We start from the raw sequence: 55,098 nt of genomic DNA, 5'->3' as shown, positions 1-55,098 counted from the left end.
GACGGCGCCGGAGGCGCGGGCGGCGCTGGAGGCCGCCGCCTTCGAGCTGGTGGCGAGCGGTCCGGAGGGGATGCGCGCCTTCATGGCCGCCGAGGCGGCGCGCTGGGGCGGGCTGATCCGGCGGCTGGGGATCAGGGCCGAGGCCTGATCCCCCTCCCCGCTCAATGGGCCTTTGCGCGGGTGCGCCAAAGGCTGAGCGCGATGGAGCCGCCGATGATGCTGCCGGTCAGCAGCAGGGCCCATTCGACCGGCACCGCTTTCCCGCCCGCCCAGTAATTGGCCAGCATCTTCACGCCCACGATCATCAGCACGATCGATAGCCCGTGTTTCAGGTAGCGGAAGCGGTGGATGACGCCGGAGAGGGCGAAGTACATCGCGCGCAGGCCGAGGATGGCGAAGACGTTCGCGGTGTAGACGATGAACGGGTCGGTGGTGACGGCGAAGATCGCCGGGATGCTGTCGAGCGCGAAGACGAGGTCGGTCAGCTCGACCAGGATCAGCACCAGGGCGAGCGGGGTCAGCATCCAGCGGCCGGCCTCGCGCACGGTGAAGGCGCTGCCGCGGAAGCCCTCGGTCACCGGCAGGCGGCGCTGGAGGAAGCGGAGGACGGGGTTGTCGCGCGGGTCGCCCTCGGGCGCGCCCACCGATTGCAGCATCTTCCAGCCGCTGAAGACGAGGAACAGGCCGAAGACCACCATCAGCCAGTCGAACTCGCGCAGCAGGCTGGTGCCGAGCAGGATCATCGCCGCGCGCATCGCCAGCGCGCCGAGGATGCCCCAGAACAGCACCCGGTGCTGGTAGGCGGCGGGGACGCCGAATTTGGCGAAGATCAGGACGAAGACGAAGATGTTGTCGACCGAGAGCGACCACTCGATGACATAGCCGGTGAGGAATTCGAAGGCGCGGGCCTGCCGCCCCTCCTCCGGCCCGTAGCCGGTCCAGAGCCAGGCGAAGAAGCCCAGCGCCAGGACGACATAGGCAGCCGATTTCCAGAGCGCGATGCGGACCGGCACGGGGGCCGGCTGGCCGTCCGGGCCACGGCGGGCAAAGACGCCCAGATCGAGCAGCAGCAGGCCGAGCACGGCCGCATTGAACCAAACCCAGAACCAGATCGACGGCGCCATCGCCGGAAAGCTCCCTATGGGCGCGACGGGCTGGCCCTGTGGGATATCGACGGGCCCGATCGCGCGCGTTGCACGCGATCCGACATCGCTCGCCGGACGGCAGGCGGGAGCCTGGCGCCAGGCGGCCAGAGGGGCCCGGATCGATGCCGATATGGTCGAGGCGAAAAGCGCTGTCAACCCCGTTGTGCCGGCTGCCGCGTCGGGCCATCTCCGGGTTTGCTCTACGGTGGCCGCCGCATTAGTGTCCGGCCCGGCAAGGGTCGCCCGGCGCGGCCTGCAACAAAGGTTTATCGGGGCGTCACATGGGTTCCTTCAGCATCTGGCATTGGCTCATCGTGCTGCTGGTCGTGCTTCTGCTCTTCGGCAGCGGCAAGATCAGCACCCTCATGGGTGACCTCGCCACCGGCATCAAGTCCTTCAAGAAGAACATGAAGGAGGAGGATGACGCCTCGCTCGCCGAGGGCGCGCCGCCGGCGCCGGGCACGCATCCGACCGGGACGATCCAGGGCCCGGCCGCGACGACCACGCCGCACGCCACGACCACCACGACGACGAGCCGCCCGGCGGCCTGATGCCGGAGCTGGCCGAGGCCCGGGAGGCGATCGTCGCCGCCGGGCAGCGGCTGGACCGCTTCGGTTGGGTCCCGGCGACGGCCGGGAACATCTCGGTCCGGCTGCGGGACGGGACGGTGGCGATCACCCGCTCCGGCGGGCACAAGGGCTTCCTCGACGCCGATGGGGTGATCCGCGTCGGGCTCGATGGGCGGTCGCTGCGCGAGGGCGACCGGCCTTCCGCCGAGACCGGGCTGCATTGCGGAATCTATCGGCGATTCCCCGAGGCGGGGGCGGTGCTGCACGGGCATTCGGTGCCGGTGACGGTGCTGTCGCGGCTGGCGGGCGAGAGCATCCGCCTCGAAGGCTATGAGTTGCTGAAGGCCTTCCCGGGCCTCGCCACCCATGCAGCCGCGGTCGAGCTGCCGGTTTTCGACAACGATCAGGATATCGGCCGGCTGCAGGATGCCGTGGAGACGCGCTGGGGCGGGGCGGCGAGCGTGTTGCCGGGCTATCTGCTGCGGGGCCATGGTATCTATGTCTGGGGCGCCGACATGCCGCAGGCCCTGATGCGGCTGGAGGCTGTCGAGTTCATGCTCCGCTGCGAGCTGGAAGCAAGGAGGCTGTCATGAGCCGTCTGACGGTGTGGGAGGCCGAGGGTGGCCGCGAGGTTCTGAAGACCGAGGATGCCGGGCGGATCGCCGAGGCGTTGCGCGGCATCGGCGTGCGCTTCGAGCGCTGGGAGGGCGTGACCGTCCCCGATGGCGCGACGAACGAGCAGATCCTCGAGGCCTATCGCCCGCATCTCGACGCGCTGATGGGCGTGACGGGTGCCGGCAGCGCGGATGTGGTGGCCCTCACGCCGGATCATCCGCAGGCGCAGGCCATGCGCGAGAAATTCCTCAACGAGCACATCCATACCGAGGACGAGGTGCGCTTCTTCGTCCGCGGCGCCGGGCATTTCGTCATGCATGTCGATGGCCGCGTGTGGGATGCGCGCTGCGAGCAGGGCGACCTGATCAGCGTGCCGGCGAATACGCGGCACTGGTTCGACGCGGGCGAGCGGCCGGATTTCTGTGCGCTGCGGGTCTTCACCGACCCCTCCGGCTGGGTGGCGCAGTTCACCGGCACCGACATGGCGCAGCGCTTTCCCGTTGTCGCCTGAGGCCGTGCCGCCGCGCGTGGTGCTGACGGATATCGAGGGCACCACCACCGCCATCGCCTTCGTCAAGGAGGAGTTGTTCCCCTTTGCCGCGGAGGCGCTGGAAGGGTTCCTTGCCGCACATGGCGGGGAGCCGGCCGTGGCGGCGATCCTCGACGAGGTCTGGCAGGCGGAGCCGGGGCGGGAGCCCGTCGCCGTGTTGCGCGGCTGGATGGCGGCGGATGCCAAGGTAACGCCGCTCAAGGCCTTGCAGGGGCTGATCTGGCGGCAGGGCTATGCGGATGGGCGGCTGAAGGGACATCTCTGGCCGGATGTGGCGCCGTGCCTCCAGGCCTGGGCGGCGGGCGGCGTCCGGCTTGCGGTCTATTCCTCGGGCTCCGAGGAGGCGCAGCGGCTGATCTTCGGGCATTCGGTCGCCGGCGACCTGGTGCCGCTGTTCGGCGGCTTCTTCGACACGCGGGTTGGGGGGAAGCGGGAGCGGGCCAGCTACAACGCCATCGCCGGGGCGCTCGGGGTGGCGCCGGGGGAGGTGCTGTTCCTCTCCGACGTCGCCGAGGAGCTGGACGCGGCCGGCGCGGCCGGGATGCGGGGGTGCCAGCTCGTCCGGCCGGAGGACGGGACCCTTGCCGACAGACGGCACCCGGAGGCGCGGGACTTCCCCGAGGTGGCCCGGCGGTTCGGCCTGCCGGCTCACAGCCAGGCCGGCTGATCCGCCCCCTGCCCGGCGAAGCGCCGCGGCAGGATGAGGCCGGCGGAGCGCATCAACCGGCCCAGACCTTCCAGCGAGGCCAGGGCGAACTCCGCGCCCTGGCGCGGCAGCAGGCCGGATTGCAGCGTGGCCCGGGCGCGGGCGGACAGGCCGGCCTGGGCCTCCGCGGCGGCGCAGAGCAGGCGCTGCTCGTCGCGTGAGAGATAGGGGCAGCGGGCGCAGCGGATATCGACCTGCCAGCGGGCGCTGCGGGCGATGACCCGCAGCAGGTGGTCGACGGAGAGCGCCGCATCCGGGATGCCGGGCCCCGTCATCAGCCGGCGCAGCCGGGGCAGCGGGCTCTCGCCCTGCCGCACGGCGTCCAGCCAGTCCCGCAATCCGGTGAGGATGAGGGTTTCGGATGGCCAGAGATCGGCCATCGCCTGCGGCATGCTGGCGTAGCTGCCGGTGGCGTAGGTGGCGGCGGGAAGCTGAATATGGCCCATGACGGCATCCGGATGCTGGCTGTCCCCGCCGCATAGATGCGAATGACTCTCATTGTCAATCAGGCAGCCAAGTCATGCCTGTGGCCGCCCTGCCCCGGTGCCCGGGCAGGACGGCCCAGGATCAGGCCGCCAGCACCGCCTCCGCCTCGCGCGCCACATCGGCGAGCGCGCCCGGTGCGAAGGGCGAGACGAGGCCGGCGGAGCGGACGAGGTCCTGGAAGGGCGCGCCGCCGCCACGCGCGCAGAGAGCCACGTAATCGGCCAGCGCTGCCGGGGCATCGTGGCGGGACTTCACCCAGAACTGCATCGCGCAGCAGAGGGCCAGCGTGTAGTCGATGTAGTAGAGCGGCGAGTTGTAGATGTGCTGCTTCGCCTGCCAGCGGCCGCCCTTCGCGGGGTAGGCCAGGTCGCCGTAGTCGGTCCAGGGCATGTAGCGGCGCTCCAGCCGCTGCCAGATGGCGTGGCGCTCGGCGGGCGTCGCCTCCGGGTTCTCGTAGACCTCGTGCTGGAAGTGGTCGACGCAGACGCCATAAGGCAGGAAGGCGAGCGAGGTTTCGAGATGCATGCGGCGGAAGCGCTCCGCCGCCCCCTCCCCCACCAGCAGCGCCATATGCGGGTAGGTCAGGAATTCGAGGCCCATGGAGTGGATCTCGGCCGCCTCCATGGTGGGCCAGAGCTGGTCGATGCCGGGCAGGCTCCGGCTTTCCCAGTTCTGGAAGGCGTGGCCCATCTCATGGGTGAAGACGCCGATGTCGTGATGCGTGCCGTTGAAATTGGCGAAGATGAAGGGGACGCCGACGGAGGGGAACGACGTGCAGAAGCCGCCGCCCGCCTTGCCCGGCCGGTTGCGCATGTCGAGGAAGCCGCCTTCCTCCATCAGCCGGTAGAAGGAGGCGAGGCGGGGATCCATACGGTCGAACATCGCCTGGGCGGCGGCGACGAGTGTGTCGTGGTCGCCGATGGGCTTCGGGTTGCCCTCCGGGTCGATCAGCGCCTCGTCCCAATAGCGCAGGCGGTCCCAGCCGAAGCGCTGGCGGCGGGCCTCCAGCAGGCGGGCGACAAGGGGAACGACATGCTCGGCCACCTGGTCGCGGTAGCGGGCAACATCCCCGGCGTCGTAGTCGGTGCGGCGGAGGCGGCGATAGCCGAGGGGGAGGTAGTTCTCGTAGCCCAGCTTCCGGGCCATGCCGTGGCGGAGGCGGACGAGCGAATCATAGATCGCGTCCAACTCCTCGCCGTGCGCCGCGAAGAAGCCCCAGCGCAGCGCCTCGGCCTCGTGGCGGGTGGCGCGGTCCGGGTCCTCGGCGAAGGGCGCGAGGCCGGAGAGGTTCGTCGTGGTGCCGCGGATGGCGATCTGCGCCGAGGCCATCAGCTCGGTATAGCGGGCGGTGAGCTTCGCCTCCTCCTCCAGGTCGCCGGCGATCGCCGGGTCGAAGGTGGTGATGTCGGTCTCCCAGAGGTGGAGCACATGCGGGCCTACGGCGGCCTCCAGCGCCGCGCGGTCAGGCCAGGCGAGGAGGCGGCGCTTGAGCGCGACCTCGTGCGCCGTCGCCTCCGGGGAGAGAGCATCGGCATATTCGCGGGCGGCCTTGGCCTCGGCGTTCCGCGTATCCTGGGAGAAGCGGAGATGGACGAGGCTCGACCAGCTTTCGTAGTCGCGTCGCTCCCGGTCCCAGGCGGCGAGTGCGTCGCCGAGGGCGCCCGCATCGAGCTTGGCGTCGAGCGTGGCATGTCCGGCGGCGAGGCTGTCGCGCGTCGGGGTCGGGAAGCGGAGATCGGCGAAGCGGGGCGTCGTCATGCGGCGAGGCTTTCGAGCGGGCCGAGGGCGCGTTCCAGCAGCGGGCGCACCTTGGTGGCGAAGCCCTCGATGCTGCGGAGGGCGAGCGCGGTTGTCGAGGCGCCGGCCTGGAATTGCAGGAGGTAGTGGCAGGGGTGCGCGGCCCTGATCTCGGCCAGCATGCGCTCGGCGATGGTCTCGGCATCGCCGACGAGCATGTGGCGGGCCATGTCCTCGAGGCTCATCTCGCCGGGCCAGGGCTTCTCGAGCAGCATGCCGCCCTGCATGTGCTGCTCGCGGTGGCGGAGGCTCTGGGAGAGGCGGATCTGGTAGCGGATATTCTCGAGGAAGCCCTCGGCCTCCGCCTTGCTGTCGGTGACGCACATATGGCGGAGGGCGCCGAAGCGCAGCCGCGCCGGGTCCTGCCCGGCCTCGCGCCAGGTCGCCTCGAAGCGGGAGCGGGCCTTGGCCAGCAGCTCGGCGGTGTAGTGGCGGGGCGTCACCATGACGACATGGCCGCGCCGGGCCGCCATGCGGTGGAGCTCCGGATTGTCGCCAGCGACCCAGACCTCGGGCACGCCGTTGACCGGGCGGGCGGCGATATGGGTCTCCGGCAGTGTGTGGAAGCGGCCGTCGAAGCTGAAGGTCTCGTTCGCCACCGCCTGTTCCAGCATCTCCATGAATTCCAGGGTGCGGGGCGTGTTCTCGGCGAGGTCGGCGCCGAAGCGCTCGAATTCGAAGGGCTGGTAGCCGCTACCGATGCCGAGCACGAGGCGGCCATGGGTCATCTGGTCCACCATGCCGATCTCGGCCAGGAGGCGGGAGGGATGGTAAAGCGGGACGATGACGACGCCGCTGCCGAGCCTGATGCGGCGGGTCTCGCCGGCGCAGCGGGCGACCATCATCAGCGGCGAAGGGCAGACGCAGTAATTCGAGAAATGGTGCTCGGCGAACCAGGAGATGGCGAAGCCGGCTCCCTCCGCCGCCTTCACCTGGGCGACGGCGCCGTCATAGAGGCTGGCCAGGTCGGTGCCCGGCCCGCGATAGCCCATCAGGTTGAACTGGCCGAAATCCATGGGGCGCCTCCCGCTTTTGCGGGGAGTGTCGGCCCATGGCGCCGGCGCCTCAAGCCTTTCGGTCGAAGCGGATGACGGCGCAGGGCACGGTGACGGTGGGGGCGGGCAGGCTGACCGTATCGAGCCGATCGTAGCCGGGGCCGCCGTCCTCCAGCAGCACGGCGAAGCCGGTGTCCTCCGGACGGGGGACGCGAATCTCGACGGAATGGCGCCAGACGGCGCGCTCGGAGATGGCGTTGAGGACCATGCTCGGGCTGCCATGCAGGCGGCAGCGGGCACGCCAGCCGCCGTCGAACCAGCGGGGCTGGAGCGGCGTGCCGAGGACCAGCGGTGGCCTGCCCTGGAAGTCGAGGGTGAAGCCGTCGCCCTCGATCAGGGTGATGGTGCGGTCCTGGCCCGCGAAGTCGGAGAACTCGGCATTCTTGTCCACCCAGGCGAAGGTGATGAGCCAGCCTGAGCCGCCGACCACATCCGCCTTGCGGCCGGCGCCGTTGCGCCAGGGGGAGACGGTGAGGTCGGCGTGGTGGAGGTGCATGACGGGTCCGGCGCGATGGGATCGGATGACGTCATCCTATAGGAGAGAAAGTCCCGGCAAACCTCATCTAACGATCTTGTATGCTGACGCCCAAACGAGAACGTGTTGCCGGGCCGGGCCTTGCGCAACCGCTGCGTCCAAAGGCGTAAGACGGAGTACGACGCGCTGCGGATCGAGGGCCGGTGGGACCGAGCCCCCGCCCGATGGACGCCGCCGGGGCCGGTGTCCCAAGTCGTCTGTCCTGCTGTTGTTTCCTGCCGTGGTGGTCCAATCGTTCCCCCCCGCCGCCGGCAGTCCTAGCCTTGCCAGCGCCTGAGCCCGCCCCGGAACAGGCTGCTCGCCGCCCTTCCACCCGCCGAGTTGGCCAGGCTGCTGCCGATGCTCGACGCCATGGAATTGGCGCAGCACCAGGTGCTCCACCACCGCGAAGCCCCGAGCGCCGGGCTGCTCTTCGTCGGGAGCGGTTGCATCTCGCTGCTTGCCTCGCTTCGAGGGTGGCGAGGGGGTGGAGGCGACGGTCGTCGGCCATGAGGGGCTGGCGGGCATGCCACTGCCGCCCGGCGGAACGCGGGCGGTGCTGCATGCAGTGGTGCGGATGCCGGGGCGCGGGCTGCACCTGCGCGCCGGCCTGCTCAACGGGGCGACAGAGCGGTTGCCGGGACTGCGGCGGCTGCTGACCCGCTACGTGCCGGCGCGGCATGTCCATTCCACGCAGCTCGCAGCCTCCAACCGGCGGCACGGCATCGTCCAGCGCCTGGCGCGGACCCTGCTCACGGCGCATGCCCACGCGGATGGCCGGATGGTGCCGATGGACGCATGAGATCCTGGCGATGTCGCTCGGTGTGCGGCGCGCCGGCGTGACGGTGGCGGCGCGGCACCTGCACCTGGACGGCTGTATCGACTCTGGCGCGGGGCGCATCACCATCGCCGATCGGGCCAGGCTGGAAGCGGAGGCCTGCGAGTGCCATGGCGTGATCCAGGGGACCTATGCGCAGCTGCTGCAGGCGGAGGTTGTCCCAGACCTCGACGCTGCGGAATGACAGACGGGCGCCGCGCACAGGAGCGATGCATGTTTCACCTGCGGGGTGTCCGCTAGTGAACAGACGGGACGGGCAAGAACTTTCCATTATAGTGCCGCTTTATTTGTGTAATATTTTCGAAACAAAAAAGACCAAAATACTCCCGAGGAGGAGAAGCGTCGTGCATTACAGGATCACACCCAGGCCCTCCCGGGACCTGGCCGGGCGGCGCGTCCTCGTCGTCGAGGACGAGGCGCTCGTCGCCATGCTGGTGGGGGACAGCCTGCAGGAGGCGGGCGCCACCGTCATCGGCCCCGCCGCTACCGTCGATGAGGCGCTGTCTCTGCTTGGAGATGGCGCGGTGGACGCCGCGGTGCTCGACGTCAACCTGCGCGGCCATCGGATGACGGCGGTCGCGGACCGGCTGGCGGAGATGAACGTGCCCTTCGTCATCGCCACCGGCTATGATTACGATACCGCCGGGCATGCGGATGCGCCGATGCTGCAAAAGCCGTTTGACCTCGCGCGGCTCACCTCGGCGCTGGTGTCGATCATCTGACGCCATGGCCCCGCTCCCTGCCCCGGCCGCACGGGGACAGGGAGCGAGGGCGGGCGGCCGCTACCGCTTTTCGTATTGCCGCCGGGGGGCCGCCGGGCGCGGGCGGGGCGTGTCGGCCAGCGGCGGGTCGGAGGGCTGGATGCGGATATGCGCATCCTTGGCATCGCCCGGGCGGCGGACCGCCGTGGCGAAGCGGTCGGAGGCCCAGGGAGCGACCTCGAAGCGCGTCTCCCGCTCCTGCACCTGGATGCGGCCGATCTCCTGGCGCGTCACGTTGCCGCGGCGGCAAAGGAAGGGCAGCACCCAGCGCGGGTCGGCATTGCCGTTGCGGCCGAGATTCATCTTGAACCAGGTACCGGGGGCGTTGCCGGCCCCCGCCGGATGGGGCTGGCGGGGCGGCGGGCGGTCGCTGATCTCGGCCAGGTCCTCGGGCGCGGGCAGCGGCGCGCGGAGGGTGCGCATCAGCGCCGCGGCAAGCGCCTCGGGGGGCTGCGCCGCAAGAAGCTGGCGGGCAAGGGCGAGGTCGCCATCGATCGGCTCCTCGGCGGCGAGTTCCGTCGCCTGGGCGAGGATGCGGGCATCGTCCTTCTCGCGGATGGCCTCGGCGGAGGGGGCCGGCCCCCAGGCGGCCTGCACGCGGGCGGCCTGGAGCAGGCGCTCGGCGGCGCGGCGGCGGTTGTGCGGGACAAGCAGCGCGCTGATGCCCTTGCGGCCGGCGCGGCCGGTGCGGCCACTGCGGTGGAGCAGCGTCTCCGGGTCGTTCGGCAGCTCGGCATGGATGACGAGGCCGAGATCGGGCAGGTCGATGCCGCGGGCTGCGACGTCGGTCGCCACGCAGACGCGGGCGCGGCCGTCGCGGAGGCTCTGCATGGCGCGGTTGCGCTCGGCCTGGGACAGCTCGCCGGAGAGCGCCACGGCGGCGAAGCCGCGCTCGGCGAGGTTGCCGTGCAGCCGCGTCACCGTGGCGCGGGTGCGGCAAAAGACCATGGCCGAGCGCGCCTCGAAGAAGCGGAGGCTGTTGACCACCGCGCGCTCGATCTCGTGCGGGGCGATGATGAGGGCGCGGTACTCGATGTCGCCGTGCTGGGCGCCAGCATCGCCGGCGGCGATCCGCAGGGCGTCCTTCTGGTAGGTGCGTGCGATAGCGGCGATGCCGGCGGGGACGGTCGCGGAGAAGAGGAGCGTGCGGCGGTCCTCGGGCGTGGTCTCGAGGATCGCCTCCAGCTCCTCGCGGAAGCCGAGGTCGAGCATCTCGTCGGCCTCGTCCAGCACCACGGCGCGCAGCGATTGCGGGCGGAGGTTGCCGCGCTCCAGGTGGTCGCGGAGCCGCCCCGGGGTGCCGACGACGAGATGGGCGCCGCGCTCCAGGGCACGGCGCTCGGCGATCGGGTCGGTGCCGCCGACGCAGGTGACGACGCGGCCGCCGGCCTTGGCGTAGAGCCAGGCAAGCTCGCCCTGGACCTGGAGGGCGAGTTCGCGCGTCGGGGCGACGACGAGGGCCAACGGCTGGCCGGGGGCCGACAGGCGGTCGGTGCCGCCCATCAGCAGATGCGCCATCGCAAGGCCGTAGGCGACGGTCTTGCCGGAGCCCGTCTGGGCGGAGACGAGCAGGTCGCGCCCTTCGGTCTCGGCCTCAAGCACGGCGGCCTGGACGGGGGTGGGCTCGGCATAGCCACGCTCGGCGAGCGCAGCCTGCAACGGAGCGGGAAGCGGGGGAAAGGGCATCAAGGTATCCGGAAAACTTACGGCGGGGCCCGGGGGAAGCTTCCCCCGGTGGGGGCACGGGGGCGGCGCCCCCGTTCTACATGACGAGCTTCGACCGCCTCTGCTGGCGCAGCACATCCTCGATCCAGCGGTCCAGCCGGATGGTCTCGGCCTCGGCCTCGGCGCGGGCGGGATAGGCGAGTTCGAAGCGGAGCGACAACCAGCGCCAGGCGACCAGGCGCTTGTGGACCTTCTCGGCGCGTTCGAGTTCCTCCCGCGCCGCGCGCTCGGGCGCGGGCAGGCGGCCGGCCATGGGCGGCGGCACGGGGCGGCCGGCGCCATGCTCCACCGCCCAGCGGGCGAGGCGGGCGACGCCGTTGTCGCGCTCGTCCACCGGGCAGAGGGCGTAGGTCCAGCGGTCCAGCAGGGAGAGACCGGGGACGCCGTCGATCGCCGAGGCGACGGCCATGGCCTGGGTCAGGTCGGCGAGGCGGTAGTTCGGGTCGTCGGGGCGGAGCACGGCGCGCTTGATGCGGGCGAGGACGCCAAAGAGGCTGTCCGAGCCGATCTCGGCGGCGACGGCGGCGACGATGTCGGCATCGGGCTGGACCTGGGGGCGGAGATCCTCCGGCATCTCGGGCGCTGCGTTCAGCATCATCTTGACGAAGTCGGGGCTGCCGCCGCCGGCGAGGACCGCGACGACGCCCTCCTCGTGCTGGCCGAAGCGGCCGGCGCGGCCGCCGATCTGCTTCACCTCCTGGCTGTTCAGCTCGCGGCGGCTCTCGCCGTCGAATTTGCGCAGGGTCGAGAAGACGACGCGGCGGATGGGCAGGTTGAGGCCCATGCCGATGGCATCCGTCGCCACCAGAACATCGGCATCGCCGGTGCGGAAGCGGGCGGCCTCGGCGCGGCGGACCTCGGGGCTGAGCGCGCCGTACACGACGGCGACGCGCTTGCCGCGCTTGACGAGTTCCGCGCGCAGGTCGAGCACGTCGCGGCGGGAGAAGGCGACGAGCGCATCGCCGGTGCGGAGGTCGCCGAGGGCGACGGGCTTCGAGGCGGCGACCAACGGGTTCTTCCGCTGCAGCTTCACCTCGTCCATCTCGTCGTCGCAGAGGCGGGCGATGCGCCGCACCAGCGTCGCGCATTCCGGTGCGCCGAGGACGAAGACCTCGCGGGCCGGAGCGCCCATGATGGCGGCGGTCCAGGCGGCGCCGCGGTCGCGGTCGCCGAGCATCTGCGCCTCGTCGATCAGGGCGACGTCCACCGGGTTGTGGAAGGGGCACATCTCGACGGTCGCGGCCAGGTGGCGGCTGCCGGGAACGGGCAGGCGCTCCTCGCCCGTCGAGAGGGAGGCAAGGACGCCACGCGTCGCCAACGCCTCGCGGAATTCATGGGCGAGCAGGCGGAGCGGAGCGAGGGCCATGCCGCTCTCCGACTTCGCCAGGCGGTCGAGGGCGGTGTGGCTCTTGCCGGAGTTGGTCGGACCGGTAACGAGGGTGATGCGGCGGTTCAGCGCGCGTGCGGTGGCGAAGTGGCCGGCATAGCGGTCGAGCGCGGCGACGCGGGCGACGGCGGCGTTGCCGGCGCGGGTCGGCTTCGCCACCGCAGGACTGGCCGGGCGGTTGCGGAGTTCGGGTGCCTCGGCCTCGCGCCAGGCCGGGACCTGGGAGCGGAGGGCGCCAACCTCCTTGGGGTCGAACTCCCACTTCTCCTGGCCCTTGTTGCGGGTCGGGATGCGGCGGGCGACGGGGATCAGGCCCCCGCCGATCCAGCGCAGAACCTCCTTCTCGGTGGCGCCCAGGAGGCTGGGGAGGGCGCGGAACTCGACGAGGCTGCGCTCCCAGGCGCGGAGGCGCTGGACCTCCTCGCGGCGCTTCGCGCGGGTCGCGGTTTCGGCCTCGCGGAGGTCGCGGCGGCGGCGGGATTCGATGGCGGCGACGGAATCCAGGAAGGCCAGCTCGGCCTCGCCCCGAAGGCCGAAAGCAGCGGCGACCTCACGGGCCAGCATGGCGTGGCGGTCGGCCGAGAGGCTGCCGGAGCCGGTTTCCACCAGCTCGGCCGCGATGGCATCCAGCGCGGCCTCCGCCGTCGGGCCGAGGCCACGCAGCCGGCGGGCAACGGCGTCGCCGAGGGCGGCGAGCAGGATGTCGTCGTCCGGCTCCAGCTCGGTGATGGTGCCGGCGGCGGTCTCGACCTCGGCGCGGCGGACCCAGACGCGGCCGGCGCGGTTGGCGAGGTCGTTCAGCCGGGCGATCCAGGCACGCCGCCGCGTCTCGATGAGTGCGACGCGGACAGCATCGGCATCGGCCGGCAGGCGGCGCTCGACGCGGCGGATGAGGGCAGGCATCTCGCGCGGCGCGACGGCGAGGCCGGAAGCGAGGATCGCAGCCTCGGCGGGGGAATGGCGTGACGCGGGGCTCTCGGCGTATGCGGAGGAGGCGCCATCGGTATCGGTCAAATCAGAAACTCCGCGGCCTGCCCGATGGGAGGCCGCGCCATGGAACGAAGCGGGGGATCGGGCCTGCCGCCCTATCGGGCCGGGCTGTCCGGCCGGGTATCGCCCGGCGAACGCGGCTTGGCAACGTGTTGCAGGCCTTCCGGTTGCATATGGGGCATATGCACCCGCTTTGCCAGAGGGGCCTGCCGGCTACTTCGCCATGGCGAGGTCGCGGCCGCGGGCGCGAATATGGGCCAGGGCGTTGTGCAGATCCCAGGCGCGAAGGGGCTTCTCGACATGGGCGTCCATGCCGGCGGCGAGGCATTCCTCGACCTCGGCCCGGTTGGCGCTGGCGGTGACGGCGAGGATGGGAACGGCGCCCCGCGGCCCCGCGGCAGCGCGGATGCCACGGGCGGCGGTGAGGCCGTCCATCACCGGCATGTGGACATCGAGCAGCACGGCGTCCCAGTCGCGGGCGAGGGCGGCCTCGAGCGCGGCGGCGCCGTCGGCGACCAGTTCCACCTCATGGCCGGCGGCGTTCAGCAGGGCGCGGGCGACCTCGCGGTTGACCAGCACGTCATCGGCCAGCAGCAGGCGGAGCGGCCTGCCGAGCGGCAGCCCGGTGGCCGCGGGCGCCGGCTCGGCAGCGGGGATGGCAGGCGGCAGGGGCAGCTCGACCCAGAACAGGCTCCCCTGCCCTTTCACGCTGTCGCAGCCGATGCTGCCGCCCATCAACCGGGCGAGCTTCGCGGTGATGGCGAGGCCGAGGCCGCTGCCCTCGGCCCGCTCGGCACCGGCGAGGCGGAGGAATTCCTGGAAGAGGGAGGCGCGCTCGGCCTCGGTCATGCCAGGGCCGGTATCGCTCACCTCGAAGCGGGTGAGGCCCCCGGCGGCCAGGCGGATGCGCAGCAGGACCTCGCCCTGGGCGGTGAATTTCACGGCATTGCCCAGCAGGTTGAGCAGCACCTGGCGGAGCCGCACCGGGTCGGCCGAAACCCAGCCGGCGGCGGCGGGGGCAACCTCGACCTCGAAGGCGAGGCGCTTGGCCGCGGCGGCCGGGCGGATGAGCGCGGCGCAGGACTCCGCCAAGGCGGCGAGGCGGACCGGGGCCGGGGCCAGCGCCACCTTGCCCGCCTCGATGGCGGCGAGGTCCAGCAACTCGCGGATCATCGACATGAGGTGCTCGCCGCTTTCGGTGATCTGCTCGGCGCAGCGGCGCTGGCCGGGGGTGAGGCCGGAATCGGCCATAAGGATCTGCGCATGGCCGAAGATGCCGTTGAGCGGGGTGCGCAGCTCATGGCTCAGCATGCGGACAAAGCGGGTCTTGGCCGCATTGGCAGCCTCGGCGGTGTCGCGGGCGGCGGCGAGCTGCCCGGCCAGGCGGGCAAGTTCGGCATTCTTCGCCTCCAGTGCGGCCTGATGGGCGGCGAGGCGGGCGGCCATGCCGTTCACCTCGGCGGCGAGGCGGCCGAACTCGCCGGAGAGCCGGCCGGTCTCGGCGCGGGCGGCGAGGTCGCCGTCGGCGATGCGGCGGACGGCCGTGGAGAAGCGGGCCATGGGCCGCAGCAGCATCAGCCGGCCGGCCAGCAGGGCGAGGGCCAGGGCCAGTGCCGCGGCGCCGGCGGCGAGCTGGAGGACCTGGTCGTGCAGGGCATGGATCGGCGCCAGTAGGGCCGCGGGGTTGCGGCCGAGCAGCAGGGTAGCGCGGGTGCCGGGAATCGGGGCGTAGCCGAAGAGGCGCTCCACCCCGCCATGACCCTTCCCACGGATATGGCCGCTGCCGCCGCGCAGCGCCCGGTCGATCACCGGGCCGTCGAGGCTGCGGCCGACGAGGCCGGGCACGGGCGGCAAGCGGGCGAGCACGGTGCCGGTGCTGTCGATCAGCGCCAACGTATCGACGCCGGCGGGGAGTTGGGTGCGGTCGCCGAGGCGGGCCGGGTCGAGGTCGGCGACGAGCAGCCGGCCCTGGTCGCCCGGCAGGGGCTGAACGGCGAGCAGCATCGGGCCCTCCGCATCGGCCACCAGGTCGGAGAGGGCGAAGCCGCCGCTGGCCCGCGCCTCGCGCAGGACGTCGCTGCCGGCGATCGGGCCGGCGGGGCGGCCATCGGTGCAGAGCGGGCCGCCTTCGGCGTCATGCAGGCTGAGGCCGCGCAGCCAGGGTGCGCTGCCGGCGAGGGTCCGCAGCAGCGGGCCGCAACGCTCGGGCGCGTCGCCAGCAAGGTCGGGCAGGCGGGAGAGCGTGGCGAGCAGCGTCCGGACATGGCCGACCAGAGCCGCCTGCTCGCGGGCGGTATTGACCGCGAGGTCCTCCAGCGCGCGGGCGGCCTCCTGCAGCTGCGCCTCCGCATTGCGCTCCTGTTCCCACACCGTGAGGAGTGCGGGCGGCAGCACGGCGATCAGGACGAGCGCCAGCAGGCGCACCCGAAGCCGGCCCAGCCAGGGCGTGATGGTGGAAAGCAGCGGCAACTTGCGCACCCGATGGTTTGGCATGCACGACAATAGGCATGCCTCTGGCGCAATCAACTTAAAGTTAGGACACGGTTGATTTTTGCACGCGAACGAAGGCACCGCGGCCGCGATGCCGCTCCCCCCCGCCCTGATCCACGCCATGCTGGGTCGAATCCACCCGTTACACAACCGGAAGGTGATGAAATTTGGGTGATCGATCCTATGCGGCGTGCAGGAAGGCCATGCAATCGCCCTCCAGCACCAGGCAGGTCAGTTCCCGGCCGTAGGCGGCTCCGGTGTCGATGCCGATGCGGTTGCGCCGGAGTATGGGGCCATGGGTCGGGGTGTGGCCATGGATGACGACGAGACCGAAATCGGCCACGGAATCGAGGAAGCCGCCACGGATGCGGATGAGGTCGTCGGGCGACTGCGCCTCGAGCGGAATCCCCGGGCGGATGCCGGCATGGACGAAGAGGTAGCCGCCTGCCCGGTGCATAAGGGCGAGATCCTCGACGAAGCGGCGGTGGGCGGCAGGGATCAGGGCGGGCCAGGTGGCCGGATCGCTGTCTGGGTCGATGTCCCAGCTCGCCAGCGCCTCCGGGCCGCCATGCATACGCCAGTCGGTGACGGCGGCGCGCTCGCCGGCCAGGGCGTCGATCATGCTGCGCTCGTGGTTGCCGATGAGGTTCACCATGGGCAGGCCATCGACGGGCGGGCCGGCGAGGAGGCGGGCGATGACGCCGCGGCTGTCGGGGCCGCGGTCGATATAGTCGCCGAGATGGACCAGCAGCGGCGACTCGGCCGGGCGGGCGGCCAGGTCGGCGGCGATCTGCGCATGCAGGGCGGCGAGCTTGGCGTCATGGCCGTGGACGTCGCCCACGGCATAGACGCGCTGGCCGGGCGGGAGGCTGGCGGGGGCTGGCTGGAATTCGGGCATCGTCTCTATTGGGCCCGGCGAAGGCCCATGGCGAGGCTCCGCTCGTCCATCCGGGCATCGTAGCGGAGGCCGGCGCGGGTCGCCCAGCTGTTGACCAGGTGGAAGAGCGGGATAAGCGCCACATCCTCGCTCGCCATGTGGACCGCCTGGCGGAGCAGGGCCTCGCGCTCCTCCGGGTCGAGGGTGGCGGTGGCGCGGTCGGCGAGGGTGTCGAGGGCCGGGTTGGAGTAGCGGCCGGCATTGGAGGCGCCGCGCCGGGCGGCAGGGTCGTAGGTGCCGAGCACATTGGCGAGGAGGTAGCTCGCCTCCCCCGTGGTGCTGCCCCAGCCGGTGAGGCGCATGGCGAATTCCTGCCGGGCGGCGCGGGCGGAGAAGGCGGACCAGGGCAGTGCCGCGACCTCGGTGCGGATGCCGATGCGGCTCCACATCTGGGCGACGGCCTGGGCGGTGCGGGCGTCGTTCGGGTAGCGGTCGTTGGGGCTGTGCAGCGTCAGGCGGAAGCCATCCGGGTAGCCGGCGTCGGCTAGCAGGCGGCGGGCGGCCTCCGGGTCGAAGGCAGGAACGGGGGTGCCGGGGTCGTGGGAATAGACGCCCGGCGGCAGCCACTGGCCAGCCGGACGGGCAGCGCCCTCCATCACCCGCTCGGCCAGCGCCTGGCGGTTGATGGCGATGGAGAGGGCACGCCGGACGCGGGCATCCTTGAAGGGGTTCAGCGGCAGCGGCTGGCCCGCGGCGTCGGTGACGAAGGGCATCGCCGCGTCGTGCGAGAAATCGGCCTGGAGGAAGATGAGGCGGAGGCCCTGGATCTCGAACAGGCCGACGCGGCTGTCGCCACGCAGCCGGGCAAGGTCGGCGGAGGGGACCTGGTCGATCATGTCCACGTCGCCGGCGAGGATGGCGGCGGTGCGGGCGGCGTCGTTGCCGAGGAAGCGGAGGGTGACGCGGGACCAGGGCTCGCGCGGGCCCCAGTAGGCCTCGTTGCGGGCAAGTTCGGTGCGGTCGTTGGCGGTGTGGGAGAGCAGGCGGTAGGGGCCGGTGCCGATGGCGGCGCGGCCGCTGTTGAAATCCTCGGTCGCAGCTCCCTGGGCGGCGTGGCGGGCGATGATGGCGATATAGGCGATCTCGGTCGGCAGCAGGGAGTGCGGCTGCTTCGTGTGCAGGCGGATGGTCAGCGGATCGACCACCTCCACCTGCTTCACCATCCTGAGGAAGCTGCCATAGCCGCCCGGGCTGTTCGGCACGCTGGGGGCGCGGGCGAGGGAGAAGGCGACGTCCTCGGCGGTGAAGGGGCGGCCGTCATGCCAGGTGACGCCGGCGCGGAGGCGGAATTCCCAGAGGGTCGGCGAGAGCGCCCGCCAGTTCTCGGCGAGGCCGGGCTGGAGCTGCACGCGGGCGTCGCGCTCGATCAGCCGGGAGAAGACATGGGCGGCGAGCTGGGCATTCGGCGCGGCGTTGAAGAAATGCGGATCGACCGAGGTGGCGGGCGCGGCGACGCCGATGGTCGCGGCGTCGGCCGGGCGCTGGGCCTGCGCCGGGGAGTTGGGCGCCATGGCGGCGAGCCCCATCAGGGACAGGGCCCGGAGCATGGGCGCCACGCGGTTCCTCCTCGGTTCGGTGATGGGCAAGCCTAGCCTTGTGTGCCAGGAATTCCAGCCGTCACGCGCAACAAGGGAGAGAGACGCATGCTGGAAATCGAAACCATCGGGGATCTGCAGGCCCATATCGGCAAGAGCCTCGGCGCCGGGGAGTGGGTGACGGTGGACCAGCGGATGATCGACCAGTTCGCCGAGGCGACGGGGGACCACCAGTGGATCCATGTCGATGTGGAGCGGGCGAAGCGGGAGATGCCGGGCGGCAAGACGATCGCCCATGGGTACCTGACGCTCTCCCTGCTGCCGCGGCTGAACCAGAGCATCTTCCGGGTGAAGCAGCGGAGCCGCGGCGTGAATTACGGCTCGAACAAGGTGCGGTTCACGGCGCCGGTGCCGGCGGGCTCGCGGGTGCGCGGGCACCTGACGCTGAAGGCGGTCGAGCCGGTCGAGGGCGGGGCGCGGCTCACCATGGAGGCGACGGTGGAGGTGGAAGGGTCCGGCCGGCCGGCCCTCGTCGCGGAAACGCTGTCCTTGATCTACGAATAGGCGCTGACGCAAGGGAGGCATGCCGATGCGCTTCGCCTGTCTCGCGGCCGGGCTGGCCGCACTCCTCGCGCTGGGGCCGGGGCAGGCCGCGGCGCGGGGCTATCATGGCGGCGGCTACGGCCATCACGGCGGCTATGGCTATCATGGAGGCTATGGCTATCGCGGGGGCTTCGGCTCCCGCGTCGGGCCGCCGGCCGGGTTTTACGGGCCACGCTACCACGGATACGGCTACGCGCCGCCGCCGGTGATCCAAGCGCCGCCGCCGGTGGTGTTCCCCGGCGCCAACCCCTATCCGCCGGCCGGGGCGGATGGAGGATACAAGCGGTAGCTCAGTCGAGTTGGATTCCCGCCCGTCGGATCGCCTCGCCATAGCGGGCGATCTCGGCGCGGACGAGGGAGGCGGCCTCGTCCGGGGTGCCGCCGGCGGGGTCGAAGCCGGACTCGCGCAGGCGGGCCTGCAGGGTGGGCTCGGCGAGCACCCGCGTCGCCGCGGCGGACCAGCGGCGGAGGACGGGCTCCGCCAGCCCGGCGGGGCCGTAGAGCATGTACCAGACATCGAGGTCGTAGCCCGGGACGCCGCTCTCCACCACCGTCGGCAGTTCCGGCAGGGCGGCGGCGCGGCGGGCGGTGGTGACGGCGAGGCCGCGCAGCAGGCCCTGGCGGATGCCGGGGAGGACGGAGGAGAGCGTGTCGAAATTCACGTCGACCACGCCCTGGGCGAGATCCATCACCACCTGGCCACTGCCCCGATAGGGGACGTGGACCATCCGCACCCCCGTCGCCTGCATGAAGAGCTCGGCGGCGAGGTGCTGGCTGGTGCCGACGCCGTTGCTGGCGAAGTTGAGCCGGCCGGGCTGCGCCTTGGCGAGCGCGATGAAGCCGGCAAGGTCCCGCGCGGGGGAGGCCGCCGGGACGGTGACGACCATCGGTACGGCGGCGACGAGCGCGATCGGCGTCACCTCCCGCGCCGGGTCGAAGGGCGGGGTGCGCATGGCGAGCGGCACCTGCACCATGTTGCTGACCGTGCCGAGCGTCGCGGTATGCCCATCCGGCCGGGCGCGGGCCGTGGCGAGGGCGGCGATGGTCCCTCCCCCGCCGGTGCGGTTCTCGACGGCGACCGGCTGGCCGAATTCCTCCGCGAGCCGGGCGGCCAGCAGGCGGGCGAGGATGTCGGTGCCGCCGCCGGGGGCGAAGCCGACCAGCAAGGTGACGGGCCGCGCCGGGAAGGCCGGCTCCTGCGCCGCCGCCGTGGCGGGGAGGAGAAGCGCGGACAGCGCCCGGCGCGGGATCACGCGCCTAGTCTCGGCGCACCCAGCTCGTCGGCGAGCGTGTCGAGCTGGGTGCGGAGCGGGGGCGGGATCGGCACGCCCTCCGCCGCGCGGCGGGCGCGGGTCGCGGCGCTCTGCTCGCCGGGGAGGAAGATGCGGTCGACGCCCGGCAGGCGAGCGCTGCCGCGAATCTCGCGGGCGAGGCCATCGACACGGCGGCGGAACTCGCCCGGATCTCCGAAGGCGGCAAGGTCGATGGCGAGGATGGCCTGGCCGGTATTCGTCACCGTGGTGTCGTCGGCGTTGAAGTCGACGACGTCGCGGCCCATCGCCGCGCCGTTCAGCGTGCCGGCGAGCAGGCCGAAGATCAGCGCCAGCCCGTAGCCCTTGTAGCCGCCGATGGGAAGCAGCAGCCCCTCCCCTGCCCGCTTCGGGTCGGTGAGCGGCTGGCCCTGCTTGTCGATCATCCAGCCCTCCGGCATCGGCTCGCCGCGCTGGGCCTTCACCTTGACCTTGCCGTAGGCGGCGACCGTCGTCGCCATGTCGAGGATGATGGGCGGCTCCTCCCCCGCCGGAACGGCGACGGCGATGGGGTTGGTGGAGAGCAGCAGCTCCAGCCCGCCCCAGGGCGGCAGGTGGTTGGCGCTGCCGACCGCTAGGTAGAGGCCGATCATCCCCGCCTCCATCACCATCCGCGCATAGAGGCTGGCGGGGCCGGCATGGTTGCCGTGGCGCACGCCGCACCAGGCGACGCCCTGGCTGCGGGCCTTGGCGATGGCGGTGTGCGCGGCCATCGTCGTCGCCAGATGGCCGAGGCCGTTGTCGCCGTCGATCAGCGCGGAGGCCGGGCGTTCCTCGACGATGCGCGGGGTGGCGCGCGGGTTCATGCCCCCGGCGCGCATGCGGCGCACATACTGGGCGAGGCGGAAGACACCGTGGCCATCGGCGCCGATGAGGTCGGCTTCGGTCATCAGGCCGGCGACGAGGGCGGCATCGGCGGCGGGGACGCCGGCGGCCTCGTAGATGCCGGTCATGAAGCGGCGGAGGGCCTCGGCGGGGATGTGGTCTGGCATCGGTCGTTCTCTCCCTGGGCGCCCCGCCGGCATCAGCGGGCGCGGGCGAGGAGGCGGCGGGCGCGTTCCACGACGGGCAGGTCGATCATCGCGCCCTCGAATGCGACGGCCCCCTGCCCGGCCGCGAGCGCCTCCTCGAAGGCGGCGATGAGGCGCCGGGCGCGGTCGGCCTCGGCGGGGGCGACGCCGTATTCCTCGTTGATGATCGGCACATGCGCCGGGTGGATGCAGGCGGTGCAGGCGAAGCCGAGCTTCCGCGAACGTTGCAGGCTGGCGCGGTAGCCCTCGAGGTCGCGGAAATCGGCGAAGGCGCCGATGGAGCCGAGGGGGAGGATGCCGGCACCGCGCGCCGCCGCCACCACCATCATGCCGAAGGGGTAGAGCATGTCGGCGCCGGGCACGGCCTCCAGCTCGGTCGAGAGATCCTCGGAGCCGAGGCCGAGCGCTGCCATGCGCGGATCGGCGAGCGCGATGGCGGCGAGATTCGGCAGGGCCTGCGGCGTCTCGACGATGCCGATGAAGCGGGTATGGCCGAGGGGCATGCCGAGCGCGGCCTCGCGCGTGGCGACCACTTCGGAGAGCAGGCGGATATGCTCGGGCCCCATCACCTTGGGCAGCATCAGCGCCGAGACCTCGGGCCGGATGGCGGCGGCGATGTCGGGCACGGCGAGGTCGAGGGCTCGGTTGATGCGAACGGCGAGCGCCTGGCCCTCGGCATGCAGCGCGGCGGCGGCGGCGGGGAGCGCGGCGCGGGCGGCCTCCTTCTCGGGCGGCGGGATGCTGTCCTCGAGGTCGAGGATGATCACGTCGGCACCACGGGTATGGGCGCGGGCGACGAAGCGCTCGGCGGTGGCGGGGACGAAGAGCAGGGAGCGCCAGTTCGGCAGGGTCATCGAAAGGTCCTTGTGTTGAGCGGGCCGATTCAACCCTGCGCGCCCCTCAGCGCTCCGGCCATCGGACCGCATCCTCAGGCGGCGGCGCCGGATTGCAGCATGGCGTCGATCTCGGCCGCGGAGTAGCCGGCTTCGGCCAGCACCTCCCGCGTCTGGGCGCCGAGGCGGGGAGCGGGCCGCGTCGCCTCGCGCATGCCGCCACGGAAGGTGACGGGGGTGCGGGTACGGCGGATGCGGCCCTCGGTCGGGTGGTCGTCATCCTGCCAGAAGCCGACATCGCCGAGATGCGGGTCCTCGAGCAGGTCGTCGATGGAGTTGTAGCGGGCGGCGGGGACATCGGCCGCGGCGAAGATCGTGAGCCATTCCGCCGTCGTCTTTTGCGCCAGCGCCTCGACCTGGAGGGTGAAGTAGTCGGCGGCGTTCTGCGTGCGGGTGATGGGCGTAGCGAAGCGCGGGTCGGTCTTCAGCTCGGGGCGGCCGATGGCGTCGAAGAAGGCGAAGGCCTGGCGGTTGTCGTTCGGGCGGATGGTGATGAAGCCGTCCCGCGTCGGCAGCGGGCGGTAGTCGGGCGAGAGCAGGCGGGCATCGCCGCTCGGGCCCTCGGGCGGGTCGAAGGTGGCGGCGCCGAGGTGCTCCGAGGCGACGAAGCTCGCCATGGTCTCGAACATCGGCACCTCGATGGCCTCGCCGATGCCGGTCTTCTCGCGTCGGTAGAGGGCGAAGCCGATGCTCTGGGCGGCGACGAGGCCGGTGATGTGGTCGGTCATCACCATGGGCACGAAGCGCGGCTCGCCGATGGCGCGCTCGAAGGTGCCGGCGACGCCCGAGAGGGACTGGATGATTGGGTCGTAGGCCGGGCGGTTGGCGTAGCGGCCATCCGTGCCGAAGGCGACGATGCCGCAATGGATCAGGCGCGGGTTCGAGGGTGCGAGCGAGGCGTGGTCGAGCCCGGCGCGGGCCAGCGCCGCGGGACGGACATTGGAGACGAAGACATCGGCCTCAGCGATCAGGCGCCGCAGCGCGGCGAGGCCCTCGGGCTGCTTGATGTCGAGGACGATGCTGCGCTTGTTGCGGTTGAAGTTGATGAACTTGCCCGACATGGCGGGCGAGCGGCTGCCGGCGGCGAGGTAGCGGAGGATGTCGCCGCCCGGCGCCTCCACCTTGATGACCTCGGCGCCCTGGTCGCCGAGGGTGCGGGTGCAGATCGGGCCGACGACGACGGTGGTGAGATCGACGACCTTGATGCCCCCGAGCGGCCCGCCGCTCACGCCGCGAACTCGCAGTCGAGCTGGCCGCAAAGATTGCCGTCGCGGTCCTGCACCCAGGTCGCCGTCTTGCCGCCATCCGGCGCGCGGCCGCAGAGGGTGATGATGTCGCCGACATAGATCGGCCGCGTCAGCCGGGCGGTGAAGCCGGCGAGGCGGCCGGGCATATGCGCGACGGCGGCGTCGAGCAGGAGCTGCATGGTCAGCCCGCCATTCTGCACGGTGGCGGGGTAGCCCTCCTCGCCGCGGGCATAGTCGGCGTCGTAGTGGATGCGGTGCGCGTTCCAGGTCAGCGCCGAGTAGCGGAAGACCAGCGGCGAGGAGAGGTGCCGCTCGACCCGCCAGGCGGCATCCGTCGGCGCCGGGTTGGGTGGCGCGACGGGGCTCGCCTCGCCGGGCTTCGGCGCCTCGCGGTAGACGGCATCGAACTCCTCCTCGACGACGACCTGTCCGCCGACGCGATAGGTGTGGCGCATGGTGAGCACGGTGATGAAGCCGGTGCGCGCCTGCTTCGGGACGATGGCGGCGACTTCCGCGGTGCGCTCGGCCATGTCGCCGATGCGGAGCGTGCCGGGGATCGTCACGCGCCGGCCGGCGCCCATGCGGCGGGGCAGCGGGATGGGCGGCAGGACGACGCCGGGATTGGGGTGCCCGTCCGTGCCGATATCGGACTGGCGCGACGCCTCGTTGCAGAAGAAGCCGAACCAGTGGGGCGGCAGGGCCTCGCCCTGGCGGAAGCCGGCGGGATCCATGTCGAGCATGGCGGCGATGCGGCGGACGGTGCCGAGCGAGATATCCTCCTCGACGACGCGGCGGCGGCCGACCCAGGCTTGCAGCTCCTTGCTCAGCTCCATCGGGGAATCCTATTCGGCGGTAAGGTTGAGGCGGCGGATCAGCGGCGCCCAGCGCTCGGCATCGGCGCGGCAGCGCTCGGCGAATTGCGCCGGGGTGTTGGGCGGGGCGGCATCGGCGCCGACCCTGGCATAGGCGGCGCGCACCGTCTCGTCACGGAGAGCATCGTTCAGCGCCTCGCTCAGCCGCTGCACCGCCTCGGGCGGGGCGCCGCTCGGGACGGCGAGGCCGAAATAGGCATCCGCCTCGAAGCCCGGGATGGTCTCGGCGATGGCGGGCACGCCGGGCCACTCGGGCCGGCGTGCCGGCGTGGTCAGCGCCACCGGGCGAACGGAGGGCGTGCCGCGCACCGCCTCGCCCTCCGGCAGGCCAAGGGCCCGGCAATGGATGCGGCCGGCGAGCAGGTCGGCCATGGCCTGGGTGCTCTGGCGATAGGGGACGTGGACCATCTCGAGCCCAAGCCGGGCGCCGAGATCCTCCATGATGAGGTGGGTGATGGCGCCGACGCTGGCTGAGGCATAGGTGAAGCGGCCGGGATTGGCGCGGATCCAGCCGGCCACCTCGGCGAAGCCCTGGCCGGGGATGGCGGTGTGCACCAGCAGCATGTTGGCGGTGGTGCAGAACAGGCCGACCGGGGTGAAGTCCCGCATCCCGTCATAGGTGAGGTTGCGGTAGAGCAACGCGTTCAGCCCGCTGGTGGTCCCGCCGCCGGCTACCAGCACCGTATAGCCGTCTGGCGCCGCGCGGGCGACGGTCTCGGCCGCGAGGTTGCCGTTGCCGCCCGGGCGGTTGTCGGCCAGCACCGGCTGGCCGAGCCGGGCCGAAAGCGCCTCCGCCGTCACCCGGCTGACGATGTCGGTCTGGCCGCCGCCGCCGAAGGGCACGACGAGGCGGACCGGGCGGTCGGGCCAGGCGGCGCGGGCGAGGCCCGGGGCCAGGGAGGGTGCGGCGAGGCCGAGGGCGAGCAGGCCGCGCCGACCGGGCCTCACGGCCGCCACTCGGCCCGGAGCGCTTCCATGATGCGGTCCAGATCGGCCATGGCGTTGTAGCCGTGGAAGCTGAAGCGGATACGGCCACGGCCATTCCAGGCCCAAACGCCGCGCTGCACCAGCGCCTCGGTCAGCGCGGCGGCGCCGGGGCTGGCGATGCAGACGCTGGCGCCGTGGCGGGCGGGGTCGCGCGGGGTGGTGCTCGGGATGCCGGCCGCCTCCAGCCGGTCGAGCAGCGCCGTCGTCAGGCGCTGGACATGGGCCTGCGCCGCGCCGGGCGGGAAGCCGGCGAGGTAGTCGAGCGCCTCGGCCAGCACATAGACGGCGCCATGGGCGGGGTTGCCGCGGGAGAAGCGCATGGCATCCGGCAGCAGCCTGAGGCCGGCGGCGTAGTCGGGACGGCCCATGTCGTCGATCGAGTGCCAGCCGGCGGTGCTCGGCGCCCAGTCCGGCTGGCGGGCGCGGTTCCAGTAGGCGATGGCGGTGCCGGTCATGCCGAGCAGCCATTTGTAGCTGGCGGCGAAGGCGAAGTCGGCGAGGCGCGGGTCGATCGGCAGGTAGCCGGCCGCCTGGGTGTGGTCGACGACAAGCATGGCGCCGACGGCGTCCGCCACGCGTCGCAGCGCGGCGAGGTCGTAGCGCTCGCCGGTCAGGTAGGAGACGTGGGAGACGGCGATCATCCGCGTCCGCTCGGTCACCGTGGCGGCAAGCGCCGCGGCGTCGCTGGCGCGGGCGTAGCGGATGGCGATGTGCGGGTGGCGCTGGAGCGCGACCGGGGCGACGAGGGAAGGATACTCGTCGGGATCGACGACGATGTTGTCGCCCGGCCGCCAGTCGAGGCTCTCGACCAGCATCGACATGCCCTCGGCGACATTGGCGACGAGGCCGATGTCACCGCGCTCCACGCCCCAGGCGGCGGCGGCGAGGCTGCGGGCGCGCATCACCTCGGCATCCTGGGCGTGGCGGCCATGGGGGCCGCGGCTCTTGTCGGCAGCGTAGCGGGCCAGCGCCGCATCATGGCGGTGGAGGAAGGCGGTCTCGCCTCCGGCGCAGACATGGGTGATGCCGGCTGGGATGCGGAAATCCCGCGGGTCGAAAAGCGGCGCGGCGCTGGCCGCGGGGCGCACGGCCTCCGCTACGCTGGACATGGCTTGGTTCCTCCCGGATTGCGGCGGATGATAGGCCGATGCCGGGTTTCGGCAAGCCAAGGGGGCGAAGGCGGCATGGGGCTGGACCAAGCGGTCTATGAGGACCTGCCCCGATTTCCCTACCGGCCGGTGAGCGGGCCGCAGCGGGTGCCGGTGGCGGTGCTGGGGGCCGGGCCGGTGGGGCTGGCGCTGGCCGCGGGGCTGGCGCGGCATGGGGTGCGCTGCGTCGTCGTCGAGCCGCGCGGGGCGGTGAGCTTCGGCAGCCGGGCGATCTGCATCAGCCGGCGGTCGCTCGAGATCCTCGAGGGCTTTGGCGTCGCGGCGCCGCTGCTGCGGGCCGGGCTGCCCTGGCGCCGGGGGCGGAGCTTCTGGCGGCGGCACCAGGTGCTGGAATTCGAGATGCCGGACGGGCCGGAGCAGCGGCATCCGCCGATGCTCAACCTGCAGCAGTGCTTCACCGAGCAGTTGCTGGTCGATGCCCTGGCGGAGCGGCCCGAGGTGGAGATCCGCTGGCACAGCCGGATGCTGGGGTTGGTGCAGGGCGATGAGGGCGTCACGCTCCGGATCGGGACGCCGGAGGGGAAATACGACCTCGCGGCCGATTGGGTGGTCGCAGCGGATGGGGCGCGGAGCCCGGCGAGGGCAGCGCTCGGCCTGTCCCTCCAGGGGAACTCCTATGAAGGGCGGTACCTGATCGCGGATATCCGGCTGAGGTCGGGAAGTCCGACGGAGCGGCGGGCCTGGTTCGACCCGCCTTCCAATCCCGGCTCCACCCTGCTGATGCACCGGCAGCCGGGGGATATCTGGCGGATCGACTACCAGCTCGGCGAGGTGGAGGATGCCGCGGCGGCGCAGCGCGAGGAGGCCGTCAGGGCGCGCATCGACGCGCATCTGGCGGCGATCGGCGAGCCAGCCGAGTATGATCTGGTGCTGATCAGCCTCTACCGGGCGCATTGCCTGACGCTCGACGCCTACCGGCACGGGCGGGTGCTGTTCGCGGGCGATGCGGCGCATCTGGTGCCGATATTCGGCGTGCGGGGGCTCAATTCGGGTTTCGACGATGCCGGGAACCTGGCCTGGAAGCTGGCCGCCGTGCTGCACGGCGAGGGAGGCGAGGCGCTGCTCGACAGCTATTCCGAGGAACGGGTGTACGCGGCGCGGGAGAACATCCGGGCGGCGCGGAAATCGACGCTGTTCATGACGCCGCCGACGCGGGGGCATGCGCTGATGCGGGAGGCGGCGCTGAGCCTCGCCGTCTCGCAGGATTTCGCCAAGGGATTGGTCAACCCGCGGCAGAGCAGCGCCATCGCCTTCCCCCGCTCGCCCCTGCAGACGCCGCAGCAGGGGGTCTGGACGGCGGGGCCCGCGGTCGGGGCGACGCTGCCGAGCCTGCCGATGGGTGCGGGGCATGTGCAGGCGATGATCGGCCCCTGCCCTGCCGTCCTCGCAGCCGGCGAGATCGAGGTGCCGCAGGGGGTGAGGCTGGTGGCGATCGAGGAGCCGCGGGTACTGGCGGGGCTCGGCCTGGCGCGGCCGGGAGCGGGCTATCTCGTCCGGCCGGACGGGCATGTCGCCTGGCGCTGGCAGGATTGGGATGCGGCCGGGCTCGCTGCGGCGCTCGGGCGGATGATGGGGCGATGAGCGAGGAGGCGATGACCGAGCGGCTCTGGGAGCAGCTCGCCGAGGCCATCGCCGCGGCGGGGCCGGAGCGGGAGGCGCTGTTCTTGGCGAAGCTTGCCCTGCTGCTGGGGCGGGAGCTCGGCGATACGGAGCGCGTGGCGGCGGCGATCGGGGTGGCGCTCAAGGATCTCGACTGACGCAAAAAAGCCGGGCTCTCGCCCGGCTTCCTCGTCACCGCACTGGCAGGCGGCTCAGGCGGCGGCGGCGGCCTTCTTCGCCTGGGCGCGGATGATGCGGCGCTTCAGCACCTGCGCCTCTTCCGGCAGGCGGCGGTTCGGCGTGCCGAGCAGGAAGGCGTCGAGGCCGCCATTGTGCTCGATGGTGCGGATGCCGTTGGTCGTCAGGCGCAGCTGGATGCTGGTGGCCAGCACGTCCGAGAAGAAGGACGTCTCCTGCAGGTTGGGCAGGAAGCGACGCCGCGTCTTGTTGTTGGCGTGGCTGACGTTGTTACCCGTCAGGACGCCCTTGCCGGTGATGCCGCAGCGGCGGGCCATGATGCAAAATCCCAAGCGTAGGGGCGCGCAGGACGGACCCCGCGCGCGGTGGTGTGGAAGGTGGGGCGATATGCCCCGCGCCGGGGGTGGCGTCAAGGCCGCGGTTGCGCAAGGCTGCCCGAAAGACCAGGGAAAGGAAGTCCGATGCGCCTTGCCAACAAGATCGCCCTCGTCACGGGGGCTGCCTCCGGCATGGGGGCGGCGACGGCGCGGCTGATGGCCGCCGAGGGGGCGAAGGTCGCCGTCGCCGACATGCTGGAGACGGAGGGCGAGGCCGTCGCCGCCGGGATCGCGGCGGCGGGCGGGACGGCTCGGTTCATCCGCCTCGACGTGGCGGAGGAGACGGACTGGGAGGCGGCCCTTGCCACCGTCACCGGGGCATGGGGCGGGCTCGACATCCTGGTCAACAATGCCGGCATCTCGGGCAGCGCGACCAACGACCTCTACGACACCGGCCTCTGGGACCGGATCATGGCCGTCAACGCCCGCGGCACCTTCCTCGGGGTGAAGCATGGGGTGGCGGCGATGCGGCGGCGGGGCGGCGGCTCCATCGTCAACCTCTCCTCCATCTCGGGGAATGTGGGGCAGGAGCGCATCCATTGCGCCTACAACGCCTCGAAGGCCGCCGTGCGGCTGCTGACCAAGTCGGTGGCGGTGCAGGAAGGCGCGGCGAAGATCCGGGTCAACACAATCCATCCCGGGCTCATGCCGCCGATGCGGACCTCCGGCGCAACGGCCGATCCGGTGTTCAGGGCGAAGATGCTGGGGCATGTGCCGCTCGGGCGCTCGGGGGAGGTCGACGAGGTGGCGCGGGCCATCCTGTTCCTCGCTTCGGACGAGTCCTCCTACGTCACCGGGGCCGAGCTGCATGTGGATGGCGGATACCTGGCATCCTAGCGTCGACAGGGGGACAGGATGGCCAACAGCGAAAAGGGATTCCTGCTGGTCCGCGGCGCGCTGCTGGCCGACCCGGCGCGGCGGCGGGGCGTGCCGGCGGATGTGCTGATCGAGGACGGGGTGATCCGCGCCGTCGGCACCGGCCTCGCGGCGCCGGAGGGCGCAGCGGTCTTCGATGCCGCGGGGCTGCTGATGCATCCCGGCCTCGTCAACGCCCATACCCATGGCCATAGCGGCCTCTCCAAGGGGATGGGCGACCGGTGGACGCTGGAGCTGCTGCTCGCCGCCTCGCCCTGGATCGGCGGCGGGCGGAGCGTCGAGGACAAGAAGCTCACTACGTTGATCTGCGCCGCCGAGATGGTGGCGAAGGGCTGCACCGCGGTCTATGACCTCTACTACGAATTCTCCCTGCCCTCCCGCGACGGGCTGGATGCGGCCGCGGCGGCCTATGCCGAGGCCGGGATGCGCGCGGTGATCGCGCCGATGGTCGCCGACCGGACACTGTATGAGGCGATCCCCGGGCTGATGGACGCGCTGCCGGAGGCCTTGCAGGGCCAGGTGGCGCGGCTCCGGACGATGCCGGCCGAGCAGACGCTTGGCGCCATCGGCGAGGTGCTGCGGCATTGGCGCTGGTCGGGGCAGGACATCCGCGCTGCCGTCGCGCCGACGATCCCGCTGCATTGCGCCGATGAGTTCCTGTGTGGTTGCGCCCGGCTGGCACGCGAGCATGGCGTCGGCCTGCACAGCCATGTCGGCGAGAGCAAGGTGCAGGCAGTGGTGGGCCGGCAGAGATACGGGAAGACGCTGGTGGCGCATCTCGATGCGCTCGGGCTGCTGGGGCCGGACTTCACCGCGGCACATGGCGTCTGGATGGATGACGACGACCTGCGGCGGATGGCCGATCGCGGCGCCTCCATCGCGCACAACCCGGGCAGCAACATGCGGCTCGGCAACGGCATGTTCCCGCTGCGGCGGGCGCTCGATGCCGGCTGCAACGTCGGCATCGGCACCGACGGGGCGAGCAGCGCCGACAACCAGAACATGTACGAGGCGATGCGCTACGCCTCCATGCTCTCCAAGGTGCAGACGCCCGACCCGCGCTTCTGGGCGAGTTCCGACGAGGTCTACCGGGCGGCGACGGTCGGCTCGGCGCGGGCGCTGGGCTTCAAGGACCTCGGCCTGATCGCGCCGGGCTACAAGGCGGATATCGTCTTCCTCGACCTCGGCAGCATCAACTGGGTGCCGCATCACTGGTCCACCAACCAGATCGTGCACAGCGAGGATGGCGGCGGGGTGCGGCACGTGATGACGGGTGGGCGCTTCATCTTCCGCAACGGGCGGCATGTGGGGATCGACCTGGCGAGGCTGGCGCGGGAGGCGGAGGCGGCGCGGGAGAGGCTCGAGGCGCTGAATGCCGAATGGCACGATCTGTATGCCAAGCTGGAGCCGGTGGTGGCGAGCTTCTGCCCGGCCATCGCGGCGCAGCCCTATCATGCGAGGCGCTATCTCTGCGACGCGCCGGGCTGATAACCTTGCCCGATCCGAACGGGAGGGGTGGGGCATGGACACGCAAGCCGTCGCGGCGGAATTCGCCGCACTCTGCAAGGCCGGGCGGTTCGAGGAGGCGGGCGAGCGCTTCTGGGCGGAGGAGATCGTCAGCATCGAGCCGATGCCGGGCGAGATGGCTGTTCTGCACGGGCGCGCTGCGGTGCAGGGCAAGGGCGAGTGGTGGTACGCCAACCATGAGATCCACAGCGCCGAAACCCATGGCCCCTACGTGAACGGGGACCAGTTCGCGCTCCGCTTCCACCTCGACGTCACCCGGAAGGCCTCCGGTCAGCGGATGCAGATGGAGGAGATCGGCCTCTACACGGTCCGCGAGGGCAAGGTGGTGGAGGAGCGTTTCCTGTTCCGCATGGGCTGAGGGGCTGGCACGGCATTGGCATGGAGAAGGGAAAACCTGCCTGGATGACCGCGATGCCCCTCCCCCGCCGTGCCCTGCTTGCCCTGCCCGCCCTGCTCGGTGGGCCGGCTGCCCTTGCGCAACCCGCCTGGCCGGAGCGGCCGATCCGCTGGGTGGTGAATTTCCCGCCCGGCGGGGCGGCGGATACGCTTTCGCGCATCCTCGCGGAGCAGATCGGCAGCGGGCTCGGCCAGCCCATCGTCGTCGAGAACCGACCGGGCGCGGGCGGCATGGTGGGGGCGGAAATCCTCTCCAGGGCGCGGGGCGATGCGCATCTGGTGATGATGTCGAGCGCGGCATCGCACGGGATCGGGCCGGTGCTTTACCCGGCCGTCCCCTATGACCCGGTGGCGGATTTCACCCATGTCGCGCTGGTCGGCACCTTCCCGAGCGTGCTCGTCGTCAATCCGGGCGTGCCGGCGCAGAGCCTCGGCGAGTTCCTGGCCCTGGCACGCGGGCGGCCGGGCGGGCTCGCCTTCGGCACCGGCGGCAACGGCACGATGAACCACCTGACCGGCGTGCTGCTCGCCCGTGCCGCCGGGGTGGAGCTGACGCATGTGCCCTATCGCGGCTCCGCCCCGGCGCTGGCGGATGCGATGGGCGGGCAGATCCCGGCGGTGATGGAGAGCCTGCCGATCGCCCTGCCGCATCTCCGCGCCGGGCGGCTGCGCGCGCTCGGCACCAGCGAGGCGGTGCGGGATGCCGCGCTGCCGGAGGTGCCGAGCTTCGCCGAGGCCGGCTTCCCTGCCGTCCAGAGCACCAACTGGTTCGGCTTCTCGATGACGGCCGGGCTGCCGCCTGCCGTCACCGGGCGCTGGCAGGCGGCGATCGAAGGGGCGCTGGCGGATACGCGCGTCAGGGAGCGTTTCGCCGGCCTCGGTGTGCTCCCGGGGCAGATGGGGCCGGCGGAGTATGCCGCGCTCGTCACCGGTGAGCTGGCACGGTGGCGGCAGGTGATCCAGGAGGCGGGGGTGAAGCCCGACTGAGCCGCTCCCCGCCGCCCGTGGTCAGAGAATGAAGTCGCTGGCCTGCAGGACGTGGTGGCCGGCCAGTTCGATCTCGTAGGTGGTCGGCGGCGGGGCATAGGCGAAGGGCACGTAGAACTGCACGACGGTGTGGTCGCCCTCGGTCACGGTGCGGACCTGCATCGCGTCGTCGCCGGTGAAATCCTTGCCGCCGAGGAAGACCGGCGCCTTCGTCCCGTCGGTCCAGTTGGCAAAGGCGTGCAGGTCGATCCGGTCCTGGCCCGGGCGGAAGTCGAGGATCTCGTCGCGTGTCGCGGCATCGGTGCCGGTATCGGAGGCGAAGACGCCGGGGGCCGAGCGGAAGGCGAATTGGAAGACGTCCTGGCCCCGGCCGCCGGCCATCTCGTCGCGGCCGAGATTGCCGATCAGGACATCATTCCCGCTGCCGCCGAACAGCGTGTCATTGCCGCCCTCGCCGTCGATGCGGTCCTGTCCTGCGCCGCCGTCGAGCAGGTCGCCGAGGTCGCGCGCCGCGGTGATGGAGCCGCCTGCCCCGCTGGAGGCGAAGACGCCGGCACCGTCGATGCTGTCGTCGCCGCCACCACCATGCACCGTGTCGGCCTGGTAGCCGGCGAAGATGGTGTCGTTGCCGAGGCCGGCGAAGATCAGGTTTTTGCCAGGCCCGGCCAGGGGGTTGCCGAAGCCGCCTTCGGGGCCGTTGCCGTAGATCAGGTCACTGCCGCCGCCGGCCAGGATGGTGTCGTTGCCGGCCAGCCCGTCCAGCGTCTCGGCCCGGAAGGAGCCGAGGAGGTAGTCAGCGCGGCTGGTTCCGGAAATTGGTGTGGGTCGCGACATGGTAAAATCCTCCGACGGCCGGGCGGGCAGGGTCTTCGCCGGTACTGCCACCGGCCGCCGGGGTGTTGAAGCATGCCAGTACATGCTTAGAAAATCACGGTCGTCAGATAGATATTTCCGGATAAATCATTCTGGATACATCGTCCGTATTGATCCGGCCCTGCCGCTGCGTTCGTTACGATGCCGGGCCGCATGGCAACCCGTGGCAGGGCCGCCCGTTCGGCGGGGACGCAAGGGAGCTCCCTCCATGGCCGATCATGACCTGCCGCGCCGCGGCCTCGTCCTCGCCGCCGCCGCGCTCGGCGCCGGCGGCGCGGGCTATCCGCCGCCCTCGCCCATCGACAGCGGCCGGGTGGAGAACGGGCGGGTACAATTCCCCGACTGGCGCGGGCCGGCCGACCCGCCCGGCGGCGGCGCCCCGCAGCCGCAGCCACCAGGGGAACGGATCGGCTTCGCCGTAGTCGGCCTCGGCCGCATCTCGCTGGAGGAAGTGCTGCCCGCCCTCGCCGAATGCAGGGAGGCGCGGCCCGTCGCCCTCGTCAGCGGCAGCCCGGAGAAGGCGCGCGTGGTCGCGGCCCAGCACGGCATCCCGGATACGGCCGTCCACGGCTATGACGAGTTCGAGCGGTTGCGGGAGAACCCGGCGGTGCAGGCGGTCTACATCGCCCTGCCCAACGCCATGCACCGCGAGTTCACGGAGCGCGCGGCGGCCATCGGCCGCCATGTGCTCTGCGAGAAGCCGATGGCCAACAGCCTCGCCGACTGCCAGGCCATGACCAGCGCCTGCGAGCGTGCGGGGGTGCGGCTGATGATCGCCTATCGCTCGCAGTACCAGCCGCATCACCGGGCGACGATCGCCCTCATCCGCAGCGGGGAACTGGGGCGGCTGCGCTTCATCGAGGCAGCCAATACCCAGGCCAACGGGCCCGGGCCGCAATGGCGCTACAACCGCCAGATGGCAGGCGGCGGGGCGCTGCCGGATATCGGCCTCTACTGCCTCAACGCGGCGCGCTACCTGACCGGGGAGGAGCCGGTGGAGGCCTTCGCCACCACCTACAGCCCGGCCGGGGATGCGCGCTTCGCCGAGGTGGAGGAGAGCATCGCCTTCCAGCTCCGCTTCCCCTCGGGCGTGATCGCCAACGCGCTGAGCAGCTACGGAACCTATGAGAACCGGAGCCTGCGGCTGCATTTCGAACGGGGCAGCATCGAGATGCCGCATGCCTTCGCCTATCAGGGCCAGCGCCTCGTCGTGCAGCGCCGGGTCGGCGAGGTCGGGGCGGAGGAGGAGCGGATCATCAAGCCGAAGAACCAGTTCGCGCAGGAGATCGACCATTTCGCCGCCTGCGTGCGGGACGGAAGGAAGCCGCATACGCCGGGCGAGGAGGGCGTGCAGGACCAAGCGCTGATGGAGGCGCTGTACCGCTCGGCGAAGGAGGGGAAGCCGATGCGGCTGGAGCCGCCGCCGGGGCCGACGCGGGGCCCCGATCCGGCCTGAGGAGGGAAAATGGAGGGGGTTGGATTCGAACCAACGTAGGCGAAGCCAGCGGATTTACAGTCCGCCCCCTTTAGCCACTCGGGCACCCCTCCGCGGAGCCGGGGGGATATCCGGCTTCACCCCGCCCTGTCAATGCGGCGGGGGCTCCCGGGGTGCCAGGAATTCGCCGAGCCAAGGGGCACGCCAGCCCTCCATCCGCCAGGACAGGGCCTCCGCTCCGCCGAGTGACGGGTCGGGCACGTCGATCCGCACCTCCCCTGCCTCGCCAAGGCCGCGGCGGAAGGCAGAGCGGCCGGCCGCCTCCAGCCGCAGTGCGCTCGCCGGGCCGAACAGGCGGGCGATCCCGTCGCTCGGCTGGAAGGTGCCGGCGACCGCCATCCCGGCCGGCAGGTAGCGGGCGAGGAGGAAACTCTCCCCCTCCCCGCCCCCGGCCAGGCGCAAGCCGAGGAAGGTGGTGCGTGGCCTGAGGCCCAGGGGCGGCGGCGCATCGGCCGGCCCCTCGGCGGCACCGGCTTGGGCGATGGTGAGGTATTCGCCCTCCGCGCCCCAGCGGCAGAGGATCAGCCACTCGGCAAGCGGCAGGCCCTGGCGGTGCGGCGCGTCGTAGGACGCCTCGGCAAGGCTGGCCCGCATCGCCATCACGAAGCCTTGCGGCACCATCGCCTGCGGCGGCATATGTCTCATGCACGCTCTCCCCTGCGGATGATCTCGAGCATCTGGGTTTCGCGGTGGCCGCCCTGGATCACCCGGCAGAGGGCGGTCTCGGCCGGCGGAATGCCGTGGGCGAGGCGCATGACCCCCGGCGCGTCGCGGAGGAAGCGCACCCAGTCGCAGCAGGCCTCCAGATAGCCGGCATCGGCCATGTCACGGTCGGCGTTCAGTACCACCAGCCGGCCGCCCGGCCGCAGCAGGGCGAAGCAGGCGGCGGTGACGGTATGGGCCAGCCGGTCGGTGAGGTCGTCATACAGCGTCGTCGCATAGATGAGGTCGAAGCCGCCGCGCGGCAGGGTGCCGTCGAAGGTCGCCTTCGGGCTGCGGTGCAGCGTTTCGATGCCGCGCGCGGCGTGCTCCATCTGCACCATCGCGAGGGAGGCGGCGTCCTGGTCGAGGGCGACGAAGCGGCCGATCTGCCCGGCCTGGACGGCCTTGGAGAGTTCGGCCTCGCGCAGATGGCCGCAGCCAAGGGCGAGAACATGCGGGTTAGGCCGCGCCTCGGCCGCCTGGTCGATCCGCCCGGCGATGGTGGCGAGCCGGACGCGGGCGGCGGCGGCGGCGGGGGCGGCGATGTCGCGGCGGAACAGGGTGAGGCCGAGGGCACTGACCTGCTCGTTCTCCAGCGCCGCCTCGCCGCGATAGAGCATGTCGAGCATTGGCGCGTCGCCGGCATAGCCACGGGGCTTGCGGTAGCCGCGCCGGGCGAAGGGGTTCTCGTGCAGCAATGCCAGCAGCGGGTGGGCGCGGAGCGCGGCGACGCTGCGCTGCCAGGCGGTGGGGGCGGCGGTGTTGCGCAGCCAACGCAACCCGTCGGCCAATGCGTCCAGCACCGGCGCCGCCGGCTCCGCGCCGCGTAGCCGGACCAGCGCCTCGTCCAGCAGGTGGCGCGGGTCGGCCTGAGCGGAGGCCAGCGGGGCGGGCGCCGCCGGGCGGAAGGCCTGGGCGAGCGGGGCGCCCTTGGCGGCAGCCTGCATCGGCATCTGGATCATGGTCGCCTCACTGCTCTTTCTGGCCACCGATCAGCGGGGGTGGCCATCGCATGACCGCACCATGGCAAGGCCAGCGTGACCCCAGCGTGATTGCGCCTGGCGCTTCGCCAGGGCAGGAGAAATCACGCTAGGCTCACGCAGGCGCACGCAGCATGCCCGGGACGATGCCGTGGGGAGGCAAGGGATGACGGAGAGCGGTTCTGCGGGGGCCTGCCCCTTTGGCGGCGCGGCAGCGGGCGGCATCCTCGGCCCACTGCCGGGCTTCCGCCACGTCTTCGGCCAGCCCGCTGCGGCGGAGCGCTTCCAGGTGGATGGCGAGGACCCACGCAGCTCGCCCGCCGCACTCGCCACGCTGCGGCGGCGGCTGCGCGGCCTCGCCACGCTGATGGGCACGCGGCCACCGGGCGCCTCCGAGAATCCGAACCTGCCCTCGGGCTATACCTATCTGGCGCAGCTCGCCGCGCATGACATGGTCTCGACCAGCATGGCCTTCTGGGCGGCGGGCGGGCCCGATCCGGGCGTCGCCAACGTGCATGGCGCGCCGCTCCGGCTGCGGACGCTCTATGGCGGCGGGCCGGGCGCCTGCCCCTTCGCCTTCGCCCTGGACGATGCGCGCGACCAGACCCGCAGCCGCTTCCGCCTCTCGGCACATGCCGGGGCGAAGGGCGATGCATCCTGCTTCCGCGACATCGCGCGCGCAGCGACGCCGGGGACGCTCGGCAACCGCGGCGGCTTCGCCGGCGCCGGGCGGGGCGAGGCGCTGATCGCCGATTCGAGGAACGACCAGAGTGCGCCGCTGTCACAGCTCACCTGCCTCTTCCAGATGCTGCACAACGCGCTGATCGACATGCTGCCGAAGCCCGGGACGCTGACGGCCCGCGCGCTTCGTGAGCGGACGGCGGCACGCTTCGCCGTGGCGCAGGAGGCGACGATCCTCGTCTTCCGCAGCGTGCTGCGCCACGACCTGCTGCCGCGGCTGCTCGACCCGGAGGTCCGCGCGCTCTACGACAACCCCGCGCCCGAATGGCTGGAACCGCAGCCAGGGCCCGGCCTGCCGTTGGAGTTCTCGCACGGCGCCTTCCGCTTCGGCCATGCGATGCTGCGCGACACCTACCGCATCGGCGGCTTCGATGATGCGACGCTCGCCGACCTGCTGCGGCAGAACTCGACGCGCGGGCCGAATGCCGTGCCGTTGACGCGGGACTGGCTGATCCGCTGGTCCCAATTCTACGAGATGCCGGACCAGCCCGCGCCGAACCTCTCGATGAGGCTCGGGCCGCGCTACACGGCGATGCTGATGGGCGACGGGTTCTTCGACCCGATCGAGCCTGGCGACCCGGCGGGGGTTGCCTTCCGCGACCTGATGAGCGCCTCGCTCACTGGCATGCGCTCGGTGCGCGACCTCTGCGCCCGGGTGGCGGCGCTGCGGCCGGGGCTCGCCGCGCAATCGCCGCTGCTGGCCGACCCGGCGGCGCGGGAGGCGGCGCTCGCCGCCTGGCTTGGGCGCGACAGTGCGGTCAGCCTGCTGACGCCAGCGGATGTCGCGGCGCTCGCCGCCGAGCCGCCCCTGCCCTTCTACATCCTGTTCGAGGCGGAGCACGAGGCGGGAGGCGAGCGGCTCGGCACGCTCGGCTCGCTGCTGGTTGCCGAGACGGTCTATGGCGCGCTGGCGCGGGAGCGGCTGGCCTCGGAGGGCGAGGGCGAGCTCGGCGCCGCCTTCGACCGGCTCTGCGCCGCCTGGCTCGGAGACACCCGCTTCGTCGATCCGCCGCTCGTCGAGGACATGCCGGGGCTGGTGGCCTTCATCGCCCGGAGGCTCCGCCTGGAGGCGGCGGACCCCGCATTCATCTGATCCCACGAAGGAGACAAACGATGGCCCTGGACCCGACCGAACCCGTCAACATGACCCCGATCAACTACGAGAACTGGGGCAAGCTCATCAAGACCTGGGCCACCGGCAACGACTATGTCGGGAACGGCCATGAATACCCGGTGCCGGAGACCCTCGATGAGGTGAAGCGGCAGCTCGCCGCGGCGAATACCGGCCTCACCCTGCCGGCGCGCATCCAGAAGCTGCAGGTCGTCGTCGGGCGGAGCGACACGCTGCTGTTGCGCCTGCCGCCGCCCGACCTGGTCGAGGCTTCGGAAAAGCGGCTGGCGAAGAAGGACTACGCTCTGCCGGGCTTCTACAACGACCACTTCGGCTGCGTCGCACCAGCGCTGCCAGACAAGGATGCACGGATGAAATTCCATGCGCAGCGCATCGGCGACTACTCGATCGCCAATTGCCAGTGACGCTGGCCTACCAGTCGCCGTGCCGGGCGCCGTAGGTCGGCAGCCCGGCGGCGGCGATGCCGTCGCGCAGGCGGTTCCATTCCTCGGCGCGGCGGATCGGGTAGAGGTGCAGCAGCCAGCGCACCATGTCGAGGTCGCTCGGCAGCGCCTCGGCGAACCAGCTGTCGCGCACGCCATTGAGGTAGCGCGCGGCGGCCTCCTCCGCCTCCTCGATACGGCCGAGCCGGGCCAGCGCCGCGGCGCGCCAGGCCGGCAGGGTGCGGATCACGTCCTGCGCGCGGTCGCAGGCGTCGAGCGTGCCGGCATCGTCGCCGGCGAGATAGGCGATCGTCACCTGATAGCCCCAATGGGTGAGGCTCGGCATCAGCGACATCTCGAGCGACTGGGCCGCGAGTTCCGCTGCCCGCTCGTGGTTGCCGGCGAAGCTGTGGAACAGCGCGGCCGAGATCAGCGTCCAGCTGTCGTTCGGGTTGAGCTCGCAGGCGAGGCGCATCGGCACCTCGGCCTGGGCGTGGTGGCCGCTCATCGCCAGCGACCAGCCGAGCGTCAGCTGGGCGCGCGAATCGGTCGGGTCGAGATGCACGGCGCGGCGGGCGAGCTCCACCGCGCGGGCCTCGCGCTCGCGGCTGCGGCGCTCGCCGGGATGAATGATGTGGACCGAATTCTCCATCTGGGCGAGGCCGCTGAAGGCCGAGGAGAAGCCTGGCGTTCGCTCGATGCATTCGCGGAAGAGCTGCCCGGCGCGGGCCCAATTCTGCGGGCTGAAGCTGCGGATCATGGCCGTCGCGCGCAACCAGCGGTCATAGGCCTCGAGCGAGATGTCGGCCTCGACCGCAAGGCGCTGCAGCCGCGCCGAGGAGATCTGCAGGTTCAGCGCGATGGCGATGCGGCGGACGATGTCGCGATGCGCCTCGAACCAGCCGTCGAGGCGAAGCTCCATCCGCTCCGACCAGATGAAGATGCCGCTGTCCTGCTCGGCGAGGGTGAGGACGAGGCTGATGCGGTCGCCGACCTGGTAGGCGGTCGCGCTGACGCGGTAGCGGGCGGAGACGCGGCTGCCGGTCTGCTCGGCGCTCGGCATCGAGGGGCCATCGACGACGAACCACTCGCGGAAGCGCACCAGGCAGGCGATGAGGTCGTGGCGGAAGCCGAGCGCCAGGTGCATCTGGTCCGGCCCGACACCGTTGACCGCGAAGGGCTCGACGAGCAGGGCGATGCGGGCCGGGGTGCCGCTGGGGCGCGGCACCGGCGCGGGGGCCAGCGCCTCGATCCGGGCTGCGGGCAGCGGGACGGGCTCGGCGAGGCTAGGGGCGATGGTGCCAAGCTTGATCTCGGCGACGAGGGCCTGGGTCGCGGCGGAGGGCTCGGTGTCGTACTCTTCCTCCAGCAGGCGCCAGAGCTGCTCATAGGCGCGGAGCGCGGCGACTGTGTCGCCCGCCTCGGCGCTGCCGCGCATCAGGGCGCGGCAGGCTTCCTCATGCGTCGGGTCGAGCATCAGGATCGCTTCGGCCAGGCGCTGAAGCAGGCTGCGTGGCTGGCTCTCGACGCGCAACGCCGACTCGAGGGCGCGGATCAGCCGGTCGTGAAAGGCCTGGCGGGTGACGGTCAGCCAGCCGCGGAAGGCCGGGTCGAGGTCGTCGAGGCCTTGCAGCAGCGCCTCGCTCAGCCGCGGCGTCGACAGCAGCAGCGGATGGGCGACGCCGCGCTCGGCGGATTGCAGCACGTCGCGCGCATCGGGCCGGGCGAGGGCGAGGTCGAGGGTGACGGTGAGACGGCCGGCGCGAAGGGCGTTGCAGCCGGCGGCCTCCATCGCCTCGCGCAGCTCATGCACCACCTGGCGGAGCGAAGCGCGGGCCTTGTCCTCGCCCGTCTCGCTCCAGAGCAGGCCGACCAGGCGCTCGCGGCTTTCCTCGCCGCTCTCGCTCAGCAGCAGATAGCCGAGCAGGGCACGCGCCTTGCGGCTGCGCAGGCGCAATTCGTGGCCGGAGAAGCTGGCGCGCAGCGGGCCGAAGAGCGAGGCACTGAGCAGCTCCGGCGCCACCGATGCGGCCCGCCCCCCCGAGGTGATGGCCTGCTGCGGTGACTGCTCCATCAACTCCGGGCCTGGATGCTCGCGGCTGAACCGGGCGTCACATCAACGCAATTCCGCCGGTATGGCAATCGCCGCCGCCCGTGCGGGCGATGGCCGCGCGAAGCCTTCCACCTATGGTTCGGGAGGGTTCGACCTCCAGCCCCGGGACGACGAGGCGCATGGCGGGGAGGCCAAGCTCCTGCCGCGTCAGATCAAGGGCAAGAACCGGCAGGCCCCGCGCACCGAGCCGGCTGACCAGCATCGCCATGGCGGCGGCGGGATCGGCGGGCAGGCCAGCGCCAGGGGCGGCGGGGCCCACGGGATGAAGCAGGGCGCAGTCCCCGGCCCGGATGCCGTGATAGCGGCGGAGCAGCGCCCGGTCACGGGCGTTGAGCACGTCCGGCCCGGACTCCTCCTGCTTCGCCAGGACGACGGCATGGGCCATCTCCATCTGGGCCATCTCCAGGATGGCGGCGCGGGCGGCCGCGGCCCGGGAGGTGCGGGCGGCGAGGCCGCAGCAAAACCCCTCCCCCTCCGGCCCGGCCGAGATGGCGGCGATGACGGGGACGCCGAGATCGCTGGTGAGGTCGAGCAGCCAGCTCTGCCGCCGCTCATCGCCCTGGCGCAGCCGGGCGATGAGCGGGGCGGCGACGGCCATGGCCGGATCCTCCAGCGCGACCGGGCGGCCGTGCTGCCCGCCGCGCCACCAGAGGGCGGCGGCGTCGCGCTCGACCAGCTCCAGCAGCGCATGGAGGGCGGCGGCCTCCGGCGTCGGCCCGGCGGCGCAGCCGATGCTGAGCGGCCAGGGTGGGGTGAAGTCCGGCTGCGGGTGGCGAAGGCAGAGGCCGGCCGGCAGCCAGGCGCTGCCCGGCGCATCGAGGCGGAGAAGCTCGATCCAGGCCTTGGGTGCGGCGCCCTCAGGCAGGATGCGGGCGAGCCATTCCGCATGTTCGGACCGGGACGGCGGCGGGCCGAGGTGGGCGCCATCCGCAGGCGATTCAAGCGCGGAGAGCAGCTCCACCCCCTCACCCACGCAGCCCTCGAAGGCCTCGATCAGGCTGGCCCCGACGCCCGAGACGCTGGCGAGGCCAGCGCCGACGGGCACCTCCGCCCCGAAGACGGCGAGGCCGGGGGCGGTCGGGCAATCGAGGGTGAAGAGCCGGGTGAAGCGGCCGGCGGCGCGGAACAGCAGGGCGCGGTTGCGCTCCGCCGGGCCGGGCGTGGCGGGGACCGGGCAGCCGAGCCAGGCGAGGAAGTCCCGCAGATCCGGGGTGGCCGGGCCGGACGGATTGAGCAGGTGGCGGGCGGCGGCCTCGCAGAGCGCGGCGGTCTCGTGCATCCGCCGAACCTAGCCTAGGCGAAGAGAAAATCCGCCGCCGAGAGCGCTGATTTCTGCACTCCCGCGAGGGTGATGCCGTCGCCTCCGCCGAGATCGATCATCGCGCCGCCGGGCTGGTCCGCCATGGCCGCCAGCACGTCGGTGAAGCTGCCAGGGCCGAAGCCGGCGAGGCGGATGTGGTCGATGCCCGGGGTGAAGTCGCCGATGCGGTCGGCGCCGCTGCCGCGGGCGAAGAGGAAGAGGTCGGCCCCCACCCCGCCCAGCAGCACGTCATGGCCCGGGCCGCCGTCGAGCGTGTCGTTGCCCGCCGCGCCGTTCAGCCAATTCGCACCGCCATTGCCGGTGACGGCGTTGGCGAGGCCGTTGCCCTGGCCAGTGCGCGTGGTGCCGAGCAGCACCAGGGATTCGAGATGGGCCGCAAGGGTGTAGCCGCCGCCGGGAATGGCAGCGAAGACCGTGTCCCGGCCGCCGCCCGAGGCCTCGAGGACGACGTCGCCGGGGGTGTCGATGCGATAGGCATCGTCGCCCGGCCCGCCGCTCAGCCAGTCCGCCTCGCCGAGGCTGGAGGCGCCGTCCAGCACGTCATCGCCGGCGCCGCCGGCCAGCCGGTCCGGGCCGGCGCCGCCGGCCAGCGTATCGTCGCCCGCGCCGCTGGAGAGGAAGTTGGCGCTCTCGTTACCGGTGATGGCATTGGCCGCGGCATTGCCGCTGCCGTTGATGGCGCCGGCCCCGGCCGCGAGGACAAGCGCCTCCAGATGCGCCGGGAGGGCGATGCTGACGGTGCTGACCACAGTGTCATGACCGCCATCCGCCGCCTCCTGCGGAAGCGGGCCGCGACTGCCGACGAGGTAGAGGTCATCACCCGCCCCGCCGGCGCCGGCGCCGGGATGCACCGCCGCCCCGGCCGGGATGCCCGTGCCGCCCCAGGCATTGCCGGCCAGGTCGGTGAGCTGGCCGCCGCCAAGATCGAGACCAGTCAGCAGGATCGTCTGCGGTGCGGTGCCCTCCGGCAGGTCGAGGTGGAAGGGCAGGCGCGGCCCGTCCGACCCGGCACCGAACGCCGCCTGCATCGGCGTGCCGTCCACCATCAGGTTGAGCACCGGTGTCCCGCCCGCCAGGCGGATGGCTTCGGAGAAGACCAGGGCGAGGTCGATGGCGCCGCCATGGGCCATGCCATCCAGGTGACGGAAGGTGGGCGGCGCCTGGTCGGCCGGCCAGAGGCTGACACCGAGCGTGGTGCCGGGCAGGGTGAGGTGCAGCGGGTTGCCGGCAGCGTCCTGGAGCCGCTGTTCGGGATCCTCGAGGGCGGTGACGCGGATGCCGCCCCGCGCCAGGTCGCCCTCCTGTACGCGGAAGGTGAAGGCGAGGCTGGTCGGGGTGCTGCGGAAAGGATCGAACGACGCATGGCGGGCGGTGCCGCCGGCATCGATCAGCAGGCTCGGCAAGGTCTGACCATCGGCGAGATGCATCGCCTCGCTGGCCGAGAGGGCGAAGCGCAGCAGCTGGCCCGGGATGTAACGGCCATCGGCGGGGGCGATGAGGCTCGCTGTCGGCGCGACGGTATCGATCAGCAGGGCGGCGAGGCCGGGGGAGACCGGCAGGGCCGGCGCCAGCACATTGCCGGCGAGGTCGGTGACGGCGCCGCCGGGATCGCTGAGGCCGGTGACGGTAGCGCCAAGCCCCTGCCGCCCGTCGGGCATGGCGAGGGCGAAGCGGAGCACGGTGGGGTCAGTGCCGGCGAGCAGGGTTGCCTGCATCGCCTGGCCGCCGATCGAGAGGTTGAGCACCGGCGCCGGCTTGCCGCCCGCAACGGCGACCGCCTCGCTCATCTGCAGGTCGATGACGAGGCTGCCGCCAAGCCCAACCGGGCCGGGGCTCCGAGGCACTGCGGCCTGGATTGCGGGTGGGGTGTTATCGGCCTGGACCAGGACGTTGGAGAAGTCCGGTACGGTGCCGAGCGCGCCGGACCAGACATTGCCGACCTTGTCGGTGATCGCCCCGCCGCCGATCAGCCGGCCGAGGGCGATGCCCGCCTGAGCCTTCGCTTCGGCTTCGACGACCAGGCCGAAGGAGAGCTTGTTGGCCGCCGGATGGCCGAGCAACGCCGCCTGCAAGGTGGTGCCGCCGATCACCACCTCCAGCACCGGGGCGGGGGCGCCGAGCTGCAGCTGCACCGCCTCGTCGAAGGCGAGGGCGAAGACGAGCATGTCACCCGCCGGGTGGTTGCCGGGGGCGGGGCCGGTGATGCCGGTGAGTGCCGGCGGGGCGAGGTCGGCCCGGACCAGCACGCCGGAGAGGTCCGGCACGCCAACCAGCCCGCCGGAGAGTGGGTTGTTCGAGCTGTCCTTGATCGTCCCGCCGGCCTGGACGATCTGGCCGAGGGCGATGCCGTCCTGGTCCGAGGCGCCGGCCGGCAGGGTGAGGCGGAAGGTCAGCCGGTGCGGGGCCGGGCTGGCGACATGGCTGGCGGCCAGCACCTGGTCGCCGACCAGCACCTCCAGCACAGGGCCGGCGCCGCCCGGCGGGGTGGCCACTACCACCGGCTTGTTGAACTGGATGGTGATGTCGAGCGTCTGGCCGGCCTGGTAATTGCCGGCGGCGGGGCCGGCCACGGCGGTGACGACCGGCAGCGTCGTCTCGCCGACGCGGAGGTCCAGCGTGGCGCGGGCCGAGACGTTGCCGGCGCCGTCCTCGGCATCGAGGCCGATGGCGTAGTACTGCCCGAGCGGCAGGGTGCCGAGGGCGAGCTGCCAGGCACCGGTGCCGTCGGCGGTGGTGGTGGCGAGGAGCCTGGTGCCGTCATAGGCGCGGATGACGGCCCCGGCCTCGGCGGTGCCGGAGACGGCGGGGGTGGTGTCGACCGTCTGCCAGACGGGCTGGCTGCGGTTGCCGGTGGTGTCGCCGGCGAAGCCGGTCGGCACCGGGGCCGCGGGGGCGGACTGGTCCACGGCGAGGCGGAAGGGAGCGCTGTCGCCATCCGGGCCACGGGCGACGAGGAGGACGTCCTGCTCGCCTATGATGTTGGCCAGCGCCTGCCAATTCCCCTCCGCGTCCGCGGTGGCGCTGCCGATCTGGGTGTTGCCGAGCATCAGCCGGACCAGCGTGCCGGGCGTGGCCGTGCCGCGGAGCTGGGGGTTGGGATCGGCCGTGATGCCATCCCCCGGGGTGCCGGTATCGTTGAGCAACCCGATGATGACGGGGGCCATGGCCATCCTGGTCCTGTTGCGAGACCGCGACAGGATCGGGGGTGGAGGTAAAGGAAGGGTGGCCGCCGAGGTGGAATTTCGATGCAAGGGGGGCCGTGGCGGTCTCGGCAACCCCTTGCTATACCGCACCCGCCGGAGCACCCGGAGGCGGGGCCGCCGCGCGCCCTGCCGCCCGGGGCACGGCGGGAAGTCGCCGGAAGAAGGATATCTGTCACCATGGCGCGACGCCGTCAGCTCTATGAGGGCAAGGCCAAGATCCTGTTCGAGGGGCCCGAGCCCGGGACGCTGGTGCAGTACTTCAAGGACGACGCCACCGCCTTCAACAGCCAGAAGAAGGGCACCATCACCGGCAAGGGCGTGCTCAACAACCGCATCAGCGAATACCTGATGAGCCGGTTGATGGAGATCGGCGTGCCGACCCATTTCATCCGCCGGCTCAACATGCGGGAGCAGTTGATCCGCGAGGTGGAGATCATCCCGCTCGAGATCGTGGTGCGGAACGTGGCGGCGGGGAGCCTTTCGACCCGGCTCGGCATCGCCGAGGGGACGCGGCTGCCGCGCTCCATCATCGAATATTATTACAAGAACGACACGCTGAACGACCCGTTGGTCTGCGAGGAGCACATCACCGCCTTTGGCTGGGCGGCGACGCAGGACCTCGACGACATGGTCGCGCTGGCGCTCCGGGTGAACGACTTCCTCACCGGGCTGATGCTCGGCGTCGGCATCACCCTGGTCGACTTCAAGGTGGAGTTCGGCCGGCTTTACGATAACGAGGAGATGCGGATCGTCCTCGCCGACGAGATCAGCCCGGACAACTGTCGCCTCTGGGACGCCAAGACCGGCGAGAAGATGGACAAGGACCGCTTCCGCCGCGATCTCGGCAAGGTCGAGGAAGGCTATCAGGAAGTGGCGAGGCGGCTCGGTATCCTGCCCGAGGCGGGGGTGCGGGACCTCAAGGGGCCGGAGATGATGCAATGACCCTCCGGTCGCCAGGGGGCGCAGGCGCCGCCGGGCACCGCAGGCGTGAATCGGAGGGTTGAGATGAAGGCGAAGGTTACGGTGATGCCGAAGGCCGGCGTTCTCGACCCGCAAGGCAAGGCGATCGGCCATGCCCTGGCCGGGCTCGGCTTCGCAGGCGTCGGCGAGGTTCGGGCGGGCAAGGTGATCGAGCTGGAGCTGGCCGAGACCGACCCCGCCAAGGCCCGCGCCGAGGCCGAGGCGATGGCGCGGAAGCTGCTGGCAAACACGGTGATCGAGAGCTTCAGCGTGACGCTGGACTGATGCGATCCGATGGCCGGAGCGCCGGAGGGCGCGGAGGGCTGAATCGGCCTGCGCCGGAGGCCATATCATGAAGACCTCGCTCTTCATCATGCTGGGGCTGACGGTGCTGATCTCGATCGGCCTGCGCTGGCGGGAGGAGCGGGTGGCGGTGCTGCGGCCGGTGGCGCCTGCGCGGCGGAAGGGCTTCCTCGCCGGGCAGAAGCGCCGCCTCAACCGCTGGCTGACGGCCGCGACGCTCGCGGCGCTGACGACGATGCTGGTGCTGGGCGGGCTGCATTGGCTGCGCGTTTGGCAGGGAGGTTAGACGGATGCAGGCAGCAATCGTTATGTTCCCCGGCACCAACCGGGAACGCGACATGGCGCTGGCCCTCCAGCGCGCGACGGGACGGAAGCCGGCGATCCTCTGGCACCGGGATACCGAACTGCCGGCGGGCACCGACCTCGTCGTACTGCCGGGCGGCTTCTCCTATGGCGACTACCTCCGCTGCGGGGCGATGGCAGCGCAGAGCCCGATCATGCGGGCGATCCACGAATTCGCCGGGCGGGGCGGGCACGTGCTCGGCGTCTGCAACGGCTTCCAGATGCTGGTCGAGGCAGGGCTGCTGCCGGGCGCACTGCTGCGGAACGCCTCGCTCCGCTTCCTCTCGATGGACTGCCATATGCGCGTCGAGCGGACGGATACGGCCTTCACCGGCCGCTTCCAGCGCGGCCAGGTCTTCCGCGCCACCATGGCGCATGGCGACGGCAACTACTTCGCCGACGAGGCGACGCTCGACCGGCTGGAGGGCGAGGGCCTGGTCGCACTGCGCTATGCGACCGCGGACGGCCAGGTGACGGAGGCGGCGAACCGCAACGGCAGCGCGCGGAACATTGCCGGCATCCTCTCGCCCAACCTGCGGGTGCTCGGACTGATGCCGCATCCGGAGAACCAGGTCGATCCGCTGATCGACGGGACAGATGGGCTGCCGCTCTTCGCGGGGCTGGCGGAGGCGCTGGCCCCCGCCTGAGGGGCTACAGCCGCACCGCCTGCACGCGGCGGTTCAACGACCGGCCGCTCTCGCTGGCATTGTCGGCGATCGGCTCGTTCGGTCCCCGCCCTTCCGCCGTGAGCCGCTCCGCGGCGATGCCATTCGCCGCCAGCCATTGCCGCACGCTCTCCGCCCGGCGCTGGGAGAGCGGGATGTTGATCGCCGCCGTCCCCGTCGCATCGGTATGGCCGGTGAGGCGCAGGCGGAGCGCCGGGTCGGCCGCCAGCGCGTCGCGGAGCTGGGTCAGCACCGGGGCGGCGCCGATGTCGAGATCGGCCGAGTTCGTGCGGAAGGTGATGTAGAGCTGCACCTGGCCGGTGCGCTGCAAGGTCTCGGCGACGGGCGCCTGGACGGGGGCGGCCGCCTTCGCCGCGCGCGGATCGCCGGTGAAGCGGTAGCTGGCATCGTAGGCGCCGTAATTCTGGCTTTGCACGCCGTTGCGGGTGGTGCCGGGATAGCGCGGGGCGCCGGGGAGCATCTGCATCGAGACGGAGCCGCCGGTCTGGGCGATCATCCCGGCATGGACGGCGGCGCGGCAGGTGGCGCTGTCGGCCGTATAGGTGTCGGTGCCCCAGACGGAGCCGCGCAGCGTCGCCTCGCCAGGGCAGAGGCAGGTGACGGCCTCGTCGCTGTCGGCATAGCTGCTCATGTTGTCGGGGCAGAGCTGCGGGGCGCCGGAGGCGGCGGCGGCCTGCTGGCGGGCCGCACCCTGGAAGCGGTAGCTGGCGCCGTAGCTGCCGTAATTCTGGCTCTGCACCCCATTGCGAGTGGTGCCGGGGTAGCGGGCGGCGCCGGGCAGCATCTCCAGCGTCACCGTGCCGCCCTGGCGGGCGACCATCCCCGCATGGAGCGCGGCGCGGCAGGTGGCACTATCGGCCGTGTAGGTGTCGGTGCCCCAGACCGAGCCCCGGCCGAGCTGCGCCGCCGGGCAGGCGCAGGTGACGACCTCGGCGCTGTCGGCGAAGGCGGTCATGTTGTCGGGGCATTGGGCCGGGGCGCCGGCGGGCTGGGCCGGCGCGGCGGCCTGGGCCGGCGCGGCGGCCTGGGCCGGCGCGGCGGCCTGGGCCGGGGCGGGGCCGGCGGCGCCCTGGAAGCGGTAGCTGGCGCGGTAGACGCCGTAATTCTGGCTCTGCACGCCGTTGCGGGTGGTGCCGGGGTAGCGGGCGGCGCCGGGCAGCATCTCCAGCGTCACCGTGCCGCCCTGGCGGGCGACCATCCCCGCATGGAGCGCGGCGCGGCAGGTGGCACTGTCCGCCGTGTAGGTGTCGGTACCCCAGACGGAGCCCTGGCCGAGTTGCGCTGCCGGGCAGGTGCAGGTGACGACCTCGTTGTTGTCGGCATAGGCCGTCATGTCGTCGGGACACTGGCTGAGGGTGGTGGGCTGGGCCGATGCAGGGGCGCTTCCTCCCCCCTGGGCCTGCTCCGGCGTGCCCTGGAAGCGGTAGCTGGCACGGTAGCTGCCGAAATTCTGGCTTTGCACGCCGTTCCGCGTGGTGCCGGGATAGCGCGGCTGGCCGGGCTGCATCTCGACCGTTACCGTGCCGCCGCGGCGGGAGAGCATCCCCGCATGCTGGGCAGCGCGGCAGGTGGCGCTGTCGGAAGTGTAGAGGTCCGTTCCCCAGACCGGGCCCCGGCCCATCTGCTCGGCCGGGCAGGTGCAGGTCACCACCTCGTCGCTATCGGCATAGGCCCCCATGTTGTCGGGGCATTGCACCGGCGCGGCCGGGGCCTTGGCAGCGCCGTCGAGGGGCTGGGCAAGGGCCGGCGCGGCGGCGAGCATCAAGGGCAGGAGAAGCGACAGGAGCGCGCGAGGCATGGCAGGTCTTCCCTGGCATCGGCGCGCCGGCCCCCTGCCAGCCGCGCCTTTCCTGCTATAACCACCCACATTCCGCTCCCATGGGAATCCCGACCGCGTGACAATCGTTACACTCGCCCCTGAGAAAGCTCGTCAGCTGGCCGCCGAATTCGGCCTGAAGCCGGACGAGTACGAGCGCGCGCTCTCCATCCTCGGCCGCGAGCCGTCGCTGACGGAACTCGGCATCTTCAGCGTCATGTGGTCGGAGCATTGCTCCTACAAGTCGAGCCGGGTCTGGCTGCGGGAGCTGCCGACCAAGGCGCCCTGGGTGATCCACGGGCCGGGCGAGAATGCCGGCGTCATCGACATCGGGGACGGGCTGGCCGCCGTCTTCAAGATGGAGAGCCACAACCACCCCTCCTTCATCGAGCCCTACCAGGGGGCGGCGACGGGGGTGGGCGGCATTCTCCGGGATGTCTTCACCATGGGGGCGCGCCCCATTGCCAACCTGAACGCCTTGCGGTTCGGCAGCCCCGATGCGCCGCGCATGAGGCAGGTGATCGACGGGGTGGTGCGCGGCATCGGCGGCTACGGCAACTGCGTCGGCGTGCCGACCGTTGGCGGCGAGGTCAACTTCCACCCGCGCTACAACGGCAACCCGCTGGTCAACGCGATGACGGTCGGCATCGCGCCGCGCGACCGCATCTTCCTCAGCGCCGCGGCCGGCATCGGCAACCCGGTGGTCTATGTCGGCTCCAAGACCGGGCGGGACGGCATCCATGGCGCGACCATGGCCAGCACCGAGTTCAGCGCCGATTCGGAGGAGAAGCGCCCGACCGTGCAGATCGGCGACCCCTTCGCCGAGAAGCTGCTGATCGAGGCCTGCATGGAGTTGATGGCGACCGATGCCATCGTCGCCATCCAGGACATGGGCGCGGCCGGCCTCACCTCCTCCTCCGTCGAGATGGCGGGCAAGGGCGGCGTCGGCATCGAGCTCGACATGGAGAGTGTCCCCCAGCGCGAGGCGGGGATGACCGCCTATGAGATGATGCTCTCGGAGAGCCAGGAGCGGATGCTGATGGTGCTCCGCCCCGGCGCCGAGCACATCGCCGAGCGCATCTTCACCAAGTGGGAGCTGGATTTCGCCGTCATCGGCCGGCTGACCGATACCGGGCATATCGTCATCCGCCACAATGGCGTGGTGGAGGCCGATATCCCCCTCGCCCCGCTCGAGAGCGAGGCACCGCTCTACCACCGGCCGACGGCCGAGACGCCGAAGCAGCCGGTGATCGAGGCGGCCTCGGTCGCCGATCCGGTTGGGCTGGAGGCGGCGCTGCTGACGCTCGTCGCCTGCCCCGACCTCTGCTCCCGCCGCTGGATCTGGGACCAGTATGACAGCATGGTCGGCGGCCAGACCGCAAAGCGCCCGGGTGCGGCAGATGCCGCCGTGGTCCGCATCGAGGACCATAGCCGCGCGCTTGCCATGACCACCGATTGCACGCCGCGCTACTGCTTGGCCGACCCGGAGGAAGGCGGCCGGCAGGCGGTGGCCGAAGCCTGGCGGAACCTCACCGCCACTGGCGCGCGGCCGCTCGCCGTCACCGACAACATGAATTTCGGCAATCCGGAGAAGCCGGAAATCATGGGGCAGTTCGCCGCCGCCGTGCGCGGCATGGCGAGCGCCTGCACCGCGCTCGACTTCCCCGTCGTTTCCGGCAATGTCTCGCTCTACAACGAGACGGAAGGCCGCGGCATCCTCCCCACCCCCGCCATCGGCGGCGTCGGCGTGCTGGAGGACGTGGCCCAGGCCATCGGCCTCGCCTTGCCCGCAGGCACCGAGCTGGTGCTGGTCGGCGAGACGCGGGGCTGGCTCGGCCAGTCGCTCTGGCTGCGCGAGATCGCGGGACGCGAGGAGGGAGCGCCGCCGCCCGTCGATCTGGCCGCCGAGCGCCGCAACGGCGACTTCGTTCGCGAACGGATCCTCGCCGGCACGGTGCGGGCCTGCCATGACTGTTCCGATGGCGGGCTGCTGGTTGCCGTCGCCGAGATGGCGATCGCGGGCGGCACGGGCGCCAGCCTGCTCCCCGGCCCGGCCGATGGACCCGCCCATGCCTGGTGGTTCGGCGAGGACCAGGGGCGCTACGTTCTGGCGGTAACGGATTCGGCCGCCTTGATGGAGGCCGCGCGCGCCGCCGGCGTGCCGGCCACGCGCCTCGGCCGCAGCGGGGGGGAGGCCTTGGTTCTGCCGGATGGCCGATCCATATCCGTCGCCGAGTTGCGGCAGGCGCATGAGGCGACCCTGCCCGCCTTGATGGAGGGCTGACCGGGATGGCGATGCAACCTGCGGAGATCGAAGCGCTGATCAAGGCGGCGCTCCCCGATGCCGTGGTCACCATCGAGGATCTGGCGGGGGACGGCGACCACTACGCCGCCACCGTGGTCTCGGAAGCCTTCCGCGGCCGCAGCCGGGTCCAGCAGCACCAGCTCGTCTATGCCGCGCTGCGCGGCCGCATGGGGGGCGAGCTGCACGCCCTCGCCCTGCAGACCTCCGCCCCAGCCTGACCTACGGAGTCCAAACCATGACGAATCCAGTGTTCGAACGCATCGAGAGCGAGATCAAGGCCACCCCGGTCGTCCTCTACATGAAGGGCACGCCGGTCTTCCCACAATGCGGCTTCTCGGCCCGCGTGGTGCAGATCCTCAGCCATGTCGGCGTGCCGTTCAAAGGCGTGAACGTGCTCGAGGACATGGAAATCCGTGAGGGCATCAAGGCCTATGCCAACTGGCCGACCATTCCTCAGCTCTATGTCCAGGGCGAGTTCGTCGGCGGCTGCGACATCATCATGGAGATGTTCCAGGCGGGCGAGCTGCAGTCGATGCTGAAGGAAAAGGGCATCCCGGTCTCCGCCGAGGCCTGAGCCCAGCCCATGCCGGGGATGCCTGGGCCGGCATCCCCGCCACGGCGGAATTCATTCCGCCTCCTCGGTGACGAATTATATTCACAAAAATAATATGACGGTGTTGTGTACTCGCTCATCCGTGAACTGCGTGAGCGAGGCCGTCCATTGCCCGACACCAATCTGCAGACCGACTCCCTCGTCGCGCCCGCGGCCGGACAGAGTACGGAGGACGGCGTCTCGGATGCCGCCCTGCTCTTCGGCACCACCGCCAGCCCACCGCTCTGGCTCTGGCTGACCATCGAGCCGGCCGAGCTCGCAGCGTTGGAAGGGGCGCTGCTGCGGCACCTTCGCTCGCCTCTCTTCCCCTCGCGCATCGGCGAGGATGCAGTGCGGCCGGGTGACGATGCGGGGCTGCTCGACTTCGCCACCCGCTTCGGCGCCATCGCCTCCCGCTTCGCAGAGGGCCAGGCCCTGGTGCTGGCCGCCACGCGCATCGTGGCCGAGCGCGGCGGGCCGCTCTGCCGCCAGGGCGCGCTGGTTTGCATTGAAACCCTGCACTACCGGCTGCATGGCGAGGCGCGGGGCCTCGGCGGCGATTCGGGGCGGCTGCGGCATTTCGTGCTGGCGGCGCGGCTCTCGGCCGATCTCTGGCTGCGCTTCCTGCCCGGGCCGGAGGGCGCCCGGCCGCTGCCCGGCCGCTTCGCCGAGGTGCTGAGCCTCGCCGTGCAGCCCCCTGCCCCGGCCGCCGCGCCGCCCGCGCCGCCGCCTGCGCCCGTCGCTACCGGCAGCCGGGCCGTGGTGCTCCAGCCCTTCACCGCGCCCAATGAGCGAGCCGAGTGGCAAAGCTACCAGCCCCTGACCACGCCGTTGCCGCTGCGCCGTGTGCCGCGCGATGCCCTCGCCCGGCTCGGCGCCCTGACCGAGGCGGCGCCGGGCTTCGCGGCGCCGCTGGCCGAAATCCGGCGGACGCTGGCACTTGCCGCTCATGCTGGGCGGCCCTCGCCGCGGCTGCGGCCGATTCTCCTCGTCGGCCCGCCCGGCGTCGGCAAGACCTGGTTCGCCCGGCGGCTGGCGGCGGCGCTGGAACTGCCCTTCGCCAGCCTCAATCTCGGGGGCGCGACGGACAACCGCTGCCTCCAGGGCACGGCGCGCGGCTGGTCCGCCACCACCCCGGCTTGGCCGATCGCCGAAATGGCACGGCTCTCGGCGCCCAACCCCGTCTTCTTCCTCGACGAGATCGAGAAGGCGGGCGGCCAGCGCGACAGCAATGGCCGGGCGCATGACACCCTGCTGGCGATGATCGAGCCCGAGAGCGCTTCCGCCTGGTTCGACGAGTGCCTGCGGACGGCGGCCGACCTGCGCCATGCCATCTGGATCATGGCGGCGAACGAGACGCGGGGGATCAGCGCGCCGCTGCTCTCCCGCCTCTCGGTGCATCACATCGAGCCGCCGCCGGCGAGCGCCTTCGACTCCACCTATGCCGGGCTGCTCGCCGGCATCGCCGAGGATATGGGCTGCCGGGCGGCCGACCTCCCGGTGCTGGAGGGCGAGACGCGGGCAGCGCTGCGGCGGGGCTTCGCCGGGCACCGCAACCTGCGCCGGCTGCGGGCGCAGATGGAGGAATGCCTCGGCATCGCGGCCGAGGCGGCTCTTTCCGCCCCGCGCTGCTGACGAAATCCCGGAAGGGGCGTTATCCTCCCCAGGATGACGCCCTTTCACTCGCTCTACCGGCACGGCTTCGCCCGGGTCGCCGCCTGCACCATCCGCTCCGCGCTGGCCGACCCGGCCAGCAATGCGGCGGAAATCCTCCGAGTGGCGCGGGAGGCGCATGGGCGCGGGGCGGCCGTCGCCGTCTTCCCCGAACTCGCCCTCTCCGCCTACTCGATCGAGGACCTGCTGCTGCAGGACGCGCTGCTCGATGCCGTGGAAGAGGCGGCCACCGATTTGATCGAGGCCTCGCGCGGGCTGCTGCCGGTGCTGGTGGTCGGCGCGCCGCTGCGCCAGGCGGGGCGGGTCTACAACACGGCGCTCGTCATCCATCGCGGGCGGCTGCTGGGCGTGGTGCCGAAGACCTATCTGCCCACCTACCGGGAATTCTACGAGAAGCGGCAGGTCGCCGAGGGCCATGGCGCACCGCCGGGCGACATCCGCCTCGCCGGGCAGTCGGCGCCTTTCACCGCCGGACTGCTCTTCGAGGCGGAGGACGTGCCGGGCCTCGTGCTGCATACCGAGATCTGCGAGGACTTTTGGGTGCCGATCCCGCCGAGCGGCGCGGCGGCGCTGGCGGGGGCCACGGTGCTGCTGAACATCAGCGGCAGCCCGATCACCATCGGCAAGGCGGAAACGCGGCGGCTGCTCTGCCAGTCGCAATCGGCGCGCTGCCTCGCGGCCTATGTCTACACCGCCGCCGGCGCCGGCGAATCGACAACCGAGGTCGCCTGGGACGGCCAGGCCGAGATCTTCGAGAACGGCGCCCTGCTGGCCGAGACCGAGCGCTTCCCCATGGCGGCGCAGATGGCGGTCGCCGATATCGACCTCGACCTGCTGCGGCAGGAGCGGATGCGCCAGGGCACCTTCGACGACAACCGGCGCAATACGCCGGCCGCCGCTGGCTTCCGCCGCATCCCCTTCCGGCTTGGCCCACCCGGTGCCGATCTCGGGCTCGAGCGGCCGATCGAGCGCTTCCCCTTCGTTCCTGCCAACCCCGAGCGCCTGGCCCAGGATTGCTACGAGGCCTACAACATCCAGGTCGCCGGCCTCGTGCAGCGGCTGGAGGCGGCGCGGATCAAGCGCATCGTCATCGGCGTCTCGGGAGGGCTCGACAGCACCCAGGCGCTGCTCGTCGCCGCCAAGGCGATGGACCTGCTGGGCCGGCCGCGCACCGACATCGTCGCCTTCACCATGCCGGGCTTCGGCACTTCCGAGGGCACCAAGGGCAATGCCCATCGGCTGATGGCCTCGCTCGGCGTCGAGGCG

At 71.8% G+C, this 55,098-nt stretch carries 53 protein-coding genes and 1 tRNA gene (2 of these 54 running past the window's edge); 28 read left to right on the top strand and 26 right to left on the bottom strand.

What is annotated here, in order from left to right:
* On the top strand, positions 1-148 hold the end of the coding sequence (locus JMJ56_RS11590; protein ID WP_202831755.1) for a Bug family tripartite tricarboxylate transporter substrate binding protein. 833 nt of this gene lie to the left of the window's left edge; 148 of the gene's 981 nt are visible here — the last part of the coding sequence; the start codon falls outside the window, past its left edge; the stop codon is at positions 146-148.
* Positions 149-161: 13 nt separating this feature from the next.
* Here the strand turns inward: JMJ56_RS11590 and JMJ56_RS11585 are convergent, their stop codons facing one another.
* On the bottom strand, positions 162-1,124 hold the full coding sequence (locus JMJ56_RS11585; RefSeq protein ID WP_202831754.1) for a TerC family protein: 963 nt from the start codon (positions 1,122-1,124) through the stop codon (positions 162-164).
* Between the two features lie 302 nt (positions 1,125-1,426).
* Between JMJ56_RS11585 and JMJ56_RS11580 the strand changes: the two genes are divergently transcribed.
* The 4 genes from JMJ56_RS11580 to mtnC are packed head-to-tail and all read left to right on the top strand — an operon-like array spanning position 1,427 to position 3,546.
* Entirely contained in the window at positions 1,427-1,696 is a 270-nt protein-coding gene (locus JMJ56_RS11580; protein ID WP_043364721.1) for a twin-arginine translocase TatA/TatE family subunit, read from the top strand.
* Positions 1,696-2,307, top strand: coding sequence for a methylthioribulose 1-phosphate dehydratase (locus tag JMJ56_RS11575; RefSeq protein WP_202831752.1), 612 nt, complete (start codon positions 1,696-1,698; stop codon positions 2,305-2,307). The genes JMJ56_RS11580 and JMJ56_RS11575 overlap by 1 nt, the downstream gene beginning before the upstream one ends.
* Positions 2,304-2,840 carry a 1,2-dihydroxy-3-keto-5-methylthiopentene dioxygenase gene (locus JMJ56_RS11570; RefSeq protein ID WP_202831751.1) on the top strand — a complete coding sequence of 179 codons (537 nt, stop codon included), beginning with the start codon at positions 2,304-2,306 and terminating at the stop codon, positions 2,838-2,840. Before JMJ56_RS11575 ends, JMJ56_RS11570 begins: the two co-directional genes overlap by 4 nt.
* Positions 2,830-3,546, top strand: a complete 717-nt coding sequence (gene mtnC / locus JMJ56_RS11565; RefSeq protein ID WP_236037650.1) for an acireductone synthase — start codon at positions 2,830-2,832, stop codon at positions 3,544-3,546. Before JMJ56_RS11570 ends, mtnC begins: the two co-directional genes overlap by 11 nt.
* Here the strand turns inward: mtnC and JMJ56_RS11560 are convergent.
* From JMJ56_RS11560 to JMJ56_RS11545, 4 genes are all read right to left on the bottom strand, one after another.
* Positions 3,528-4,031, bottom strand: a complete 504-nt coding sequence (locus JMJ56_RS11560; RefSeq protein ID WP_202831750.1) for a hypothetical protein — start codon at positions 4,029-4,031, stop codon at positions 3,528-3,530. The two genes, mtnC and JMJ56_RS11560, sit on opposite strands and share 19 nt — an antisense overlap.
* A 121-nt stretch (positions 4,032-4,152) precedes the next feature.
* Positions 4,153-5,829 carry a M3 family oligoendopeptidase gene (locus JMJ56_RS11555; RefSeq protein WP_202831748.1) on the bottom strand — a complete coding sequence of 559 codons (1,677 nt, stop codon included), beginning with the start codon at positions 5,827-5,829 and terminating at the stop codon, positions 4,153-4,155.
* Positions 5,826-6,884 (bottom strand): LLM class flavin-dependent oxidoreductase, encoded by a 1,059-nt coding sequence (locus JMJ56_RS11550; protein WP_202831746.1) that lies wholly within the window; start codon positions 6,882-6,884, stop codon positions 5,826-5,828. Before JMJ56_RS11550 ends, JMJ56_RS11555 begins: the two co-directional genes overlap by 4 nt.
* A gap of 49 nt (positions 6,885-6,933) precedes the next feature.
* Positions 6,934-7,419, bottom strand: a complete 486-nt coding sequence (locus JMJ56_RS11545; protein WP_202831745.1) for a HutD/Ves family protein — start codon at positions 7,417-7,419, stop codon at positions 6,934-6,936.
* 478 nt (positions 7,420-7,897) lie between these two features.
* On the opposite strand from JMJ56_RS11545, the gene JMJ56_RS11540 reads away from it, so the two are divergent.
* From JMJ56_RS11540 to JMJ56_RS33810, 3 genes are all read left to right on the top strand, one after another.
* On the top strand, positions 7,898-8,239 hold the full coding sequence (locus tag JMJ56_RS11540) for a cyclic nucleotide-binding domain-containing protein (RefSeq protein ID WP_202831744.1): 342 nt from the start codon (positions 7,898-7,900) through the stop codon (positions 8,237-8,239).
* 10 nt (positions 8,240-8,249) lie between these two features.
* Positions 8,250-8,459 (top strand): hypothetical protein, encoded by a 210-nt coding sequence (locus JMJ56_RS11535; protein WP_202831743.1) that lies wholly within the window; start codon positions 8,250-8,252, stop codon positions 8,457-8,459.
* A 160-nt stretch (positions 8,460-8,619) separates the two neighbouring features.
* Complete coding sequence (locus tag JMJ56_RS33810) at positions 8,620-8,997, top strand: response regulator (RefSeq protein WP_328702356.1); 378 nt, start codon at positions 8,620-8,622, stop codon at positions 8,995-8,997.
* Positions 8,998-9,057: 60 nt separating this feature from the next.
* Here the strand turns inward: JMJ56_RS33810 and JMJ56_RS11525 are convergent, their stop codons facing one another.
* The 5 genes from JMJ56_RS11525 to JMJ56_RS11505 form a co-directional block, all read right to left on the bottom strand.
* The gene (locus JMJ56_RS11525) at positions 9,058-10,722 is read right to left on the bottom strand and encodes a DEAD/DEAH box helicase (protein ID WP_202831742.1); all 1,665 of its coding nucleotides are present in this window, start codon (positions 10,720-10,722) and stop codon (positions 9,058-9,060) included.
* Between the two features lie 76 nt (positions 10,723-10,798).
* Positions 10,799-13,162, bottom strand: coding sequence for a helicase-related protein (locus tag JMJ56_RS11520; protein WP_236037649.1), 2,364 nt, complete (start codon positions 13,160-13,162; stop codon positions 10,799-10,801).
* Between the two features lie 189 nt (positions 13,163-13,351).
* A complete protein-coding gene (locus tag JMJ56_RS11515; protein WP_202831741.1) occupies positions 13,352-15,607 on the bottom strand; it encodes an ATP-binding protein in 2,256 nt (751 codons plus the stop codon).
* A gap of 202 nt (positions 15,608-15,809) precedes the next feature.
* Positions 15,810-16,526 (bottom strand): metallophosphoesterase, encoded by a 717-nt coding sequence (locus tag JMJ56_RS11510; RefSeq protein ID WP_202831740.1) that lies wholly within the window; start codon positions 16,524-16,526, stop codon positions 15,810-15,812.
* Between the two features lie 5 nt (positions 16,527-16,531).
* Positions 16,532-18,112, bottom strand: coding sequence for an ABC transporter substrate-binding protein (locus JMJ56_RS11505; RefSeq protein WP_236037681.1), 1,581 nt, complete (start codon positions 18,110-18,112; stop codon positions 16,532-16,534).
* A gap of 96 nt (positions 18,113-18,208) precedes the next feature.
* On the opposite strand from JMJ56_RS11505, the gene JMJ56_RS11500 reads away from it, so the two are divergent.
* Positions 18,209-18,664 carry a MaoC family dehydratase gene (locus JMJ56_RS11500; RefSeq protein WP_202831739.1) on the top strand — a complete coding sequence of 152 codons (456 nt, stop codon included), beginning with the start codon at positions 18,209-18,211 and terminating at the stop codon, positions 18,662-18,664.
* Between the two features lie 25 nt (positions 18,665-18,689).
* Complete coding sequence (locus JMJ56_RS11495; protein WP_202831738.1) at positions 18,690-18,992, top strand: hypothetical protein; 303 nt, start codon at positions 18,690-18,692, stop codon at positions 18,990-18,992.
* A 1-nt stretch (position 18,993) separates the two neighbouring features.
* Here JMJ56_RS11495 and JMJ56_RS11490 read toward each other — a convergent pair whose 3' ends face one another.
* The 7 genes from JMJ56_RS11490 to JMJ56_RS11460 form a co-directional block, all read right to left on the bottom strand.
* A complete protein-coding gene (locus tag JMJ56_RS11490; protein WP_202831737.1) occupies positions 18,994-19,956 on the bottom strand; it encodes a Bug family tripartite tricarboxylate transporter substrate binding protein in 963 nt (320 codons plus the stop codon).
* Positions 19,953-21,005, bottom strand: coding sequence for an Ldh family oxidoreductase (locus JMJ56_RS11485; RefSeq protein ID WP_202831736.1), 1,053 nt, complete (start codon positions 21,003-21,005; stop codon positions 19,953-19,955). The genes JMJ56_RS11490 and JMJ56_RS11485 overlap by 4 nt, the downstream gene beginning before the upstream one ends.
* 32 nt (positions 21,006-21,037) lie before the next feature.
* Positions 21,038-21,898, bottom strand: a complete 861-nt coding sequence (locus JMJ56_RS11480) for an HpcH/HpaI aldolase/citrate lyase family protein (protein WP_236037648.1) — start codon at positions 21,896-21,898, stop codon at positions 21,038-21,040.
* Positions 21,899-21,972: 74 nt separating this feature from the next.
* On the bottom strand, positions 21,973-23,166 hold the full coding sequence (locus JMJ56_RS11475; RefSeq protein WP_202831734.1) for a CaiB/BaiF CoA transferase family protein: 1,194 nt from the start codon (positions 23,164-23,166) through the stop codon (positions 21,973-21,975).
* The gene (locus JMJ56_RS11470) at positions 23,163-24,017 is read right to left on the bottom strand and encodes a hypothetical protein (RefSeq protein WP_202831733.1); all 855 of its coding nucleotides are present in this window, start codon (positions 24,015-24,017) and stop codon (positions 23,163-23,165) included. Before JMJ56_RS11470 ends, JMJ56_RS11475 begins: the two co-directional genes overlap by 4 nt.
* A 9-nt stretch (positions 24,018-24,026) precedes the next feature.
* Entirely contained in the window at positions 24,027-25,004 is a 978-nt protein-coding gene (locus tag JMJ56_RS11465; RefSeq protein WP_202831732.1) for a Bug family tripartite tricarboxylate transporter substrate binding protein, read from the bottom strand.
* Entirely contained in the window at positions 25,001-26,152 is a 1,152-nt protein-coding gene (locus JMJ56_RS11460; RefSeq protein WP_202831731.1) for an aminotransferase class V-fold PLP-dependent enzyme, read from the bottom strand. Before JMJ56_RS11460 ends, JMJ56_RS11465 begins: the two co-directional genes overlap by 4 nt.
* Positions 26,153-26,227: 75 nt before the next feature.
* Between JMJ56_RS11460 and JMJ56_RS11455 the strand changes: the two genes are divergently transcribed.
* Together JMJ56_RS11455 and JMJ56_RS11450 are read left to right on the top strand one after the other, a co-directional pair.
* Positions 26,228-27,793: an FAD-dependent monooxygenase gene (locus JMJ56_RS11455; RefSeq protein ID WP_202831730.1), complete on the top strand. Its 1,566-nt coding sequence runs from the start codon at positions 26,228-26,230 to the stop codon at positions 27,791-27,793.
* The gene (locus JMJ56_RS11450; protein ID WP_202831729.1) at positions 27,790-27,969 is read left to right on the top strand and encodes a hypothetical protein; all 180 of its coding nucleotides are present in this window, start codon (positions 27,790-27,792) and stop codon (positions 27,967-27,969) included. Before JMJ56_RS11455 ends, JMJ56_RS11450 begins: the two co-directional genes overlap by 4 nt.
* Positions 27,970-28,023: 54 nt before the next feature.
* Here the strand turns inward: JMJ56_RS11450 and rpmB are convergent, their stop codons facing one another.
* Positions 28,024-28,326 carry a 50S ribosomal protein L28 gene (gene rpmB / locus JMJ56_RS11445; protein ID WP_202831728.1) on the bottom strand — a complete coding sequence of 101 codons (303 nt, stop codon included), beginning with the start codon at positions 28,324-28,326 and terminating at the stop codon, positions 28,024-28,026.
* A gap of 144 nt (positions 28,327-28,470) precedes the next feature.
* Here rpmB and JMJ56_RS11440 point away from each other — a divergent pair, with 144 nt between their 5' ends.
* The 4 genes from JMJ56_RS11440 to JMJ56_RS11425 are packed head-to-tail and all read left to right on the top strand — an operon-like array spanning position 28,471 to position 32,172.
* On the top strand, positions 28,471-29,223 hold the full coding sequence (locus tag JMJ56_RS11440) for an SDR family NAD(P)-dependent oxidoreductase (protein ID WP_202831727.1): 753 nt from the start codon (positions 28,471-28,473) through the stop codon (positions 29,221-29,223).
* Between the two features lie 18 nt (positions 29,224-29,241).
* Entirely contained in the window at positions 29,242-30,750 is a 1,509-nt protein-coding gene (locus JMJ56_RS11435; protein WP_202831726.1) for an amidohydrolase family protein, read from the top strand.
* A gap of 34 nt (positions 30,751-30,784) precedes the next feature.
* Entirely contained in the window at positions 30,785-31,147 is a 363-nt protein-coding gene (locus tag JMJ56_RS11430) for a nuclear transport factor 2 family protein (protein ID WP_202831725.1), read from the top strand.
* A 44-nt stretch (positions 31,148-31,191) separates the two neighbouring features.
* Complete coding sequence (locus JMJ56_RS11425) at positions 31,192-32,172, top strand: Bug family tripartite tricarboxylate transporter substrate binding protein (RefSeq protein ID WP_202831724.1); 981 nt, start codon at positions 31,192-31,194, stop codon at positions 32,170-32,172.
* Positions 32,173-32,193: 21 nt separating this feature from the next.
* Here JMJ56_RS11425 and JMJ56_RS11420 read toward each other — a convergent pair whose 3' ends face one another.
* Positions 32,194-33,006, bottom strand: a complete 813-nt coding sequence (locus tag JMJ56_RS11420) for a calcium-binding protein (protein WP_202831723.1) — start codon at positions 33,004-33,006, stop codon at positions 32,194-32,196.
* 247 nt (positions 33,007-33,253) lie between these two features.
* Here JMJ56_RS11420 and JMJ56_RS11415 point away from each other — a divergent pair, with 247 nt between their 5' ends.
* Complete coding sequence (locus tag JMJ56_RS11415) at positions 33,254-34,501, top strand: Gfo/Idh/MocA family protein (protein ID WP_202831722.1); 1,248 nt, start codon at positions 33,254-33,256, stop codon at positions 34,499-34,501.
* Positions 34,502-34,511: 10 nt separating this feature from the next.
* Here the strand turns inward: JMJ56_RS11415 and JMJ56_RS11410 are convergent.
* The 3 genes from JMJ56_RS11410 to JMJ56_RS11400 all read right to left on the bottom strand — a co-directional run bounded on the left by JMJ56_RS11410 (position 34,512) and on the right by JMJ56_RS11400 (position 36,204).
* A tRNA-Tyr gene (locus tag JMJ56_RS11410) sits at positions 34,512-34,593 on the bottom strand.
* A 37-nt stretch (positions 34,594-34,630) separates the two neighbouring features.
* The gene (locus tag JMJ56_RS11405) at positions 34,631-35,185 is read right to left on the bottom strand and encodes a hypothetical protein (protein ID WP_202831721.1); all 555 of its coding nucleotides are present in this window, start codon (positions 35,183-35,185) and stop codon (positions 34,631-34,633) included.
* Entirely contained in the window at positions 35,182-36,204 is a 1,023-nt protein-coding gene (locus JMJ56_RS11400; protein WP_202831720.1) for a methyltransferase domain-containing protein, read from the bottom strand. Before JMJ56_RS11400 ends, JMJ56_RS11405 begins: the two co-directional genes overlap by 4 nt.
* Positions 36,205-36,388: 184 nt before the next feature.
* On the opposite strand from JMJ56_RS11400, the gene JMJ56_RS11395 reads away from it, so the two are divergent.
* Positions 36,389-38,056 carry a peroxidase family protein gene (locus tag JMJ56_RS11395; RefSeq protein ID WP_202831719.1) on the top strand — a complete coding sequence of 556 codons (1,668 nt, stop codon included), beginning with the start codon at positions 36,389-36,391 and terminating at the stop codon, positions 38,054-38,056.
* 20 nt (positions 38,057-38,076) lie between these two features.
* A complete protein-coding gene (locus JMJ56_RS11390) occupies positions 38,077-38,499 on the top strand; it encodes a hypothetical protein (protein ID WP_202831718.1) in 423 nt (140 codons plus the stop codon).
* A 7-nt stretch (positions 38,500-38,506) separates the two neighbouring features.
* On the opposite strand, the gene JMJ56_RS11385 is transcribed toward JMJ56_RS11390, so the two are convergent.
* Genes JMJ56_RS11385 through JMJ56_RS11375 form a run of 3 tightly spaced genes read right to left on the bottom strand, consistent with a single transcriptional unit; the run spans position 38,507 to position 45,115 of the window.
* The gene (locus tag JMJ56_RS11385) at positions 38,507-40,591 is read right to left on the bottom strand and encodes a BTAD domain-containing putative transcriptional regulator (protein WP_202831717.1); all 2,085 of its coding nucleotides are present in this window, start codon (positions 40,589-40,591) and stop codon (positions 38,507-38,509) included.
* A gap of 37 nt (positions 40,592-40,628) precedes the next feature.
* Positions 40,629-41,909 carry a YcaO-like family protein gene (locus JMJ56_RS11380; RefSeq protein WP_202831716.1) on the bottom strand — a complete coding sequence of 427 codons (1,281 nt, stop codon included), beginning with the start codon at positions 41,907-41,909 and terminating at the stop codon, positions 40,629-40,631.
* Positions 41,910-41,923: 14 nt separating this feature from the next.
* Positions 41,924-45,115, bottom strand: coding sequence for an Ig-like domain-containing protein (locus JMJ56_RS11375; protein WP_202831715.1), 3,192 nt, complete (start codon positions 45,113-45,115; stop codon positions 41,924-41,926).
* A 216-nt stretch (positions 45,116-45,331) separates the two neighbouring features.
* Between JMJ56_RS11375 and purC the strand changes: the two genes are divergently transcribed.
* From purC to purQ, 4 genes are all read left to right on the top strand, one after another.
* Positions 45,332-46,096: a phosphoribosylaminoimidazolesuccinocarboxamide synthase gene (gene purC / locus JMJ56_RS11370; RefSeq protein WP_202831714.1), complete on the top strand. Its 765-nt coding sequence runs from the start codon at positions 45,332-45,334 to the stop codon at positions 46,094-46,096.
* Positions 46,097-46,159: 63 nt separating this feature from the next.
* A complete protein-coding gene (gene purS / locus JMJ56_RS11365) occupies positions 46,160-46,399 on the top strand; it encodes a phosphoribosylformylglycinamidine synthase subunit PurS (protein WP_202831713.1) in 240 nt (79 codons plus the stop codon).
* A gap of 67 nt (positions 46,400-46,466) precedes the next feature.
* Positions 46,467-46,703 (top strand): hypothetical protein, encoded by a 237-nt coding sequence (locus JMJ56_RS11360; RefSeq protein WP_236037645.1) that lies wholly within the window; start codon positions 46,467-46,469, stop codon positions 46,701-46,703.
* A 4-nt stretch (positions 46,704-46,707) separates the two neighbouring features.
* Positions 46,708-47,406 carry a phosphoribosylformylglycinamidine synthase subunit PurQ gene (gene purQ / locus JMJ56_RS11355; protein WP_202831712.1) on the top strand — a complete coding sequence of 233 codons (699 nt, stop codon included), beginning with the start codon at positions 46,708-46,710 and terminating at the stop codon, positions 47,404-47,406.
* Positions 47,407-47,410: 4 nt separating this feature from the next.
* Here the strand turns inward: purQ and JMJ56_RS11350 are convergent, their stop codons facing one another.
* Entirely contained in the window at positions 47,411-49,243 is a 1,833-nt protein-coding gene (locus JMJ56_RS11350) for an LCCL domain-containing protein (RefSeq protein WP_202831711.1), read from the bottom strand.
* 103 nt (positions 49,244-49,346) lie between these two features.
* Between JMJ56_RS11350 and purL the strand changes: the two genes are divergently transcribed.
* The 5 genes from purL to JMJ56_RS11325 form a co-directional block, all read left to right on the top strand.
* Positions 49,347-51,545, top strand: coding sequence for a phosphoribosylformylglycinamidine synthase subunit PurL (gene purL, locus JMJ56_RS11345; protein WP_202831823.1), 2,199 nt, complete (start codon positions 49,347-49,349; stop codon positions 51,543-51,545).
* Positions 51,546-51,550: 5 nt separating this feature from the next.
* Positions 51,551-51,784: a BolA family protein gene (locus JMJ56_RS11340; RefSeq protein ID WP_043337248.1), complete on the top strand. Its 234-nt coding sequence runs from the start codon at positions 51,551-51,553 to the stop codon at positions 51,782-51,784.
* 17 nt (positions 51,785-51,801) lie between these two features.
* A complete protein-coding gene (gene grxD, locus JMJ56_RS11335) occupies positions 51,802-52,140 on the top strand; it encodes a Grx4 family monothiol glutaredoxin (protein WP_090664558.1) in 339 nt (112 codons plus the stop codon).
* 147 nt (positions 52,141-52,287) lie between these two features.
* Positions 52,288-53,793 carry an AAA family ATPase gene (locus JMJ56_RS11330; RefSeq protein WP_202831710.1) on the top strand — a complete coding sequence of 502 codons (1,506 nt, stop codon included), beginning with the start codon at positions 52,288-52,290 and terminating at the stop codon, positions 53,791-53,793.
* A 33-nt stretch (positions 53,794-53,826) separates the two neighbouring features.
* Positions 53,827-55,098: the 5' portion of an NAD(+) synthase gene (locus JMJ56_RS11325; RefSeq protein ID WP_202831709.1), read on the top strand. It continues 771 nt past the right edge of the window; 1,272 of the gene's 2,043 nt are visible here — the first part of the coding sequence; its start codon is at positions 53,827-53,829; the stop codon falls past the right edge of the window.

Source organism: Belnapia arida, assembly GCF_016773205.1.
Lineage (GTDB): Bacteria > Pseudomonadota > Alphaproteobacteria > Acetobacterales > Acetobacteraceae > Belnapia > Belnapia arida.
Note: the sequence above shows the minus strand (reverse complement) of the source record. Positions and strands in the feature narration are given on the sequence as shown.

Coding starts and splice junctions, on each gene's coding strand:
- JMJ56_RS11585 (WP_202831754.1), bottom strand. CDS start 1,124: ATGGCGCCGTCGATCTGGTTCTGGGTTTGGTTCAATGCGGCCGTGCTC.
- JMJ56_RS11580 (WP_043364721.1), top strand. CDS start 1,427: ATGGGTTCCTTCAGCATCTGGCATTGGCTCATCGTGCTGCTGGTCGTG.
- JMJ56_RS11575 (WP_202831752.1), top strand. CDS start 1,696: ATGCCGGAGCTGGCCGAGGCCCGGGAGGCGATCGTCGCCGCCGGGCAG.
- JMJ56_RS11570 (WP_202831751.1), top strand. CDS start 2,304: ATGAGCCGTCTGACGGTGTGGGAGGCCGAGGGTGGCCGCGAGGTTCTG.
- JMJ56_RS11560 (WP_202831750.1), bottom strand. CDS start 4,031: ATGGGCCATATTCAGCTTCCCGCCGCCACCTACGCCACCGGCAGCTAC.
- JMJ56_RS11555 (WP_202831748.1), bottom strand. CDS start 5,829: ATGACGACGCCCCGCTTCGCCGATCTCCGCTTCCCGACCCCGACGCGC.
- JMJ56_RS11550 (WP_202831746.1), bottom strand. CDS start 6,884: ATGGATTTCGGCCAGTTCAACCTGATGGGCTATCGCGGGCCGGGCACC.
- JMJ56_RS11545 (WP_202831745.1), bottom strand. CDS start 7,419: ATGCACCTCCACCACGCCGACCTCACCGTCTCCCCCTGGCGCAACGGC.
- JMJ56_RS11535 (WP_202831743.1), top strand. CDS start 8,250: ATGTCGCTCGGTGTGCGGCGCGCCGGCGTGACGGTGGCGGCGCGGCAC.
- JMJ56_RS11525 (WP_202831742.1), bottom strand. CDS start 10,722: ATGCCCTTTCCCCCGCTTCCCGCTCCGTTGCAGGCTGCGCTCGCCGAG.
- JMJ56_RS11510 (WP_202831740.1), bottom strand. CDS start 16,526: ATGCCCGAATTCCAGCCAGCCCCCGCCAGCCTCCCGCCCGGCCAGCGC.
- JMJ56_RS11505 (WP_236037681.1), bottom strand. CDS start 18,112: ATGCTCCGGGCCCTGTCCCTGATGGGGCTCGCCGCCATGGCGCCCAAC.
- JMJ56_RS11500 (WP_202831739.1), top strand. CDS start 18,209: ATGCTGGAAATCGAAACCATCGGGGATCTGCAGGCCCATATCGGCAAG.
- JMJ56_RS11495 (WP_202831738.1), top strand. CDS start 18,690: ATGCGCTTCGCCTGTCTCGCGGCCGGGCTGGCCGCACTCCTCGCGCTG.
- JMJ56_RS11485 (WP_202831736.1), bottom strand. CDS start 21,005: ATGCCAGACCACATCCCCGCCGAGGCCCTCCGCCGCTTCATGACCGGC.
- JMJ56_RS11480 (WP_236037648.1), bottom strand. CDS start 21,898: ATGACCCTGCCGAACTGGCGCTCCCTGCTCTTCGTCCCCGCCACCGCC.
- JMJ56_RS11470 (WP_202831733.1), bottom strand. CDS start 24,017: ATGGAGCTGAGCAAGGAGCTGCAAGCCTGGGTCGGCCGCCGCCGCGTC.
- JMJ56_RS11460 (WP_202831731.1), bottom strand. CDS start 26,152: ATGTCCAGCGTAGCGGAGGCCGTGCGCCCCGCGGCCAGCGCCGCGCCG.
- JMJ56_RS11455 (WP_202831730.1), top strand. CDS start 26,228: ATGGGGCTGGACCAAGCGGTCTATGAGGACCTGCCCCGATTTCCCTAC.
- JMJ56_RS11450 (WP_202831729.1), top strand. CDS start 27,790: ATGAGCGAGGAGGCGATGACCGAGCGGCTCTGGGAGCAGCTCGCCGAG.
- rpmB (WP_202831728.1), bottom strand. CDS start 28,326: ATGGCCCGCCGCTGCGGCATCACCGGCAAGGGCGTCCTGACGGGTAAC.
- JMJ56_RS11440 (WP_202831727.1), top strand. CDS start 28,471: ATGCGCCTTGCCAACAAGATCGCCCTCGTCACGGGGGCTGCCTCCGGC.
- JMJ56_RS11435 (WP_202831726.1), top strand. CDS start 29,242: ATGGCCAACAGCGAAAAGGGATTCCTGCTGGTCCGCGGCGCGCTGCTG.
- JMJ56_RS11430 (WP_202831725.1), top strand. CDS start 30,785: ATGGACACGCAAGCCGTCGCGGCGGAATTCGCCGCACTCTGCAAGGCC.
- JMJ56_RS11425 (WP_202831724.1), top strand. CDS start 31,192: ATGACCGCGATGCCCCTCCCCCGCCGTGCCCTGCTTGCCCTGCCCGCC.
- JMJ56_RS11420 (WP_202831723.1), bottom strand. CDS start 33,006: ATGTCGCGACCCACACCAATTTCCGGAACCAGCCGCGCTGACTACCTC.
- JMJ56_RS11415 (WP_202831722.1), top strand. CDS start 33,254: ATGGCCGATCATGACCTGCCGCGCCGCGGCCTCGTCCTCGCCGCCGCC.
- JMJ56_RS11405 (WP_202831721.1), bottom strand. CDS start 35,185: ATGAGACATATGCCGCCGCAGGCGATGGTGCCGCAAGGCTTCGTGATG.
- JMJ56_RS11400 (WP_202831720.1), bottom strand. CDS start 36,204: ATGATCCAGATGCCGATGCAGGCTGCCGCCAAGGGCGCCCCGCTCGCC.
- JMJ56_RS11395 (WP_202831719.1), top strand. CDS start 36,389: ATGACGGAGAGCGGTTCTGCGGGGGCCTGCCCCTTTGGCGGCGCGGCA.
- JMJ56_RS11390 (WP_202831718.1), top strand. CDS start 38,077: ATGGCCCTGGACCCGACCGAACCCGTCAACATGACCCCGATCAACTAC.
- JMJ56_RS11385 (WP_202831717.1), bottom strand. CDS start 40,591: ATGGAGCAGTCACCGCAGCAGGCCATCACCTCGGGGGGGCGGGCCGCA.
- JMJ56_RS11380 (WP_202831716.1), bottom strand. CDS start 41,909: ATGCACGAGACCGCCGCGCTCTGCGAGGCCGCCGCCCGCCACCTGCTC.
- JMJ56_RS11375 (WP_202831715.1), bottom strand. CDS start 45,115: ATGGCCCCCGTCATCATCGGGTTGCTCAACGATACCGGCACCCCGGGG.
- purC (WP_202831714.1), top strand. CDS start 45,332: ATGGCGCGACGCCGTCAGCTCTATGAGGGCAAGGCCAAGATCCTGTTC.
- purS (WP_202831713.1), top strand. CDS start 46,160: ATGAAGGCGAAGGTTACGGTGATGCCGAAGGCCGGCGTTCTCGACCCG.
- JMJ56_RS11360 (WP_236037645.1), top strand. CDS start 46,467: ATGAAGACCTCGCTCTTCATCATGCTGGGGCTGACGGTGCTGATCTCG.
- purQ (WP_202831712.1), top strand. CDS start 46,708: ATGCAGGCAGCAATCGTTATGTTCCCCGGCACCAACCGGGAACGCGAC.
- JMJ56_RS11350 (WP_202831711.1), bottom strand. CDS start 49,243: ATGCCTCGCGCGCTCCTGTCGCTTCTCCTGCCCTTGATGCTCGCCGCC.
- JMJ56_RS11340 (WP_043337248.1), top strand. CDS start 51,551: ATGGCGATGCAACCTGCGGAGATCGAAGCGCTGATCAAGGCGGCGCTC.
- grxD (WP_090664558.1), top strand. CDS start 51,802: ATGACGAATCCAGTGTTCGAACGCATCGAGAGCGAGATCAAGGCCACC.